54 protein-coding genes (1 of these 54 only partly in view) are annotated in these 56,880 nt (G+C 58.5%); 7 read left to right on the top strand and 47 right to left on the bottom strand.

Annotation, left to right across the window (positions count from 1 at the left end):
* Positions 1–85 precede the first annotated feature (85 nt).
* Both ACYVIS_RS04565 and ACYVIS_RS04570 read left to right on the top strand, forming a co-directional pair.
* Positions 86–1,366, top strand: coding sequence for a YihY family inner membrane protein (locus ACYVIS_RS04565; RefSeq protein ID WP_232744551.1), 1,281 nt, complete (start codon positions 86–88; stop codon positions 1,364–1,366).
* A complete protein-coding gene (locus ACYVIS_RS04570) occupies positions 1,360–1,818 on the top strand; it encodes a CBS domain-containing protein (protein WP_232743341.1) in 459 nt (152 codons plus the stop codon). The genes ACYVIS_RS04565 and ACYVIS_RS04570 overlap by 7 nt, the downstream gene beginning before the upstream one ends.
* Before the next feature lie 61 nt (positions 1,819–1,879).
* Here the strand turns inward: ACYVIS_RS04570 and dusA are convergent, their stop codons facing one another.
* Positions 1,880–2,881, bottom strand: a complete 1,002-nt coding sequence (dusA, locus tag ACYVIS_RS04575; protein WP_255696626.1) for a tRNA dihydrouridine(20/20a) synthase DusA — start codon at positions 2,879–2,881, stop codon at positions 1,880–1,882.
* A gap of 46 nt (positions 2,882–2,927) precedes the next feature.
* Positions 2,928–4,877, bottom strand: coding sequence for a helix-turn-helix domain-containing protein (locus tag ACYVIS_RS04580; protein WP_232743342.1), 1,950 nt, complete (start codon positions 4,875–4,877; stop codon positions 2,928–2,930).
* 150 nt (positions 4,878–5,027) lie between these two features.
* Here ACYVIS_RS04580 and ACYVIS_RS04585 point away from each other — a divergent pair, with 150 nt between their 5' ends.
* From ACYVIS_RS04585 to ACYVIS_RS04600, 4 genes are all read left to right on the top strand, one after another.
* A complete protein-coding gene (locus ACYVIS_RS04585) occupies positions 5,028–6,314 on the top strand; it encodes a hydroxymethylglutaryl-CoA reductase, degradative (RefSeq protein ID WP_232743343.1) in 1,287 nt (428 codons plus the stop codon).
* Positions 6,315–6,347: 33 nt separating this feature from the next.
* Positions 6,348–7,556 carry an ABC transporter substrate-binding protein gene (locus tag ACYVIS_RS04590; RefSeq protein WP_232743344.1) on the top strand — a complete coding sequence of 403 codons (1,209 nt, stop codon included), beginning with the start codon at positions 6,348–6,350 and terminating at the stop codon, positions 7,554–7,556.
* A 170-nt stretch (positions 7,557–7,726) separates the two neighbouring features.
* Positions 7,727–8,695 (top strand): homoserine kinase, encoded by a 969-nt coding sequence (locus ACYVIS_RS04595; protein WP_232743345.1) that lies wholly within the window; start codon positions 7,727–7,729, stop codon positions 8,693–8,695.
* A gap of 25 nt (positions 8,696–8,720) precedes the next feature.
* The gene (locus ACYVIS_RS04600; protein ID WP_232743346.1) at positions 8,721–9,503 is read left to right on the top strand and encodes a BPSS1780 family membrane protein; all 783 of its coding nucleotides are present in this window, start codon (positions 8,721–8,723) and stop codon (positions 9,501–9,503) included.
* A gap of 895 nt (positions 9,504–10,398) precedes the next feature.
* On the opposite strand, the gene ACYVIS_RS04605 is transcribed toward ACYVIS_RS04600, so the two are convergent.
* The 10 genes from ACYVIS_RS04605 to ACYVIS_RS04650 all read right to left on the bottom strand — a co-directional run bounded on the left by ACYVIS_RS04605 (position 10,399) and on the right by ACYVIS_RS04650 (position 19,954).
* On the bottom strand, positions 10,399–10,743 hold the full coding sequence (locus ACYVIS_RS04605) for a DUF192 domain-containing protein (protein WP_232743347.1): 345 nt from the start codon (positions 10,741–10,743) through the stop codon (positions 10,399–10,401).
* Positions 10,740–11,615, bottom strand: coding sequence for a type II secretion system F family protein (locus ACYVIS_RS04610; protein ID WP_232743348.1), 876 nt, complete (start codon positions 11,613–11,615; stop codon positions 10,740–10,742). Before ACYVIS_RS04610 ends, ACYVIS_RS04605 begins: the two co-directional genes overlap by 4 nt.
* A 66-nt stretch (positions 11,616–11,681) precedes the next feature.
* Complete coding sequence (locus tag ACYVIS_RS04615; RefSeq protein ID WP_232743349.1) at positions 11,682–12,527, bottom strand: type II secretion system F family protein; 846 nt, start codon at positions 12,525–12,527, stop codon at positions 11,682–11,684.
* Positions 12,524–14,269, bottom strand: a complete 1,746-nt coding sequence (locus ACYVIS_RS04620) for an ATPase, T2SS/T4P/T4SS family (protein ID WP_232743350.1) — start codon at positions 14,267–14,269, stop codon at positions 12,524–12,526. Before ACYVIS_RS04620 ends, ACYVIS_RS04615 begins: the two co-directional genes overlap by 4 nt.
* A 3-nt stretch (positions 14,270–14,272) precedes the next feature.
* Positions 14,273–15,733 (bottom strand): type II and III secretion system protein family protein, encoded by a 1,461-nt coding sequence (locus ACYVIS_RS04625; RefSeq protein WP_232743351.1) that lies wholly within the window; start codon positions 15,731–15,733, stop codon positions 14,273–14,275.
* A gap of 66 nt (positions 15,734–15,799) precedes the next feature.
* Positions 15,800–16,741, bottom strand: coding sequence for a Flp pilus assembly protein CpaB (gene cpaB / locus ACYVIS_RS04630; RefSeq protein ID WP_460873381.1), 942 nt, complete (start codon positions 16,739–16,741; stop codon positions 15,800–15,802).
* Between the two features lie 19 nt (positions 16,742–16,760).
* Positions 16,761–17,489 (bottom strand): hypothetical protein, encoded by a 729-nt coding sequence (locus ACYVIS_RS04635; protein ID WP_232743353.1) that lies wholly within the window; start codon positions 17,487–17,489, stop codon positions 16,761–16,763.
* The gene (locus tag ACYVIS_RS04640) at positions 17,482–18,270 is read right to left on the bottom strand and encodes a hypothetical protein (RefSeq protein WP_232743354.1); all 789 of its coding nucleotides are present in this window, start codon (positions 18,268–18,270) and stop codon (positions 17,482–17,484) included. The genes ACYVIS_RS04635 and ACYVIS_RS04640 overlap by 8 nt, the downstream gene beginning before the upstream one ends.
* Positions 18,267–19,691 (bottom strand): hypothetical protein, encoded by a 1,425-nt coding sequence (locus ACYVIS_RS04645; RefSeq protein ID WP_232743355.1) that lies wholly within the window; start codon positions 19,689–19,691, stop codon positions 18,267–18,269. The genes ACYVIS_RS04640 and ACYVIS_RS04645 overlap by 4 nt, the downstream gene beginning before the upstream one ends.
* Positions 19,688–19,954 carry a hypothetical protein gene (locus ACYVIS_RS04650; RefSeq protein ID WP_232743356.1) on the bottom strand — a complete coding sequence of 89 codons (267 nt, stop codon included), beginning with the start codon at positions 19,952–19,954 and terminating at the stop codon, positions 19,688–19,690. The genes ACYVIS_RS04645 and ACYVIS_RS04650 overlap by 4 nt, the downstream gene beginning before the upstream one ends.
* 1,010 nt (positions 19,955–20,964) lie before the next feature.
* On the opposite strand from ACYVIS_RS04650, the gene kynU reads away from it, so the two are divergent.
* A complete protein-coding gene (kynU, locus tag ACYVIS_RS04655) occupies positions 20,965–22,215 on the top strand; it encodes a kynureninase (protein ID WP_232743357.1) in 1,251 nt (416 codons plus the stop codon).
* A gap of 524 nt (positions 22,216–22,739) precedes the next feature.
* Here kynU and phnP read toward each other — a convergent pair.
* From phnP to sucC, 35 genes are all read right to left on the bottom strand, one after another.
* Entirely contained in the window at positions 22,740–23,513 is a 774-nt protein-coding gene (gene phnP / locus ACYVIS_RS04660) for a phosphonate metabolism protein PhnP (protein ID WP_232743358.1), read from the bottom strand.
* Entirely contained in the window at positions 23,504–24,073 is a 570-nt protein-coding gene (gene phnN, locus ACYVIS_RS04665) for a phosphonate metabolism protein/1,5-bisphosphokinase (PRPP-forming) PhnN (protein WP_232743359.1), read from the bottom strand. Before phnN ends, phnP begins: the two co-directional genes overlap by 10 nt.
* Positions 24,073–25,218 (bottom strand): alpha-D-ribose 1-methylphosphonate 5-triphosphate diphosphatase, encoded by a 1,146-nt coding sequence (locus tag ACYVIS_RS04670; protein ID WP_232743360.1) that lies wholly within the window; start codon positions 25,216–25,218, stop codon positions 24,073–24,075. The genes phnN and ACYVIS_RS04670 overlap by 1 nt, the downstream gene beginning before the upstream one ends.
* Positions 25,208–25,912, bottom strand: a complete 705-nt coding sequence (phnL, locus tag ACYVIS_RS04675) for a phosphonate C-P lyase system protein PhnL (RefSeq protein WP_232743361.1) — start codon at positions 25,910–25,912, stop codon at positions 25,208–25,210. The genes ACYVIS_RS04670 and phnL overlap by 11 nt, the downstream gene beginning before the upstream one ends.
* 10 nt (positions 25,913–25,922) lie before the next feature.
* Positions 25,923–26,735: a phosphonate C-P lyase system protein PhnK gene (phnK, locus tag ACYVIS_RS04680; RefSeq protein ID WP_232743362.1), complete on the bottom strand. Its 813-nt coding sequence runs from the start codon at positions 26,733–26,735 to the stop codon at positions 25,923–25,925.
* Positions 26,732–27,607, bottom strand: a complete 876-nt coding sequence (locus ACYVIS_RS04685) for an alpha-D-ribose 1-methylphosphonate 5-phosphate C-P-lyase PhnJ (protein WP_232743363.1) — start codon at positions 27,605–27,607, stop codon at positions 26,732–26,734. Before ACYVIS_RS04685 ends, phnK begins: the two co-directional genes overlap by 4 nt.
* The gene (locus tag ACYVIS_RS04690; RefSeq protein ID WP_232743364.1) at positions 27,604–28,698 is read right to left on the bottom strand and encodes a carbon-phosphorus lyase complex subunit; all 1,095 of its coding nucleotides are present in this window, start codon (positions 28,696–28,698) and stop codon (positions 27,604–27,606) included. The genes ACYVIS_RS04685 and ACYVIS_RS04690 overlap by 4 nt, the downstream gene beginning before the upstream one ends.
* The gene (phnH, locus tag ACYVIS_RS04695; protein WP_232743365.1) at positions 28,698–29,297 is read right to left on the bottom strand and encodes a phosphonate C-P lyase system protein PhnH; all 600 of its coding nucleotides are present in this window, start codon (positions 29,295–29,297) and stop codon (positions 28,698–28,700) included. The genes ACYVIS_RS04690 and phnH overlap by 1 nt, the downstream gene beginning before the upstream one ends.
* The gene (phnG, locus tag ACYVIS_RS04700) at positions 29,297–29,743 is read right to left on the bottom strand and encodes a phosphonate C-P lyase system protein PhnG (protein ID WP_232743366.1); all 447 of its coding nucleotides are present in this window, start codon (positions 29,741–29,743) and stop codon (positions 29,297–29,299) included. Before phnG ends, phnH begins: the two co-directional genes overlap by 1 nt.
* Positions 29,733–30,461 (bottom strand): GntR family transcriptional regulator, encoded by a 729-nt coding sequence (locus tag ACYVIS_RS04705; RefSeq protein ID WP_232743367.1) that lies wholly within the window; start codon positions 30,459–30,461, stop codon positions 29,733–29,735. Before ACYVIS_RS04705 ends, phnG begins: the two co-directional genes overlap by 11 nt.
* Positions 30,462–30,492: 31 nt before the next feature.
* Positions 30,493–31,287 (bottom strand): phosphonate ABC transporter, permease protein PhnE, encoded by a 795-nt coding sequence (gene phnE, locus ACYVIS_RS04710; protein WP_232743368.1) that lies wholly within the window; start codon positions 31,285–31,287, stop codon positions 30,493–30,495.
* Positions 31,288–31,376: 89 nt separating this feature from the next.
* Positions 31,377–32,381: a phosphonate ABC transporter substrate-binding protein gene (gene phnD, locus ACYVIS_RS04715; protein WP_232743369.1), complete on the bottom strand. Its 1,005-nt coding sequence runs from the start codon at positions 32,379–32,381 to the stop codon at positions 31,377–31,379.
* Between the two features lie 76 nt (positions 32,382–32,457).
* Positions 32,458–33,297: a phosphonate ABC transporter ATP-binding protein gene (phnC, locus tag ACYVIS_RS04720; RefSeq protein WP_232743370.1), complete on the bottom strand. Its 840-nt coding sequence runs from the start codon at positions 33,295–33,297 to the stop codon at positions 32,458–32,460.
* 346 nt (positions 33,298–33,643) lie between these two features.
* On the bottom strand, positions 33,644–34,306 hold the full coding sequence (locus tag ACYVIS_RS04725) for a FadR/GntR family transcriptional regulator (RefSeq protein WP_232743371.1): 663 nt from the start codon (positions 34,304–34,306) through the stop codon (positions 33,644–33,646).
* 87 nt (positions 34,307–34,393) lie between these two features.
* Complete coding sequence (locus tag ACYVIS_RS04730; RefSeq protein WP_232743372.1) at positions 34,394–35,263, bottom strand: fumarylacetoacetate hydrolase family protein; 870 nt, start codon at positions 35,261–35,263, stop codon at positions 34,394–34,396.
* Between the two features lie 35 nt (positions 35,264–35,298).
* On the bottom strand, positions 35,299–35,994 hold the full coding sequence (locus ACYVIS_RS04735; protein ID WP_232743373.1) for a molybdate ABC transporter substrate-binding protein: 696 nt from the start codon (positions 35,992–35,994) through the stop codon (positions 35,299–35,301).
* Between the two features lie 35 nt (positions 35,995–36,029).
* Positions 36,030–38,210: a xanthine dehydrogenase family protein molybdopterin-binding subunit gene (locus ACYVIS_RS04740; protein ID WP_232743374.1), complete on the bottom strand. Its 2,181-nt coding sequence runs from the start codon at positions 38,208–38,210 to the stop codon at positions 36,030–36,032.
* The gene (locus ACYVIS_RS04745; RefSeq protein WP_232743375.1) at positions 38,203–38,691 is read right to left on the bottom strand and encodes a (2Fe-2S)-binding protein; all 489 of its coding nucleotides are present in this window, start codon (positions 38,689–38,691) and stop codon (positions 38,203–38,205) included. Before ACYVIS_RS04745 ends, ACYVIS_RS04740 begins: the two co-directional genes overlap by 8 nt.
* A gap of 27 nt (positions 38,692–38,718) precedes the next feature.
* Positions 38,719–39,648, bottom strand: a complete 930-nt coding sequence (locus tag ACYVIS_RS04750; RefSeq protein ID WP_232743376.1) for a Bug family tripartite tricarboxylate transporter substrate binding protein — start codon at positions 39,646–39,648, stop codon at positions 38,719–38,721.
* Positions 39,649–40,038: 390 nt separating this feature from the next.
* The gene (locus tag ACYVIS_RS04755; protein ID WP_370635991.1) at positions 40,039–40,128 is read right to left on the bottom strand and encodes an entericidin A/B family lipoprotein; all 90 of its coding nucleotides are present in this window, start codon (positions 40,126–40,128) and stop codon (positions 40,039–40,041) included.
* 68 nt (positions 40,129–40,196) lie between these two features.
* Positions 40,197–40,892 carry a fumarylacetoacetate hydrolase family protein gene (locus ACYVIS_RS04760; protein WP_232743378.1) on the bottom strand — a complete coding sequence of 232 codons (696 nt, stop codon included), beginning with the start codon at positions 40,890–40,892 and terminating at the stop codon, positions 40,197–40,199.
* Positions 40,893–40,976: 84 nt separating this feature from the next.
* A complete protein-coding gene (gene ppa / locus ACYVIS_RS04765) occupies positions 40,977–41,513 on the bottom strand; it encodes an inorganic diphosphatase (protein WP_232743379.1) in 537 nt (178 codons plus the stop codon).
* A 28-nt stretch (positions 41,514–41,541) separates the two neighbouring features.
* Positions 41,542–43,041, bottom strand: coding sequence for a heme biosynthesis HemY N-terminal domain-containing protein (locus tag ACYVIS_RS04770; protein WP_232743380.1), 1,500 nt, complete (start codon positions 43,039–43,041; stop codon positions 41,542–41,544).
* Positions 43,042–43,044: 3 nt separating this feature from the next.
* Complete coding sequence (locus tag ACYVIS_RS04775) at positions 43,045–44,349, bottom strand: uroporphyrinogen-III C-methyltransferase (RefSeq protein WP_232743381.1); 1,305 nt, start codon at positions 44,347–44,349, stop codon at positions 43,045–43,047.
* Positions 44,350–44,376: 27 nt separating this feature from the next.
* Positions 44,377–45,195: a uroporphyrinogen-III synthase gene (locus ACYVIS_RS04780; RefSeq protein WP_232743382.1), complete on the bottom strand. Its 819-nt coding sequence runs from the start codon at positions 45,193–45,195 to the stop codon at positions 44,377–44,379.
* 11 nt (positions 45,196–45,206) lie between these two features.
* Positions 45,207–46,154, bottom strand: a complete 948-nt coding sequence (gene hemC, locus ACYVIS_RS04785) for a hydroxymethylbilane synthase (RefSeq protein WP_232743383.1) — start codon at positions 46,152–46,154, stop codon at positions 45,207–45,209.
* A gap of 4 nt (positions 46,155–46,158) precedes the next feature.
* Positions 46,159–46,284 (bottom strand): hypothetical protein, encoded by a 126-nt coding sequence (locus ACYVIS_RS04790; RefSeq protein WP_255696628.1) that lies wholly within the window; start codon positions 46,282–46,284, stop codon positions 46,159–46,161.
* On the bottom strand, positions 46,271–46,990 hold the full coding sequence (locus ACYVIS_RS04795) for a TerC family protein (RefSeq protein WP_232743384.1): 720 nt from the start codon (positions 46,988–46,990) through the stop codon (positions 46,271–46,273). Before ACYVIS_RS04795 ends, ACYVIS_RS04790 begins: the two co-directional genes overlap by 14 nt.
* 93 nt (positions 46,991–47,083) lie before the next feature.
* Positions 47,084–47,782: a TerC family protein gene (locus tag ACYVIS_RS04800; RefSeq protein WP_232743385.1), complete on the bottom strand. Its 699-nt coding sequence runs from the start codon at positions 47,780–47,782 to the stop codon at positions 47,084–47,086.
* Between the two features lie 402 nt (positions 47,783–48,184).
* Entirely contained in the window at positions 48,185–51,241 is a 3,057-nt protein-coding gene (locus ACYVIS_RS04805) for an efflux RND transporter permease subunit (protein ID WP_232743386.1), read from the bottom strand.
* Positions 51,242–51,249: 8 nt separating this feature from the next.
* Positions 51,250–52,446 (bottom strand): efflux RND transporter periplasmic adaptor subunit, encoded by a 1,197-nt coding sequence (locus ACYVIS_RS04810; protein ID WP_370635944.1) that lies wholly within the window; start codon positions 52,444–52,446, stop codon positions 51,250–51,252.
* Positions 52,439–53,995: an efflux transporter outer membrane subunit gene (locus ACYVIS_RS04815; protein WP_232743387.1), complete on the bottom strand. Its 1,557-nt coding sequence runs from the start codon at positions 53,993–53,995 to the stop codon at positions 52,439–52,441. The genes ACYVIS_RS04810 and ACYVIS_RS04815 overlap by 8 nt, the downstream gene beginning before the upstream one ends.
* The gene (locus ACYVIS_RS04820) at positions 53,992–54,681 is read right to left on the bottom strand and encodes a TetR/AcrR family transcriptional regulator (RefSeq protein ID WP_232743388.1); all 690 of its coding nucleotides are present in this window, start codon (positions 54,679–54,681) and stop codon (positions 53,992–53,994) included. Before ACYVIS_RS04820 ends, ACYVIS_RS04815 begins: the two co-directional genes overlap by 4 nt.
* A gap of 193 nt (positions 54,682–54,874) precedes the next feature.
* Positions 54,875–55,756 carry a succinate--CoA ligase subunit alpha gene (gene sucD, locus ACYVIS_RS04825; RefSeq protein WP_232743389.1) on the bottom strand — a complete coding sequence of 294 codons (882 nt, stop codon included), beginning with the start codon at positions 55,754–55,756 and terminating at the stop codon, positions 54,875–54,877.
* A gap of 22 nt (positions 55,757–55,778) precedes the next feature.
* Positions 55,779–56,880 carry the 3' portion of an ADP-forming succinate--CoA ligase subunit beta gene (gene sucC, locus ACYVIS_RS04830; protein ID WP_232743390.1) on the bottom strand. The gene runs 59 nt beyond the window's last position, so the window shows 1,102 of its 1,161 coding nt (coding positions 60–1,161); its start codon lies beyond the right edge, outside the window; it ends in the stop codon at positions 55,779–55,781.

Raw genomic sequence — 56,880 nt, forward strand, 5'->3', positions numbered from 1 at the left:
CGCCACGGCACCGATCGCCAAAGAAAGCTCGGTCTCCTCCACTGTCCTCACCACGAACGACCCTGCCAAGCCCGTACTGCATGAGATGGGCTGGCGCGCCAGCGCCAGCAAAGTATTGCGCTTTGCGGCGTACCGGGCAGGCGAGAAAAAACTGACCCAGGTGGCCGCAAGCCTGACTTTCACCACCGTGCTTGCGATTGTCCCCCTGCTGGCGGTGATCCTGGCCCTGTTCACCGCGTTTCCGCTGTTTGCGGACTTCAAATTGGCACTGGAAGACTTTTTCAGCAATAGCCTCATGCCGCCGGCTGTTTCGAACAATGTCATGAACTACCTCAACCAGTTTGCGGCACAGGCTTCGCGCCTGACGGCAATCGGCAGTGTATTTCTTATCGTAACGTCGATCATGCTGATCATGACCATCGACAAGGCGCTCAACGATATATGGAACGTCATGCACCAGCGTCCATTTCGGCAGCGTATTTTGGTGTATTGGGCCATCATTTCATTGGGGCCGATACTGGCCGGGGCCAGCTTATGGGCCACTTCGTTTCTGGCGCGCGAATCCCTGGGGCGAGTCGCCGAAGTGTCTGCAGCCCTGAGCTTCGCGCTGTCATTCGTCCCCATGATCGCCACCGGGCTGGGCTTTGCGGCTCTGTTCATGATGGTGCCGAATCGCGACGTCAGTTGGAAAGACGCCTTCGCGGGCGGTTTCGGCGCGGCTGTCGTGCTGGAAATCATGAAAGCGGGCTTCGCCTTTTACCTGACCCGCTTTCCCTCCTACACCGTGATTTACGGTGCCTTCGCCACACTTCCCGTCTTCCTGCTCTGGATTTACCTGTCATGGCTGGCCATTTTGTTCGGTGCCACGGTGGCGGCTACCCTGCCGCTGCTGCGCCTGCGCCGCTGGGCTGAAAACCGCCAACCCGGCGCAACATTCATCGATGCCGTCAATGTCATACGCCTGCTGTACGGCGCCCAGGGCAGCCTGCCGCCGGGGCGCAGCGTACGCTACCTGAGCGCGCACCTGCACCTGGATCAGGACGAACTGCTGCCGGTGCTCGACACGCTCAAAGTGCTCGGCTACATCGTGCAGTCCCACGAACGCGGCGTTGAGCAGTGGGTGCTGGCCTGCGATATGCGCGACGCAACGCTGGGGCCAATTATCGATGCCCTGCTGATCGACCGCGGCCAATCCCGCCTGACTCAGGATCGCCTGCTGATCGACGCACTGTCGAGCTCGCTGACACAGTCGCGTAACATAGCGCTCGAAGAAATCCTCGAACCCTACGAAGCGCTACCCGAAACCAATGTTATGGTGCAAAATAAGCATACGGCTAGCGCCCACCCTGGAGATCAGCAATGTTAAAAGTCAGTGAAATCTTGCGTGTAAAAGGTCACACCCTTTACACCGCCTCGCCTGACATGCCCATTATGCAAGCCCTGGAAACCATGAGCGAGCAAGACATAGGCTCCCTGGTCATCATGGATCACGGCCAGCTCACGGGCATGCTCACTTTCCGTGAAATCATCCGCCACCTGCACGACAACGACGGCACAACCGGCACCAACACCATACGCAGCATCATGGACGACGCACCGGTCAGCGTCACGCCCAATACCGATGCCGATGAAGTGCAGCGCCTCATGCTTGAAAAGCATGCGCGCTACATCCCGGTCATGGACGGCCCGATGCTGCTGGGGGTCATTTCCTTTTACGACATGGCGCAGGCAATTGTTGCGGCGCAACAATTCGAAAACAATATGCTCAAGGCATATATCCGCGACTGGCCTTCCGACAGCGAAACTTCTTCCACCTGACGTTTGCCGGCAACGCCGTGCTCAAGACAAGTGCCACACTATCGTGGCACTTGTCTTGAAGCTATTCCACCCGCATCGTCAAGTCAGACCAGGCGCGCTCGATAGTTTCGGGATCATTGCCGCCGAGCACTTTTGGGTCCGACAAGGTACGGCGCCAATGGCGAGCACCGGTGCGGCCGCCGACCCAGCCCAGCATCGGGCGCACTATCATCCTCAGAGGCACACCTTTTCCTATTTCCCGCGCTGCGTAATCCCTCATGGCGTGCACCACCTGCGCCGGCTCGGGCAGGGCGGCATGCGGATCGATCAAGCGCGTGATATCCGACAGGATGGCAGGGTTATGCCAGGCGGCCCGCCCCAGCATCACGCCATCGAATTGCTCCAGCAAAGCCACCGCGTGGGGCGACTCGACAATTCCGCCATTCAGCACTATCCGGCAATCCGGAAAATCACGCTTCAGCCGGCCCGCATACTCGTAGCGCAAAGGCGGCTTTTCTCGATTGTCCTTGGGCGACAGGCCCTTCAAGACGGCGTTGCGCGCATGCACGATAAACACTCGGCACCCGACGGCATGAAGCCTGCCCACGAAATCGCGCACAAACTCGTAGGAATCCTCGTAATCGAGGCCCAGCCTGTGCTTGACCGTAACGGGGATTGACACCGCATCCTGCATGGCTTTGATGCAATCGGCCACCAGATCGGGCTCGGCCATCAGGCAGGCGCCGAAGGCCCCGCGCTGCACCCGCTCCGAGGGGCAACCGCAGTTCAGATTGATTTCGTCGTAGCCCCATTGCTGTCCCAGGCGGGCGCAATCGGCCAAAGCCTCGGGCTCGCTGCCGCCCAGTTGCAATGCGACCGGCTGTTCGGACGCATCGAAATCCAGGTGGCGCGCAACATTGCCGTGCAGCAAGGCGCCTGTGGTAATCATCTCGGTATACAGGCGTGCGCGCGGCGCCAGCAGGCGATGGAAGAAACGACAATGCCGATCCGTCACGTCTATCATGGGAGCGACACAGAGTCGCCAGTCGGCGGGAGCAGGATTTCGGTTTGGTTCAGCTTCCATGTTCAGAAAAATGCATCAAAATATTATTACAGAGTGTTCCTGGGATTCAGGCGAAAAATTTCTGCCCCCTGCTCAGACGCCAAAGACGCAGCGCCATATGGACTTCCAGGGCACGTGCCGTATTGCGCCAATGCCCCAGCATGGCATCGATGGCATCCAGCCTCTGGCGCAAGGTGTTAATGTGAATATCCAGGGCTTTCGCCGCCGAGCGGGCATTATGACCGCAATCGAGATATTCCAGCAGCGTACGCGCCAGTTCCGCATGCCGCGCATCGTCGCCGCTATACAGTGCTCCCAGCGCCGAGACAAGAAACGAATCAATATCTTCCCTGCCCTGTTTTTCAAACAAAACCGAATAAAGCGACAATTCCCGTTCAAGGAAAATGGAACCCTTGCGATCCAGCAGCCGTAAAAAACCAAGGCAGCGCCGGACAGCCTGGTAAGCCCGCGGCAATTCAGAGGCAGAGTGTACCGGAGTCGACATCACCCCCGTCATGGGCAGCCGCAAATGCCTGGCGAAAAATGGCGGCAAAGACTGTGGCAAGCGGTCCGCGGATTCGACACCGCCGAAGAAAACCAGCAGGCCATCCATTTCGGCAAACACAAGGCCGGCAGCTTTAAACTCGGCACTGAGCCGCTTCACGATATAACTGTTGCGGTCGCGGTCGGACTCGACAGCGGTCACGCAAATGGACTGCGACAAATCAAGGCCGTAACGCGCGGCCTGATCCGGTAAATGCGCCACATCGCGCTGATTGGGGCTGACCAAGCTGCGCAAAAACAGAGGGAGCTCTGCCAATGCCGCAGACTCCCGGCGCTCTTGCGACAACAGCACCACTCCGGTCACCATCGAGCTTCGCTCAAAAACCCTGATGGCTACCTCGCCAAGCGGCGCCGCCGTGCATATGACCAGGGCTCCCAGCATTCCCCGGCCGCCGGTCACTGCCGAAACCCGGCAGACCTGCCCTGGGCGCTCAAAAGCAATCACAGATCGCCCCAGCGTGCGGCTCTGGCCCAAGGCTGCGTGAACCTGATCTTCAAACCAGTAGCGGGGACCGGACGGTTGCCTGGCGTCGTCCGGCCGCTGGTACGCGGGACTGATCGACGAACAAACTTCCTGCTCTCCTTCGTCATACACGGCTACATGGCCGCCGAGCATGCCGGCGACCATCTCGCACAGATTCTTCAAATCGCCGCCCCTGGCCACCAGGGAGGTCAATTGCTCATGAGCCTCCGCGGCGTTGCGGGTGTCGGCCGTTTGCCGGGCCAGAAGCAGATTGGTCTGGCTCGCCTGCTGCAAGGCGGCCTGCGCCTGTTCAAACAGGCGCGCATTGCCTATTGCCACCGAGGCATGCGCCGCCAGCGTGGACAAAATGGACATTTCCCCGGCGGCGTACGCGCGCACATACCGATCGCCCACGAACAGCACGCCGATGACCTGCTCGCCGGCAAGCAAAGGCACACCCAAAATCGATTTGATGCCCTCGTCGAGCACACCCGTATCGATCGATTGAGTATGGGTAAAACGCCCGTCAGTGCCGTAGTCGGACGAAGAATACGGCGCCTTGTTGCGTGCCACAAAACCGCAGATACCCACTGCCAGCCCTACGCGTATCTGCTTGAATTTTTCCGAGAAAGCGCCATCGGTTGCCCGTACATAAAAATCGCCCTGTGTTGCGTCGTAGATCGACAAATAGCCGATATCGCAACCCAGCAATTTCCGGGCGCGCTGCACAATGGCTCGCAACACCTGGTCGAGATCGGTGATCGCGGTCAGATCCTGGGCTGTTTCAATGACCGCCAGCAAGCCGCGTTCACGCTGCTGAAGCAATTCGAAGCGTTCCTTGATGGTGATGCCCATTTCGATGCTTCTGGCCAGGAGGGCTTTGGCGTCATCGTCGGGCAAAGCCTTTATGTCATCGAGCAAGGCAACAAACTGCTGCCGGCCGGCGTCGCGGTAGAGCAGCTCAATAACCTCCATGCATCGCAATGCCATATATTCGCCTCCATCAAGAATTAAACAACATTAGATCAGATTTTTTATGGTTGCTTATTACATATCGAATCCAGACGCACCCTATCTATACTTGGACAGCCCAAGCGACAAGCCGCCAGGCTCTCCTTTTTTATTCACGCAGAAAAATTCATGTCTATAGACTCGCGTTTGCCAAATTTCCGATCTCTCGACCCTGCTCAGCGCCTCGAGCAGATCGTTGCCAAAGCCGGCTTGACTCCTCAGGATGCCGCCCTGCTTTCCCAGGCCGATGCCCTGCCGCTGGATACCGCCAACGGCATGATCGAAAATGTGATCGGCAAATTCGAGCTGCCCTACGCCGTGGCCGGTTACTTTCAAATCAACGGCCGAGATGTGCTGGTACCCATGGTGGTGGAAGAACCATCGGTCGTGGCGGCCGCTTCCTATATGGCAAAACTGATCCGGGAATCGGGCGGTTTCCAGACATCCAGCACCGGCCCGATCATGCGTGCGCAAGTCCAGATCATGGGCGTATCCGATCCCTACGGCGCGCGGCATGCGATTTTTCATCACCGCCAGGACATCATCGATATCGCCAATAGCCGCGACCGCGTGCTGATCGGCCTGGGCGGCGGCTGCCGGGACATAGAAGTGCATGTATTCCCCGACACCGCACGCGGCCCCATGGTGGTCGTGCATCTGCTCGTCGATGTCCGGGATGCCATGGGCGCCAATACGGTCAATACTATGGCCGAGGCGGTGGCCGAACGCCTCGAACAAATCACCGCCGGCAAAGTCCGGCTGCGCATCCTGTCGAACCTGGCCGACCTGCGTCTGGCCCGGGCGCGCGTACAGATCGCGCCGGCGCTGCTCGCCAGCCAGCACTACAGCGGCGAGACAGTCGTAAACGGCATTGTCGACGCCTACACGTTTGCGGCCGTCGACCCCTATCGCGCGGCGACCCACAACAAAGGCATCATGAACGGCATCGATCCGGTTATCGTCGCCACCGGCAACGACTGGCGCGCCGTCGAGGCCGGTGCGCACGCCTATGCCTGCCGCCAGGGCCGCTACACCTCGCTCAGCACCTGGGAGATCGCGCAGAACGGCGATCTGGTCGGAACACTGGAAATGCCCATGCCCGTCGGACTGGTGGGCGGAGCCACCAAAACCCATCCGCTGGCTCGCCTGTCGCTGAAGATAATGCAGATCAAGACAGCGCAAGAACTGGCCGAAGTGGCCGTAGCCGTCGGCCTGGCGCAAAACATGGGTGCCCTGCGGGCGCTGGCCACCGAAGGAATACAGCGTGGCCACATGGCCCTGCATGCCCGTAATATTGCCATCGCCGCGGGCGCAAAGGGCACGGACATAGACCGAGTCGTGCGTGAAATGGTGGCGGCCAAAGATGTGCGCACGGATTTCGCCGCCGAGTTGCTAAAACAGGGCAGCAAGGCCTAGCGGGCTTGCATACCCATAATCAGGAGACCATCAATGAAAAAACACCTTTTGAGTCTGAGCTCCCTGGCGCTTGCGCTGGGCCTCGTTACCGGCACGGCCTGCGCTCAGGCCAGCAGCGAACCCATACGCATCGGCTTCATCACCGATATGTCGGGCCCCTATGCGGACACCGATGGCCCCGGCGGTCTTGAAGCCATCAAAATGGCGGTGGCCGACGCCGGCGGATCGGTACTCGGACGCAAAATAGAAGTCTTGTCGGCAGACCATCAGAACAAACCCGACATTGCCGCCTCGACAGCGCGCTCGTGGATAGACCGCGATCACCTCAAGCTGCTGGTCGGCGGAGTCAATTCCGCCACCGCATTGGCCATGAACACCATCATTGCCGAGAAAAAGATCCCTTATATCAACATCGGCGCGGCCACGGCCCGCCTGACCAACGAAGACTGCACTCCCTACACGGTTCATTACGAATACGATACGGTGGCGCTTGCCAAAGGCACAGGCTCGGCCGTCATCAAGCAGGGAGGAAAATCGTGGTACTTCCTGGTGGCCGACTATGCCTTCGGACACTCGCTGGAAGCCGATACCAGCGCCGTCATCAAGGCCAATGGCGGCACGGTGGTCGGTTCGGTGAAGCATCCTCCCAACTCGCCCGATATGTCTTCGTACATTCTGCAGGCCAAGGCATCCGGGGCACAGGTGCTTGGGCTGGCCAACGCCGGGTCGGACACCATCAATTCGATCAAGGCTGCCAACGATTTCGGTATCAGCAAGTCCATGAAGCTGGTCGGCCTGCTGATGACCATCAACGATATCCACGGCCTGGGCCTGGCCACCGCGCAGCACCTGCTCATGACGGACAGCTGGTATTGGGACATGAACGACGCTTCGCGTAAATTTGCCAAACGCTTCTACGAGAAGCTGAAAAAAATGCCCAGCACCCATCAGGCCGCGGACTACTCAGCCGTCTCGACTTATCTGAAAGCCGTGGCCGCGGCCAAGAGCGTGGATACCGACAAGGTCATGGCTGAATTGAAAAAAATGAAAATCAGCGACTTCTACAACAGCGGCTACATCCGCCAGGATGGGCGCTATATTCATAATATGTATTTAATGCAGGTCAAGACTCCAGCCGAATCCAAGAAACCCTGGGACTATATGAAAATAGTCGCAACCATACCCGGCGAAGAAGCCTTCACCAAAGTCGCCGATTCGAAATGCTCGCTGCTTAAAAAATAAGCCTTCGCATGGCCCGCCTTCGAACCAGGGCGGGCCATGCGAAGCGTCCGGAAATGCGCTTTGCCCTCTGGAAATGGCGCCCGAACACGCAAGCAGCCAACCTGGTCTAAAATCAAACGCCCGCCCTCCCGGGCGTTTTGTTTTTATCTACCCTAGAGTCTTACCCGCCCATGGCCGTTTTTACTCCTGTTAGCGACAGCGACGCGCGCGACCTCCTTGCCCGGTATTCCCTGGGTGAGATGATCTCCCTGCGCGGCATTACCGCCGGCATCGAAAACACGAATTTCTTCTTGACCACCACACAGGGCGAATACGTCCTGACCATTTTCGAAGTGCTGACCGCCCAGCAATTGCCGTTCTATATTGAACTGATGCACCATCTGGCCCAGCACGGCATTCCAGTGCCCCAACCCCAGACTCTGCGCAGCGGAGAACGCCTGACCACCCTGCACGGCAAGCCTTGCGCCATCGTCACGCGCCTGCGCGGCGGCTACGAACCCGCACCCGGCCCCGTGCATTGCGCGCTGGCCGGCGAAACCCTGGCGCGCGCTCATCTGGCCGGCCAGTCTTTCCAGATCGAGCAGCCCAATCTGCGCGGCCTGGCGTGGTGGAAACGCACGGTGCCTCTGATACTGCCTTTCCTGAATCCGGATCAAAGCACGCTGATCCAGGAAACCCTGGCCGAACAGATCCGTTTTGCCAGTAGCGACATCCATGGACAATTGCCTTTCGGGCCCGCCCATTGCGATCTGTTTCGCGACAACGTATTGTTCGATGGCACATTCGACATGCCCAAAATGGGCGGCTTCATCGATTTCTACTTTGCCGGTTGGGACAGCTGGCTGTTCGACGTGGCCGTCAGCGTAAACGACTGGTGCGTCGAACAGACCACGGGCGTATTCGATGCGGAAAGGCTGCGCGCCTGGCTGGGCGCCTACGCCGCGGTACGGCCATTTCACGAGGCCGAACAGCACGCCTGGCCCACGATCCTGCAGGCGGCCGCATTGCGCTTCTGGGTCTCGCGTCTGTACGACTTCTTCCTGCCCCGGCCCGCGCAAACCCTGAAACCTCACGACCCGCGCCATTTCGAACGCATTTTGCGCGAACGACGCAAGGCCGTATCCATTGCCCTGCCCTGACCCACAACCGGAAACCCGACTCACTATGCAAGCAGCCACACTTCCCGTCATCGCCGGCTGGCAATGGATACAGGACGGGGCCAAGCTTTTCCGGCTCCAACCCATGCCCCTGTTCTTCTGGAGCCTGATGACAGGGTTTTTCATTACGGTCGCGTACCTGATCCCGCTGCTGGGCCAAATGACGCTGATTGCCGCCATGCCGCTGCTGACATTTATCTCTTTGTGCGCCTGCCGCCATATCGCCACCGGCGAGCGTATGCTGCTGCCCATGTGGCTGGAGCCGCTGCGCAACACCGATAGCCGCAAGCGCCTGATCCGGCTGGGCCTGGCGTACCTGGCCTGCTGCCTGGCGGGAGGCTTCCTGGCTACTCTGCCCTTTATGAGCAGCATCATGGACGCGATAGGCACAGGCACCGCCGTGGACGAAGCCGCGCTGATGGTAGCCGTACGCGGGCCGTTCATTACCTTTGCCCTGATGTATATCGTGATCTCGGCCCTGTTCTGGCATGCACCGGCCCTGGTGGGCTGGCACAAGATCAAACTGACCCAGGCCCTGTTCTTCTCAATGGTGGCGTGCTGGCGCAATAAATGGCCGTTCCTGCTGTACGGCCTGAGCTGGGGCGCCGTATTCCTGTCCATACAGCTGCTGGGCAATCTGATGGTCGACATGGGGATGGCGGACAGCCTGGTTCAAGTCATGCTGACGCCGGTCAATATTATCGTCGCGGCCATCTTGTATTGCAGTTTTTACCCGGCCTATATCAGCGTGTTCGGGGCCAATTATCCTACACCGGAGCGGGCCTCCTAAAGCGCACTAGGGCATGTTTGGTTCAGGCGTTTACGGCACTGAACGTGTTTTAGTCGATTATTTTTGAGCCGTTCGTTCAGGTTTTAGCTTATTACTTTGTACTTTGGACGGTAGTTCTATAAAGACGCCGCAGGGTGAGCGGTGCTGTGTAGTCCGGCACGTCCAGCGGTCGTGGCGCTACGCGCCCCGACTGCCCGGGTCTGCCTCGTCCAGGCGGGCGTCGGGCGAACTCGCCCGGCCTCGCGAGGCCGGGCTCAGACAGCGCCCGCCGAAAGCCCCCGCCTTCCCTTCGTCAGCACCCGGCGCTGGACTACCGCCGGACTACACAGCACCGCCCACCCTGCGGCTTGCGTTGAGGCAATGCATAGAGAGAGACGTTGGAGAAGCCGCGTTGAGCCAATCACAGGCTACGGTGAGACGTCGGGCGCATAGTAAATCCAGGGTTTGGCACATCGTGGTGTAGGGGCCACGTGATAGAGGCATGAGTGCGGGCACGTTAACGGTTCTATGGGTGCAGGCCCATAACGGTAGATGCAAGCAAGTTGATTCCAGGCAAGCCCTAACGTGAGCCGTCTATCGGGGCTTGGGGTCAGGACCGGCGTAAGGCGTGCGCCGGATGCTACCGTAGGGAAGGCGGGGGCTTTCGGCGGGCCCTGTTTGAACGGAGCCGCGCCAGCGGCGTAGTGAGTTGGCCCGACGCCCGCCTGGACGAGGTAGATCCGGATGAAGCACGCCGTGCCGGTCCTGACCCCAAGCCCCGATAGATGGCGTCTTTAAATACCAAAACTACCAAAACGTAAATACCAACCCACCGAATCCCATAAACACCCGAACCAAAAATGCACCATAAACCTCCATAAGCATGCGGACGTGCGAGGCTCTCTGACAATCCGCTTTATCGCACAAACAGCCCGCTTTGCAACAGCGCGTGGCGCAGCCATTGCACGCCGCTCGAATTGCGCGCGCAATAGCCGCCGGGCAATTCCACAACAGACCGGGCACCAAGACACCAGGCAATGCGATTGGGAGCCATGTTTTCAACACATTTCAGACTACGCAAATCCTGGTCGAGAAATACGGCATCGATGGCATAAGCCAAGCCAAACGTATGTATTGCCTTGCAGGGCTTGAGCCACAAACCGCGGTGCCCGACCAGTTCCGGATACGCGTGCAAACCGCGTAGCCGGTCGCAATAACCGAACGCCTGGAAAATCTGCAGTGACTCAGGCTCGGAATTCAAATCTCCACCCCCACAAGCTTGATCACAATCGGAAAGCCGATAATCAAGAAAGTACAAGGGAAAATGCAGAACACCATGGGGAACAACATTTTCACAGGGGCTTCCAGAGCGAGCTTTTCCGCCCGCAGGAACCTTTCGGTTCTGCGCTGCTCGGACTGCGCGCGCAACAAAGGCCCTAGACTCATGCCCAATTGATCGGCCTGACTCAGCGCCACCACTAGCTGACGGATTGCGGGCATATCGGTGCGGTCGGCCAGGCCCTGCAGGGCCTCGTACCGCGCCATGCCGGCGCGCATGTCGGCCAAAGCGTGGCGCAACTCCTGCCGCAAAGGGCCCGAGGGACCATTTGCGGCTGCCTGCTGCAAGGCTCCATGCAAATTGAGGCCCGCTTCCACACACAGGGTTGTCATGTCGAGCAGGAACGGAAACTCCCTCAGCATCCAGCGCTGCCGGGCCCGTGCCTGGTCCCGCAAGCTACGGCGCGGCCACCACGCGCAAAGCCCGCCCAGGCAAAGGCTCAGCGTCAGGCCATGCACAGGCTCCAGCAGAAAATAGACAGCCAGGGCCAGGCCCGCCGATGCTCCAGGACACAGGAAAGCCAGAATCTGCATCGCCACAATGTGCTCGGCCTTCCACACCGGCTCCAGACCCGACCGCTGGATCTGCCTGGCCAGCGTATTGCGCAATTGCCATGAAATCCACGGACGGCAGGCCGCGGCCAGAACCAGCACCCAAGGCAGGATCAGCTTCAAACCTGCATGGTTCGAATACATGCTTGCCGCCTGCAGGCGCAAGCGGAGCGGATGGGTGATCACCCAGCAAAACAGGCACAAAGACACCCCCGCCGCCAAACAACTGAACCAGAACCACATCTGAGCTCCTTTAACTGCCAGACCCTATGCCATGGTGCCTTGGGCCGCCAATTGATTTGCCGCCGCTCAGATTTCAATACTGACTATGCGACGTATGAACATGACACCCAGCAACTCCAGTCCGATAATGACGCCGATCACGGCCCAACCCGCGCGGGTATGCCACAGATAAGCCATGGAGTCGGGGTCGATTGCCTCCAGCGCCAACGCCAGAAGAAAAGGCAGGCACGCCATGACCCAGGCCTGCAATTTTCCCTGCGAGGTCAAGGCCCGCACCCGAGCCAGCAGATGAAGCCGAGCCCGCAGGGTAGCGGCGATTCTCTCCAGCGTTTCAGCCAGATTGCCACCGCTTTGAACCGCAATGCTCAGCGAAGACACCAGCAGTCCGGTGCCTTCTGTTGGCACGCGTCGATACAGTGCGGCCAAGGCCTGCTCGAAAGAAACACCCATGCGTTGCTCGCGCAGCATCAAGCCGAACTCCTGGGCCAAGGGTGTGGGCGCCTGAACCACAATATGCCTCAACGCCGCCTGCACTCCGGATCCGGCGCGCAGTGCTCCCGCCAGCGCCTGTATCAAATCCGGCAACTGCTCGTCGAACTGCGTCAGACGGCGGCGCCGCAAGCCGGCTATGGCAGTCTGAGGAGCAATCAGGCTTAGCCCTGCGATAACGCTCGACAGCCATAGGGAACCCGAAAGCATGTAAACGATCAGGGCCAGGCCACCGCACAAAATCAGGTTGAGCGACCATAGTTGTGCCGGATCGAAAAACAGGAAAAATTCACTTAAACGCGCCTTGGCTTCCCGTTGAAATGCCGATTGATAACGCTGATATGCGAGCCTGCACCACCCTTGAACCAGCCAACTGGCCACGCCTGCCACAATCGCGATACAGAATAAAAACAGAATAATCATGGCAAGGCCTGCGACGCGGTTATCTCGAAACAGGCCACGGTCTGGTTCAGTTCGGTGCGCTGGTGAAACAAGGCGGCATCCAGGCCTTGGGGGCATTCGCCATTATTTGAGAAAAATTCCGGCATGACCCCGCAGCCTATGAACGCTCTGACGGGCGCTGCCTGATAGCGAAAAAGCTCCTGCGTCTGTATGCGGCCGCTTTCCGTGCCTGTGACCTCGACAATCGAGGTAATCAAACGGCGGCCGTCGCTTAGCCTTGCCTGCTGCACCAACAAATCGATGCTGGCGGCGATATGTTCACGCACGGCCGCAAGCGGCAAATCCATGCCCGCCATGAGTATCATGGTTTCAAGCCGCGACAAGGCGTCGCGCGGGCTATTGGCGTGCAAGGTCGTCAGGGAGCCTTCATGGCCGGTATTCATGGCGGCAAGCATGTCGAAGGCCTCGCTTCCGCGGCATTCGCCAATTACGATACGATCCGGCCGCATGCGCAAGGCGTTGCGTACCAGGTCGCGAATATCGACCTTGCCGCGCCCTTCAAGATTGGCGGGCCGCGCTTCCAGCGACACCAGATGCTCATGGTCGAGACGCAGCTCGGCCGCATCTTCGATGGTCACGATACGTTCACTCGCGGAAATACAATTGGACAGGACATTCAGCAGGGTTGTCTTGCCCGAACCGGTGCCGCCTGAAACAATAATGTTTTTTCTCGATCCAACACACAGGCGCAGAAATTCGCACATCGACGCGTCAAGCGCACCCACTCGAATCAAATCGTCCATGCTCGGCCGATTTTTCGGAAACTTGCGTATGGTAAGAGAAGCTCCTCGCAGCGCCAATGGAGGAATTATGGCGTTCACCCGCGACCCATCCCTCAAACGCGCATCGACCATGGGCGAGCTTTCGTCGATACGACGGCCCAGAGGAGACACAATACGGTCGATGACCCCCAAGACCGCCTGCTCACTGCTGAATCCTGAAAAATGACGCACCAGACGCCCGGCTGATTCGATAAAAATTTCGTCGTGGCGGTTTACCATGATTTCACTGATATGAGGATCTGCCAGCAAGGGTTCAAGAGGCCCAAGGCCAACAGCCTCATTGACCACGTCGATCAGCAGATCGTCACGGTTCACCGATGCGGGAATATCGGGATCGCTTTGGATTATTTCGGCCAGTACCGCCGTTGCCTCGCCGCGCAAGGCCGTATCGCTCATATTGGCCACGTCGCGCCGGCGCAAGTCCAGGGCTTCGAGCAAAGCAGCGTGCAGGCGACGACGATGATGGAGGAGCGCCGCCACGGATATCTGAACGTTTTCAGTATCGGGCCGCGGAGAAACAATGGTAGGCGCGCCCGAGGGAACCAGGGCCTGCAATGTGGGTAGGCTTCCAGTCGAATCATTTGCCGCCACCTGGATGGGTGGATCCGCCGCATGACCAGAGGCTTTGGGTTCGGCTATATCGCGCAGATGGATCAGACAAGGGCCTACGATAATTTCATCGCCCGGTTGCAAAGGCCCATATTGCGTCACCCGTTGCCCATTGACAAGAGTGCCTGTCAAGGAACCAAAATCCTCCAGGAACAGGCCGGATTCACGCTGGTCGATACGGGCGTGACGCCTGGCCACTCTCCATGTACCCAGCCTCAAGTTTGCCTGAGGAGCGCGGCCGATTTCCACAGGAGGGGAAAGCTGTTTCACATGGGTAGTGCCATCTTCGAATCGAAGTTCCAGGTTCAGCATGGTTTACTCCCGAAAATCATGTTGGTTGACGCCGGTGCGCCGTACCGGTGGCACACCAGGCAATGGGCTGGCCAGCCCGGAGGATAACGGTGGCGCAGATTCCGGATGGCCCCATTGGGAACCTGCGCCGCTATAGGGATCCCAGCTCATATGTGACGCACTCAGGGCCTGCGGCAATCTTGCAGCCGCATGGACCGGCGAGTTGATCAACTCGCCATCCGGAAAAACATGATCGAGAATGGCCCTGCCTTGCGCTACCCGCTGCATCAAACCCGGATCGTCCGGCGCGACCACAACAGGAGTCACAAAAATGGCAAGCTCGGTTTCGTTGTGCTGGAAACGCCGCGACTTGAACAAAGCGCCCAGAATGGGAATATCGCCCAGGCCGGGAACCTTGTCGGTATTGCGCGACTCTTCGCGCGACAGAAATCCGGCCAATACCAAGGTCTGGCCCGAGCGGACATTGAATTCAGTGGCCGCCCGCCGGGTTTTCAACGATGGCCCGTTAGGCACCGATAGCGATTGATCCACCGAACTGACCTCTACTTCAATGCGCGAACGCACAGCGCCATTTCGTTCGATTTTCGGTGTAATGCGCAAGGAAACACCATAAGGCTTGAACACGGTATTTGTTGCCCCATTGGCTTCGACCGTCGAGTAGGGAACTTCGCCGCCGGCCAGAAATTCAGCAGTGGCGCCGCTGCGCGCCAACAGCTGAGGTTGCGCCAGCACGACCGCGGAGCCTGTTTGCGCCAAAGCCCTGATCTGCGCGGACAGCACCGCATTGATCCCAAAATACCCAGCAGCCATTCTTGCCGGAAACGGAAGATCCAGGAGCGACTCACCCGGCCTGGCGCTGAATTGCCGCGACCCGCCATCCCAGGCCAGGCCTGCGTTCAAGCCGCCATCGCTTGCCGTGTTCCAGCGCACCCCCAGCTCTTGCAATTGCGAACGCGGCACCTCCACCACCTGCACGTCCAGCAATACCATTCGGTCCCAGCCTACCTGGCTCGTAAAGTCAAGCAACTGTGGATAGCGCTTGCTGAGCGCGGCGACGCGTTCACGATCGCTGTCGGACAAATCGTCTCCTTCGACCACGAGCTTGTCGCCGACCACCGACACCCGCGCATTGGGGATACGCTCCAGCACAGTACGCAGCTCGGCCCGGGTCTGGCGCGCGCCCTCTGGGGCGACATCGACTTGATAGCGATGCTTCCGGCCATTCGCGGACCAGATCTGCAGAGTGCTGGAACCCTCGTGCCGCGCAAACACAATGACCTCTTTTTCTTCAGTCGTCACGGCATTGAGCACATGGCCGTCCCCCACGGCGACACGGGCCACTTCCGGCACCGCCAGAACCTTGACTTCGCCCACCTGCAAATTCAGCAATGTGTCCGGCTCGGCGCCAGCCACAGGCACAGTGAGCAACAAACCGCAGGCTACACACACAGACCGGAAATTCATGATTTCAGTTCCTATCCAAGACAGCGCCTCAAACTCCTGTTTACCCAGGGTTCGGTCAAACCAGCGTCAATGAGGCAAAACCAAGGGCGTATCGGATTGATCCGGTAGCCCCCCGGCGCGCATCCAGGCGCTGGCCAGTTCGGGGGTATATGGCAAGTCGAAGACGCCGTTCGCTGGTTTTGGCACGGGAATGTCGGGGTGCAGTCGCGGCAGGCCGCGAGCGGCCTGGTTTCCGTAGATGACAGGTGCGTTCCGTGTCTTGACAGTCGCGATGCGCTCATTAACGCCCAACAGGCTGGCCAAATCGCCGCGAACTGCCTTTTGATCGGGGCGCCTATCGTGTGGGTGGCGCAATAAGGCGGTAATGCTCCCTCCTTGGCGGGCCGCTACCAGCTTTATTGCATCTTCCGGAGACGTATCGAGCGTCACAGTGGAATAGTTGCTCTGCCGGGCAGTCTCGCTGGCAGGCCGAGTCGCAGCCCCTGTCGCCAGAACCAGAACCCCCTGCAATAAAGGGGCAGTAATGCGTCGGCGCTGATGATCGAATGACACATACAAGTCAATCAGGTCTCCCGGCTCGAGCAGTCCGGACACTGAATTGATGGCATCTACGGGGATGGTAATCGCTCGCCTGCCCTCGCCAAGCTTGCCTGAAAAAGGCGACACTTGGGCCTGCGCGGTATGCACACGCAAAATAGGATCGCCAGCATGCAAAGGCGCAACCAGAACGCTGCCTGTCAGCTCCTGGAATCGTTCGGGAGCGAGACTATCGCTGGATACCGCAGCAGTGGGAAACTGGCGTACGGCGAAATGATCGGACGTTAAACGCGTGCCGGAGGGCAGATTGTAGGCGGCCACCACCCGTGAGACCGTTGAAATTCTTGCATCGGCCTCAAGCTGATGAATACGATCCGCCAAGTATTGGCGAGCTGCCAGGGCGGCACCCAGGCCAGCAAGCACAGCCAACAGCAGCAATGCCATGGAACGGTTGAACACAGGCAGGCGCATGCTTCGCTCCCAGATAAAACTATTGAAAATGATGAATGAACAATGCGCTGCCTCCGGATATTTCATGAGAGATCAGCATGAGGCGCTCGCTCTCGCGCAGCCAAACACCGCCATTAAAGAGTTGCCCCTGGCCCGATGTATCGCGCCAGCCGGAAGTCTGCAAACGCTCACGCACATAGAGATTCAACTTGCCCAGGGGCCACGCGACGTTATAAATTTGCTGTACTACCGGGCGACCTTTCATAAACGTCTTTTCGCTGTAGAGCAATCGAGCCTGAATCGGCACCCAGGCTACGGCCAGATTCGAGCGATTTTGCGCAGCCTCGCTCAGATGCGGAAAACTTGCATCCAAAGCCGAAATCGTTCCCTGGAAGCCTTGTCCCGTCGGTTCCAGATCGGCTACCCAGTGCCATCCAGCGTGCATCCCGAACAGAATTATTTTTTTCCTGAACGCCACCACTTGTTGGAACAAATGTGTATGGCTAGACAAAATTCGGGCCGCTTTTTCGACTGGCATGGGCGCCGCGAAACGACGCCAAGATGCAGGCACGCCAAATAGCTGAATTTTTTCTGGCTCCGACCAGATGAATTCCGGCGTTTCAAGTAGCTTCAGCCTGTTGTCGATCGACGCGTTGGCCTGCGTGTCGATTATTGCGGCCGCCAGCGTCAATACAAGAACCGCCTTGAAATATTTCCCCATCCGCGAAACTGAGCAATGCCGGATGACGTACGGTATCCAATCAGTCATGGGCTTCGGCCTCCGGGAGGCGAGTCAAGTGCAGCTCGGGAACATGGCTTGCCCAGGGCGTCAGCCAATCGAGTTCCAGCGCCGCCCGACCCCAGGCACGGTCAAGAGGCTGGGTACGCATTTGTATATGACGCCCGAGGCGGTACGAGTTTTCCGCGCCATTGCTCCACCCCAGCTTCGATGCAGCTATCCGGTGTTGCGCGTCGAGGTCGTTCGAGGCGTGTCCGGCACCGGCTAGAATGGCCGTATGGCGGGTCAGGATGGGATACCCGCCATCGAACGCGCTCAAACCTATCTTGACAGCATTCGCCTTGTGAACGATATCTTGTGTGGCAGCACGGGAACCAACAGTCACAATGGCCCGAACAATACCTGTGTCGTCAATGCGCCAGCCTTGGCGCAAAGAGACGGCATCGGCAAGTGAGCCTCCTGGCTGGGCCTGGACATCGAGCGCGGTATCGGACCTGACAAGCAAGGAAACTTCCGTTTGCTCCAGGCTCAGCACGCTGCGGCCATGTCGATCATTCCATTGATGCGCGGGCCCTGAAAAATAGCGGCGCCGAATATCGGCGGCAGGCCTTAGATCGGAATGGCGGGCTACCGAAAACGCGGCAAAACGACTGGCATGCGTTGCCTGCAAAGCCATATCCTGAAACCGGCTCAGCCAGCCGATAGCCACCCACACAGAAAGCAGCACGAACAGAACCACCAGGCCTTCGGCCAGAGCCTGGCCCCGCTGCATGCGGCCACATTCACCTTGCGATCGGGCTATCCAATTCATGGCGCCTCCTTTGCCGCGCCATGAGTCGAATTGGGTGTAGCCAATCGCGCCTGCCAGTAGGGGTGGAACAAATTGCCGGTTTCAAGGCGGCCATCGGCACGCGGTTCAGGGCGCTCAAAAAAAGTTTCCGCTGCGCTCTGAGTGCTTACCATTAAATCCCCCGGGCCGGGATGCTTCAAGGCAACGGTGAATTTCAGGCTCAAGCCTCTTTGTTGGGTACTGGTATCGAAATACATGGGCAATCCGCCGCCGTGCCAGCGCTGACGGCCCGCCACAGCCCGAGAGTTGGCCAGAGGATTCGCATCGCCGGAATGAATATCCCAATTAGTCGCGTCGCGTACCCAACGCCAGAAATCCTGCGCGGCAAAGTCGTTGGGCGGACTGTTGGTATAAGGGCCGTCGACACTTTGATTCAAGGCGCTCGGAATCCAGCCCCAGCCCATGGGATATTCGCGGTAGTAACAGCCAATCCAGCGATTGGAGCGCAAGGCATGAAAGGATTCTGTGTCGATGGACTGCCAGTGTCCATAAGCATCAAGCTCAGTATTGCCGCGTCGACGCAATTCGTGGCGCAACGCCGGGCATTTCTCATCAACTATCCAGGGACTGTTGGCCGTATGATTGCGCGGCCCCAGAAAATCGTACAAACGGGCGACTTCCAGGACAAAAGACCGCAAGCGCTGTTGCCCGGAATACATCTGCAAAAAGCCTGGCCAGTTGTCGTCGAGTATTGATAAATCAAAGCGTTCATTTGCACGGGAGTCAGGGGAAATGGATTTTTCCTGCTCTTGCGCGGCATGCTCAGATAGCCCGCGCGCGTCGGTGCGGTCGGGGTAGTTTTGCGCGAGTATGGCCTGCATGGCGGCCCAACGCACATCGGGCAACCCGGCTACGATTTCCTGCTGCACCGAATCGAATACATTCTGGACTATATGATCGTGCGCCGCGTAGGCATGCGCCAGATCGCCCTCGGTGCGGGCCAGTGCATCAAGCCCACCCGCTGCGCGCGCGGCCAGATACGCGGCGCCATGATCAGGCCCGAACATCATGGCGATCAGATAGGCTGGCGGATTGCCTGAGCCCAGTTGCCGCGCCTGCGCGCCGCCAAACGCCGCCCACGACCCAAGGGTTACCAGATGGGCCATGGCCACCTGATGCCCTATCTGGGCGCGGTTAAGATACGCCAGCATATTCAAGGCACGGGCCTGAACCAGTGCCCCGCTATAGGCCGCTGCATCCAGCGCATGCAATTGACGCGCTTTGGCGGCCGCGACCTGGCTGGTGGAGAAATATCGCACCAGCACCAGAATCGCCATCCCGGCCAACAGCATTCCGAATACCAGTGCCTGGCCGGCCTGGGCCGGCTGTGCCTTCAGGTCCCGGCGTAAAAGGGCTTTTCTTGAATCAGGCCCGGGCCTCATTGACTGGCCCCGGCGTTGCCAGTGAACGATTTAAGGGTTTTGGCGGCCGTTTGAGCCGCCGCCGCTTCAGCGGCGGACTGCGCCATTCGAGATTGTTCCGAACCATCTTCACCGGCAAGCTCTTTGGCCATGGCTGCCGTTTGCGAACGCACCACCTGCCCGAAAAGCTGGTAAACCGCTATCGCGGCGACGGCCACCAAAGCCACCACAATGATGTATTCGGTCATACCCTGGCCGCGCTGTTTAGAATAGGGTTGCCGCATGTTGGTCTCCCGGTTTAAGGCGTGGAATTCAGTGTGGGGCAAGCAGCCTCGGCCAACAATTCGAAGATACCGAGTTGGGTAATTTTGCGGCAGTTGTATGTCTAATTTCTATAAAGACGCCGCAGGGTGGGCGGTGCTGTGCAGTCCGGCACGTCCAGCGGTCGTGGCGCTACGCGCCCCGACTGCCCGGGTCTGCCTCGTCCAGGCGGGCGTCGGGCCAACTCGCGCCGCCCCGCGCTGCAGGGCGTCACTCAAACAGGGCCCGCCGAAAGCCCCCGCCTTCCCTTCGTCAGCACCCGGCGCTGGACTACCGCCGGACTGCACAGCACCGCCCACCCTGCGGCTTGCGTTGAGGAAATGCCTCGAGGTATACATTGGGGAAGCCGCGTTAAGCCAATCACAGGCTACGTTGAGGCGGTGGGTGCTTTTAGTACATCCAGTCGTCGATCCATCGAGTCGTCAATCGAGGTAGATGTGGCGACATGATAAAGGTACGGGTGCACGCACGTTAACTGTTTTATTGATGCAGGCCCATTAACGGTAGATGCAAGCACATTGATTCCAGGCAAGCCGTAACGTCAGCCGTCTATCGGGGTTTGGGGTCAGGACCGGCGTAAGGCGTGCGCCGGATGCTACCGTAGGGAAGGCGGGGGAAGTCGTCGGGCCCTGTTTGAACGGAGCCGCGCCAGCGGCGTAGTGAGTTGGCCCGACGCCCGCCTGGACGAGGTAGATCCGGATCAAGCACGCCGTGCCGGTCCTGACCCCAAGCCCCGATAAACGGCGTCTTCAAATACCAAACCGTAAATACCAAACCGACCAAAACGTCGAATCCCATAAACACTCGAACCAAAAATGCCCTAACGACAAGATCCTCCGAAATTTCAGCCCGAAAGCACATTAAATAAGAAATTGCCGCCCCACTATGCAATAAAACACCATTGCCTGAAGCCTATAATTTCATCAAACCCAGGCCAGGCGCCTGTGCCGACAGCGCATCACCGGAGATCCCCATGCTTAGCCGTAACGACTGCATCCTGATGGACCAGGCCGATGATCTGGCCAATCTGAAAAACGAGTTCGCCCTGCCCGAAGGGGTCATCTACCTCGACGGAAATTCCCTGGGCGCGCGGCCCAAAGCGGCCCTGGCGCGAGGCTTGCACGTCATTGAACAGGAATGGGGCACAGACCTGATCCGCAGCTGGAACAAGGCAGGCTGGTTCGACCTGCCCTCCACGCTCGGCGACAAGATTGCCTCGCTCATAGGCGCAGGTTCCGACGAAGTCGTCGTAACCGACTCAACCTCAATCAATCTGTTCAAGGCCCTGGCCGCCGCGCTGCGGATCCAGGCGGGCCAGGCCCCTACAGCACAACGCCGGATCATCCTTACCGAACGCGGCAATTTTCCGACCGACGTATATATAGCGCAAGGCCTGAGCCAATGGCTGGACCGCGGTTACCAATTGCGCCTGGTCGATACCCCCGAAGACTTGTACACCGCCATCGATCAGGACGTTGCCGTGGTCATGCTGACCCATGTCAATTATCGCAGCGGCTACTTGCTGGACATGCCGGCCCTGACGGCTCATGCGCACGCGCATGGCGCCCTGACGCTCTGGGATCTGGCGCATTCAGCGGGCGCGGTGCCCGTAGCCTTGAATGAAGCCGATGCCGATTTTGCCGTGGGCTGCACCTACAAATATCTGAATGGCGGCCCAGGCGCGCCCGCGTTTATCTGGGTAGCGCCCAAGCACCAGCAAGAATTTTTCCACCCGCTTTCCGGCTGGTGGGGCCACGCCAACCCCTTTACCATGGGCGCCGACTTCGTGCCCGATCCCGGCATACGCCGCGCCCTGTGCGGTACCCAGGCCATCGTTTCGCTGGCCATGGTTGAGTCCGGGCTGGACATATTCGCCAAAACCAATATGGCCGCCTTGCGCTGCAAGTCACTGGCATTGACCGACCTGTTCATCAATCTGGTCGAGACGCGCTGCGCGGCCCATCCGCTTGCGCTGGTCACCCCGCGCGCGCACGAACGGCGCGGTAGCCACGTCAGCTTCACACATCCCCATGGCTATGCCGTCATACAGGCGCTGATCGCCCGCGGAGTCATCGGCGATTATCGCGAACCGGCAATCATGCGATTTGGCTTCACGCCGCTTTACCTGGGGTTTGCCGACGTCTGGGATGCCGTCGACATTCTCGTGGATATTCTCGATAAGCAGGCCTTCAATGCCAGCCAGCCGCGCGACGCGGTAACCTGATAACGGATTCGGTAGATACCGCCTTGGAAACCACGGGACAGTGGCGCAGAGGCGGACCTTGCTCCCACCTCTACGAACCCACGAGCAGCCGCACAAGAGTTCATGCGATTCCTTATTGCCGCGTTGGCGTGTAATCGTGCAAAAACTCCAACGCGAGCGGGGGTGGCGGCTCAGGCGGGGTGAGCGAGCTTGAGTCCGCCGCGGCCGGCGCCTGGATCGGGAGGCAAGGGAGCGGTTGTCTGAGCGTCAAGGGTGTCCACAGCCCGGGGGGCTGTGGACGACGCGAGTTCCGCGACCGCCCGATCCAGGCGCCGGCCGCGGGCAGTCCTGGCGCAGCCAGGACCGGACGATGCGAGCTCCACCCCGCCTGGGCCGCCACCCCCGCGTCTCAAGAACAAAGAATGCGAATAACAGCGGGCCACAATGAACCAACCCCACGCATTCACGAGCCCCCACAAAAGCCACCCCATTGACTTCGAACAAGGCAATCAACAGGCAATCCACACAGATAATCAAAACCACATTCAAACAGTCGATGCCATGGCATATTCAAACAAATCGCCATCCCTGGCGATTGACACTCCGTCGGGCAACGCATGCGGATTGGCAATAAACCACGCATCGAGGCCGTGCCCCACATGCGTTAATACCGCGTGTTTGAACCGCAACTGCTCAAGCGTTTCAAGGGCACGCGTCAGATCGTTGTGATTGCGCGGCAAATGCGGCTGCGGCGCAAAAGAACAATCCAGCGCCACCAAATCCAGGCGCCGCTGCCGCAAATAATCGCGCGTTTCGGGCGGCAAGCCCAGCGTATCGGTCAGATAGGCAAAACAGACCTTGCCCCCCGTGAATACATAGCCATAAGTCAATTTGGAATGGGCCAGCGGCACCGCCGTCACCGACAGTGAACCCAGCTGAACCGTTTCAAAAGGCCGCAGGCTTTTCGAAAAATCCAGAATACCGGGATGCAGATACAGATCGGCCAAGCCCACGGGATCGGGCGGCCCCAGCACAGGTACGCACAGGCCCTGCCCCCAGCGCAAGTGCAGCAAGCCCTGCGCATGGTCGGGATGATAATGAGTTTGCACAATACCGCTCAGGCTGTGCGGTGGAAACCGTTCGGCCAGGTCCATCAGGCCGGAATCCACCAGCCAGCGCTGCCCCTCATGTTCGACCAGGGCGCAACACGGCCCGCGCCTGTAGCGCGTGTCGCGACGCGCGCGCCGGCAGGCCGCGCAGTGGCAGTTGTACACCGGAACTTGCCCGGCATTGCCAGTACCCAATAAGGTCAAGCGCATAAGCGGGCCTGCTGCAAAAATATCACCAGCGACTGAACCGCCTGCTCGACATTTCCCGAATTATCAATCACAAAAACGCCGCCGGCCGACGCCGTTCCCACCGCCGTCGCGCCCACGAACCGACTGTTGCGCGCCATGCGTGCATCGATTTCCGCTTCGCTTTCCCGGCCTCGCGCCCGCAGTCGGCACCGCAATATATGCGGATCGACCGTCAGCAGCACCGCCAGCAAATTCGCATATCGCGCGCGTGCCTGCGGCAAATAGGCCCGCGAACCATTGATCAACACATCGCCGCCGCCATCCAGCACTGCGTCGATGCCGCCGGAAATGCCATAGGCCAATCCATTGGCGCGCCAAGCCATGGCCAGGGCACCTTGGGCCTCCAGCCGATTGAACTCATCGATGGAAACCGATGCGGCATGCCCCTCGCAGGCTTCCACAGGCCGAGTGATAATGCGACGGGCCAGATGACAGCCATCCAGCCTGGACTGCAAGCCCAGAAGTACCGTATCCTTGCCCGAGCCCGAAGGCCCCATGACATAAACCAGGCGGCCGGGCATCAAAAAACCCGTGCGCCGCCGCGCCACACCTGCTGCACCACGAACTGCTTGTCGCGCGGACGCACGTGCACCAGATCGGCACGCAGGCCAATGCGGATTTCCCCCCGGTCGCTCAACCTCGCCGCGCGGGCGGGAGCCAGGCTGATCGTTGCGATGGCGGCCGGTAAATCGTAGGCATTGTCCTGGTCGGCCAGCAGGCGGGCCGCCTGCAGCAGGCTGGCCGGATAGTAATCGCTGGACAAGATATCCAGGACCCCGTTCTCGGCCAGGCTCGCTGCGGAAATATTGCCCGAATGAGATCCTCCGCGCACGATATTCGGCGCACCCATAAGTACTTTCAGCCCCAGCCTATGGCTGGTTGATGCCGCTTCGAATGTGGTTGGGAATTCGGCGATGCTCATGCCAAGGTCCGCGGACTCCTGAGCATGTTCCGCCGTCGCATCGTCGTGACTGGCCATCGACAGCGAACGCTCGCGGCACACCTCCACAATGCCGCGGCGATGGCCGTCGCTGTACCGACGTGAATTGTCGCGCTGGCGGTCGATGAAGGAATTCATTTCGATATTGCTCAAATGGTATTTGCCCTGAAAGTATTCACGGTACTTTTCCATTTTTACAAACTGTCGCTGGCCGGGCGAATGATCCATGACCGATACCAGCTGCACCAGCGGATGCCGCACCAGGTCATTGAATACGTCCAGGGTTTTTTCGTGGCAAAGCTCGCAGCGCAAATGAAGACGATGCTCGGCGCGCGTATGCCCCTGATCCTGAGCCGTGGCAATGGCGCTGAGCATGACCGGCAACTGCAACAGCCGCGTTCCCTTGGGATTGACATCCCCTATGGCCAGCGCGTCGAAGACCGTGGTGATGCCCGCTGAAACAAGCTGGGCATCGTGGGCCAGCACGGCCGACTCGGACGGCCAATCCACGCCCGGACGCGGGTTGATGTATTTTTCCAGATTATCGGTATGCAGCTCGATCAGGCCGGGCATCAGGTAGTCGCCCTGCAGATCCTGTGCCGCCGGGGCATGACTAATGCCTTTGTCGACATCCTGTATCAGCCCGTCGCGCACGGTCACAGTACCGAGGAACATCTCGTCGGCCATCACGACCATCGCATTGGTATAAACTTGGTCAGCAAGCATATTCAGGCTCCTCGGCACTCATATCCAGAAAACGATCGGCCACGACATCACGCACAGCACGATCATGAAATATTCCAATCACGGCCGAACCGGCCTCTTTCGCTTCGGCAATCAGTTCAAGCACCACCTGGCGATTGGTGTCGTCCAGCGAGGCGGTGGGCTCATCCAGCAGAAGAATCGGCCACTCCACCATCAGGCCGCGCGCAATATTGACCCGTTGCTGCTCTCCTCCCGAAAATGTGCCGGGCGCCAATGCCCAAAGGCGTTCGGGAATATTCAGGCGGGCCAGCAAGGCCCGGGCCCGTTCTTCCGCCCGAGGCCGCGGCCAGCCGCGCGCCAAAGCCGGTTCCATGACCACATTCAGGCATGGCACGCGCGGAATGACGCGCAAGAATTGGCTTACATAGCCCAGCGTCGCCCGTCGCATGGCCAGAATTTCGCGTGGATTCGCGCCGACCATTTCGCGGATTCCCCCGTGATGCCTGATCCGTATGCTGCCGCCCGCCGGCAGGTAATTGCCGTACAAAGTACGCAGCAACGTGGATTTTCCAGCGCCCGAACGTCCATGCAAGACCAGGCACTCCCCCGCCTGTACCGCAAAGCTGAGCGCGCGCAGCACCTTGAGCACCACCCCATGCTGTTGATGCAGGGTAAATGTCTTGGTCAGTTCCTGAACTTCAATTAGATTACTCATGACTGCCCTTTTATGGCTGCAATACAGAAGAAACCAGCAATTGGCTGTAGGCATGCTGCGGGTCGTCAAGCACCTGGTCGGTCAGCCCGGCCTCGACCACACGCGACCGGCGCATCACCAGCAAACGATCGGCCAGCAAGCGCGCCACGGCCAGGTCGTGAGTGACGATCACCACCGATAGCTGCAGTTCTCGCACCAGGCCCCGCAACAGATCGAGCAGGTGCGCCTGTACCGATACATCCAGGCCGCCGGTGGGCTCATCCATGAAGATCAGGCGCGGGCTGGAAACCAGATTGCGCGCAATCTGCAAACGCTGCTGCATGCCTCCTGAAAATGTGCGCGGCAAATCATCGACGCGCTCCGGGTCGATTTCCACATGCGTCAGCCAGTCCAGCGCCGCGCGGCGCAACTGGCCGTAATGGCGCATGCCTTGCGCCATCAGGCGCTCGCCTATATTCGCTCCGGCCGAAACACCCATGCGCAGGCCGTCGCGCGGGTTTTGCTCGACGAACCCCCATTCGGTACGCAGCAAAGTCCGGCGCTGTGCCTCGCTGGCCGTATAAAGATCCATCCATTGAGAGTCGCGGTTGCGGTAGCAGACCTGACCGCGATCCGGCAGGCAGCGCCCCGACAAGGCCCCAAGCAACGTGGATTTTCCAGATCCGGACTCTCCGACAATACCCAGAACTTCGCCCGGATACAGATCGAAAGAGATACCCTGGCAGCCCTTTTCGGGCCCATACAACAAAGTCAGATCGCGCACCGATAAAAGGGCCTCGTCGACATCGCCCACCACCGCGGCCGCCTGTACATGAGCGTTCATTGCATCTCCTCCTGCGCCGTGCGCCGCTGATGACAGTAGTCGGTGTCCGAACACACAAACTGCTTGCTGCCCCTGTCGTCGACAATCAGCTCATCGAGATACGATTCGGCGCTGCCGCACAAGGCGCAGCATTGATCCCATTTCTGGATCTCGAACGGATGATCCTCGAAATCCAGGCTCTCCACCCCGGTATAGGGCGGCACGGCATACAGGCGCTTTTCGCGACCTGCGCCGAACAGCATGAGCGCCGGACTCCTGTGCAGCTTCGGATTGTCGAATTTTGGTATGGGGGATGGATCCATCACATAGCGCCCATCGACCATGACCGGATACGCATAGCTGGTGGCGATATGGCCGAAGGTGGCAATGTCCTCATAAAGCTTGACATGCATCACCCCGTAGTCATTAAGGCCGTGCATGGCACGCGTCTCGGTATCGGATGGCTCGATAAAGCGCAATGGCTCTGGAATAGGCACCTGGTACACCATGATTTGATCCGCGCGCAGGGCCGTTTCCGGTACCCGGTGACGAGTCTGGATGACCGAAGCCTCGACAGTGCGTTCGGTGCTGGCAACGCCCGCCGTCCGGGTGAAGAAACGCCGGATCGACACGGCATTGGTTGTATCGTCGGCCCCCTGGTCTATGACTTTCAGCACATCGTCGCGGCCCAGGATGGCCGCCGTTACTTGCATGCCGCCTGTACCCCAACCATAAGGCAAGGGCATTTCACGGCCGCCAAACGGTACTTGGTAACCGGGAATCGCCACGGCCTTGAGCAGGCCGCGGCGGATCATGCGCTTGGTTTGCTCATCCAGATAGGCAAAGTTGTAGCCCTCGCCCACCGGTTTGATCTCCTGCAGCTGTTCGCTCATGCCTGCTTCTCCTGAAGGCCGGCCGTGCCATCGACGGCAGGTCGGCGCAATTTGCGTATCAGTTCCAGCTCCGATTGGAAATCCACGTAATGCGGCAATTTCAGATGCGACACAAAACCAGCCGCTTCGACGTTATCGCAATGCATCAGCACGAACTCTTCCTGCTGGGCGGGCGACTCAATGTCTTCCTTGTATTCCGGCGCCCGCAGCGCACGATCCACCAGTGCCATGCCCATGGCCTTGCGCTCGGAATAGCCGAAGGCCAGGCCATAACCTCGCGTAAACTGCGGCTCCTGGTCCTGGTTGCCGACGAACTGATTGATCATTTCGCACTCGGTGATTTCGATATCGCCTACAGGCACAGCAAAGCCCAATTCTTCGGGCTCTACCCACACCTCCACCAGTCCTACGCGAATTTCGCCGGCAAATGGGTGATTGCGGCCGTAGCCGCGCTGCGTGGAATAGCCCAGCGCCAGCAGAAAGCCTTCATCGCCCCGCGCCAGCGCCTGTAGACGCTGGGCCCGGTCGGCCGGAAAATCCAGCGGCTCCCGCGTGATATCGGGCACCCGTTCTTGAGCATCGATTTCAGTGGAGATCAAGCCTTCACTGGCCAATATATCCACTACGCGGGGGCAGGGTTCGGGCACAGCCCTTTCGTGCTCGGCCGGCATGGGCGATCCGCCCTCGACGAGCAGGGAAAAATCCAGCAAGCGATGGGTGTAGTCAAAAGTGGGGCCGAGCAGTTGTCCGCCTGGCAGATCCTTGTATGTGGCCGAGATTCGCCGGCTCAGTTCCATGGTCTCGGTCTGCAACGGCACGCTGGCGATAAAGCGCGGCAGGGTTGTGCGATAGGCGCGCAACAGAAATATGGCTTCGAGCAAATCGCCCGCGGCCTGTTTGATGGCCAGCGCTGCCAGTTCTTCGTCATATAAAGAGCCTTCTGCCATGACCCTGGCTACCGCCAGGGGCATCTGCTGGCGAATCTGTGCAATTGCCAGTTCCGGAATCGCAACATCGCCACGGCGCTTTCGGGCCAGCAGCGCATGGGCGTTATCGATGGCCTTTTCGCCACCTTTGACGGCTACGTACATTACAGTACCTCTTGCATGGAATGCAGCACTCGCGTGCTGCGGGGCAGTCCGACCAACATCCGGCCCGCCGTAAAAAACACATCCAACCCCCTGGGGAAAGCATGTGCTGCCTTGCGCTGCTGCCAATAGCCATCGGGAACCGGCAGGCGCACTATCCGCTCGGCGGCAATACCCGGCCCCTGCCATCGCGTCGGTGCGCCCTGCTCCAGATTCTGCAACTGCGCCACCAGAGTGCACGAGCGGTCCGGATCCCGATCGGAGCCTTGGTCGAAAGCGGCCAGATCGTTCAGTTCCTCATCGCCTATCACAGAAAAAACCGCCTGTTCACGCTCGTCCACAATCGGGCAGGCACAATGGAAAGCCAGATTCGCCCGGACCTGAGGCGTATCGAAGGCCGGCGCCAGCCAGACCGGGGTGTCGCCGTCGAACAAGGTCAGGCACAATGCATACGTGGCGGGCTGGAGAATACCCAGCGCCGGCGCATTGCCCAGGCTCTGGATCAAGCCGGGCTCGGACATGGCTTTGAGAGCGGCCCGAAAAGTACGCTGTGATTCCTGCACGGCATCGTGGAAAGCCGGTTCGAGAAAAGTGCCGGCCATCAGCCTTCTCCCCGCACCAAAGTTAGAAATTCGACCTTGGTGGCCGCGCTTTCGGCCGCCCGGGCGGCACGCTGTTCGCCATGGGCCCGGGCAAGCGGATCAATCAGACGCGCCAGCCAATGCGGCTGCTCCGGCCCTTGCAAATGCGCGTCGGCCAGAGCCGCCAACTCGGCATGCCGTTTGTCGCGTCCCGCAATATAGCTGTGGCCTGTGCGGCCATCGGCAAGCCGGACCACACAGCGCGTAATGGTCATCTCACCCAGATTGAATGGGCTGCCGCTTGCACCGATACGCCCGCGCACCAAGGCCATGCCAAGCTCGGGCGCCCGTATGATGCAATACTCGGCCTGCCTCAGTTCCGCGTCATACGCATCCAGGCGCTTGCCGGCACGGGCAAGCACACTCATCCATTGCTGGCGGGCAATCGTATCGGGACTAGAAATCATGACTGGGTTCTCCTTCGGGAATGATTTGGTACTGGAAGCGGTCCGCGCGGCTGATCGAATACGACAACTCGAATGGCGCGCCGTCCGCGTCGCTGGAAAGCGTTTGAACATTCAAGACGGCAGCGCGCTGTGGCATCAACAGCTGCGCCGCGTCTTTTTGGGCCGGCAGCCCCGCTCCGATCAAACTGAACACTCGCTTGAGAAAGACGTTCTGCCCCTCCAGATGCGAGCGCACGGACCCGCCTCGGTATGTTTCAAGCAGGTGTTCCTGGCGTGTCGCAAAGCAATGCCGGATCAGGCTGATGGGCTGCCCTCCCAGCAGGCGCAGCGTATGAAGCTCGATGATGGCTTCATCGCGATTCGGTGCCAGATGCCTGGCCTCCTCCGGACTCGCCTGGCGCCTGTGGCGATGCAGCAAGACCGCCTCGGACTGCAGTCCCATCTTTGTCAGCGCCTTGCTGTAAGTGCTGTGTGCATGCACCGGATAGACGATCGGCCGGGCCAGCACCCGTGCACGGCGGCCTTGCTGCCGCACCACACGCCCCTCGTCCACCAGCACGTCCAAGGCGCGCCGCAAAGTGTGTCGATTGACACTGAAACGATTCGCCAGTTGCGTTTCGGACGGCAAGTCATCGCCTGGCACGCAGTCGTCCAGTTCGTGACGCAATGCATCGGCCAGCTCGATATACCTGGGATCCGACTGTCTAGACAAGTTCATGGTTGCGAGAGGCATCGTCGTGCCCTGGTTCCTAGATAAAGCGCTTGCGCAGCCGCTGCGAAATAATATCTATCGCACTGACTACGGCAATAATGATGATCAGGATCGCGCAGGTCTGATTCATCTGGAAGCCGCGTATCGCCTCCCAGAGGGTTACGCCTATGCCCCCCGCTCCGACCATGCCAACCACGGTGGCCGAGCGTACATTCGATTCGAAGCGATAGAGCGAATACGAGATCCACAAGGGCAAGACCTGCGGGATGACTCCAAAAATGACTTCCTGCAACGCGCTCGATCCTGTGGCTCGAACACCTTCGACCGGCCCCCTGTCTATGGCCTCCACCGCCTCGGCAAACAGCTTGGCCAATACGCCTGTGGTACCGATGAAAAGCGCCATGACTCCCGCAAAAGGACCCAGCCCAACGGCGACCACAAACAACATGGCAAAGACCATTTCATTGATCGAGCGGCAGGCATCCATGACCCGTCGCACCGGCTGGCAAATCCACCAAGGCGAAATATTCTCCGAGCACAAGATACCCAGCGGAACGGAACACACTATGGCCAATGTCGTGCCCCACACCGCAATCTGTACAGTCACCAGCATTTCCGCCAGATACAGACGCCAGTAATGGAAATCGGGAGGGAAAAAATCGGCGGCAAACACCCGCATATTGTTCCCATCGCGCCACAGCATGAGAGGATTCATTTCCGCTCCATGCCACGACCAGGCCAACAGGATTGCCACGAGAAGCCAAACCAACCATTGCCGCCAGTTGCGCTGGCCGCTCAGTTCCGCCGCGGCGTTGGAAGTCAGGGTGGTCATAAATGAGATAGCGCCTATAAGAACTCTGTTGCCGGGCGCAAAGCCGGTGCCTTGCACCCGGGCTAGGCCGGATCGACCTGCTTCCCTGTCTAGCCCGCCTTGGCGGATTTTTCGAGAGAACTGATGCGCGCGGACAATTTATCCAGGCTCGCATCGATTTCTTTCAATTTCCCGGCCTTTTCGCTCGCATCCATATGGGCATCCGCGGTGATGCGGCTGCGTTGCTTGAACAATTCCAGCTGGCGAATCGGCAAAAGCTGATCATCGCCGGACTTGCGGAATTGGCCCCACTGCAGGGATGCCAAAACTTTCTTTTCCTCAGGCGTGGCGCCATATGTCATGAAGAAACTACGGATCTTGCTCTTGGTGTCTTCGGGCAGATTTTTACGCCATACGATGGGGTCGGATGGAATCAGCGGCGACTTCCAGATCACTTTCAGCTGGGCTGCCTTGTCGGGATGCGTCAATTTCAGGCGATCCATTGCTTCTGTATTGAAGGTCGCCACGTCAACCTGCTTGTTGGCGACGCCCAGTCCATTGACCTCGTGGCTGGAATTCAATGTCCGTTTGAAAATCTTGGCTGCGTCCACATGGTTTTTTGCGAAAACGTAATAACTGGGAACCAGATAACCCGATGTCGAATTGGGGTCGCCGTTGCCGAACGAAAGATTCTTGGCGTTTTTCAACATATCCTCGACCGAATTGATCGGGCTGCCTTTATTGACGATCAACAAGCTCCAGTAACCGGGGTCGCCATTGGCAGCCACTGTTTGCGCGAATATTTCACCGCCGGCTCGATCCACAGCCTCCATGGCCGACTTATTGCCATACCAGGCAACATCGACCTTGTTGAAGCGCATGCCCTGAATAATTCCGGCATAGTCCGGAGCAAAGAAGGCATTGATCTTCATGCCGATCTTTTTGCTCATGTCGGCCAGGAAAGGATCCCAGATAGTCTTCAGATTCTGCGAAGACTCGGTCGATATAATGCCGAAATTCAGTTCCTTCAAGTCAGCCGCATGGGGGGCCGTCCCGAATGCCGCCGCGCTAAAAAGAGCGGCACCGAAGAATAATCGCTGCATGGGTCTAAACATGTGAACACTCCTGTGGTATCGCCGGCCTGTCTAGACAGGTCCGGTAAAAAAAATGGCCTGTCTCGCCATTGAGAGATCAGGCCGCAATCAAAGCCATGGAAGGCGCTGACTGCGCCTGCCGTGCCTTGTTCCCGGAAGAAAACAATAAAGAGGTATCCAGGTCCCCACCGTACAGCTCATTCAAAAACTCGCCGTTCAGCGCATTGGTGGAGCCGTCAAAATGAATGCGTCCGGCTTTCAGGGCGAGCACGCGCTCGCAGTAGCGAACGGCATAGTCCACCTGGTGCAAGGTCACCACGACGGTTTTCTTGTCGCTTGCGTTGATATCGGCCAAAATGTCCATGACCTTGCGCGCGGACTCGGGATCGAGCGAAGCAATCGGCTCATCGGCGAGAATCACTTCGGCTTGCTGGCACAGGGCGCGGGCAATCGCCACGCGCTGCTGCTGTCCGCCCGACAAGGTCGAGGCCCGGCGATGCGCATGCTCGATCAGGCCGACGCGCTCCAAGGCGGCCATCGCACGCTCCTTTTCCTCTGCATTGAATAAACCCAGGGATCCGCGCCAGCGTGGCATGCGGCCAAGGCAGCCCAGCAGGACGTTGCCCAGCACGCTGATGCGCCCCACCAGGTTGAACTGCTGGAATATGTAGCCTATGTCGGCGCGCAGGCGGCGCACGCGGCTGTTCAAGCGTCCCTGCGCCTGGACGGATCGCCCCAGGATATTGATCACGCTCGAATCATCGCGGTCGCCGCAGGACAAGCCCGCCAGATGCCGCAACAAGGTTGATTTTCCTGAGCCCGATGCGCCGATCAAGGCAACCATTTCACCGGGCTGAACCGACCAGCCCATATTGAATAAAACCTGCTTGCCATTGAAAGTCTTGTTCAAGCCTTCGACTCGGATGATTGAGTTCATTCGCGTGCTCTCCATAAACCAGGCAAGGTAAACCACCTGCAATGGCAAGCATCTTAGGGAAGGGATGTGACATGGAGATTAATATTGGGCGACGGTTTTATGACAAGGCATAAACTTCACCTCGTGAAGAAGCTGGCCTTGTGGGTTGCTAGTGGGTGCCCGTCATACTCGTTCTTTAGACGCGGGGGTGGTGGCCCAGGCAGGGTGGAGCTCGCATCGTCCGGCCCTGGCTGCGCCAGGACTGCCCGCGGCCGGCACCTGGATCGGGCGGTCGTTCAAATGAGCAACACACTATGGTGTTGCGATTCAATCAAATTTTATTCAGTCGATCGCCGCCTCGGTATGGCTATTGCGTATTGAACAAATTGTCTTGTATCTGCTCGAGGTGCGCGATCATGTGTATCCTCGATTCATTAAGATCTCTGTTCAGCATCGCCTGATAGATCGCCCTATGCTGTTGCCGGTACTGCTGCAGGCGCTCCGGTGTCAGCGATTGCATCTTCAGCCTTCCCCATTCGCCCTCCTCCCTGATGCGATTGGTCAGCTCCAGGATATGCAGGAACATCGAATTATGCGTGGCGAGTGCAAACGAACGATGCAATTCGCCATCCCAGTGCTCGAATTGCTCTATGGTTCCCGCCTGCTCGGATCGAAGCAGGCACTCTTCCATCAGTTTGAAATCGTGCGCATTGGCATTCTTGACTATCAAGGCCGGCATCAGGGGTTCGATCAGCAAGCGCGCCTCCATGAGTTCGGCGGGGCTTGTATAGAGTTTTTGTTCCGGCTGTTTTTCCGGGCTCTGCGACGACACGAACGTGCCGCTGCCTTTGACTTGCGTGATAAGCCCGCGCTCGCGCAATCTGGCCAGAACCCGCCGCACGGTGCCGCGCGAGATTTCGAACTGTTCGCACCATAGCCTTTCCGGAGGCAATCTGGCTCCCGGCACCAGCCGATTGCTGTTCAGCTCATCCATCAGATACTGTTCGAAGGCCTTGATACCGGCAGACATAAAAAACTCACGGGCTGGAAATGATCGTTACAGGAACGCGGTTGAAGCAGCATGCCTGTCAGGCATGCGCTTCGCAAAACCTTTATTCTAGACAAATTTGTTTTCTATGGCACCGATCCCTGCGATTTCCACCCTGACGCAATCGCCTGCCTTGAGGTACACCGGAGGCTTCATGCCCATGCCGACACCCGCGGGAGTGCCTGTTGCAATAATATCGCCCGGGTAGAGCGTGATTCCGCGCGAACATGTTTCAATCAGGGTAGGAATATCGAAGATGAAATCCTGCGTACTGGCGTTCTGCCGCAGTTCGCCGTTAACCGTGCACGATACCTGCACATTGGATGAGTCGATTTCATCGGCCGTAAGCAGCCACGGCCCCATGGGGCAGAATGTGTCGAACGACTTTCCCATGTCCCATTGCTGGTGCCGGATCTGGACGTCGCGTGCGGTGACATCGTTGACTATCGTGTATCCAAAAACATGGCTCATGGCATCTTCACGGCTTATATTTTTACCCTTGACACCAATAACCACGGCAAGCTCGGCCTCGTAATCGATTTGCGACGAAATACCCACCGGCAGCACAACATTATCGAAAGGCCCCACGACGCACTCGGGAACCTTGGTAAACACAATGGGCCACGACGCGACATTTTTATCGTTCTCCTTGAAAACCGAACTGGAGAGTTCCTTGGCGTGGGCATGGTAGTTGCGGCCCACGCAAAATATGTTTCGACGCGGACGCGGAATCGGCGCTTGCAGCGTCACGTCGGCCACGGACACTTCGTCGGCCAAATGTGCCTGAACAAAGGCCTTTAAATTTTCCTGCTCGATCAGGGAAGCAATGCCTTGCGCCGCTATTTCCGCATCCAGCTTCAGTGTGCGGATGCGTTTCAAATCATCGGAAACAAGGCCGACGCCGCGCCGACCCTGGTATTCAAAAGTTGCCAATCTCATTTCCTGACTCTCTCAAAATTAATCTGTTGATACCATTACTTCGACAAACCGTTATTGCGTTTGAATCCGTCGAGCGACTCATCGCATAAAACATCGATCAGCGTACTGGCAAGCACTGCCTGTCGGGATGTTTTGGGAATCCCGATCGTATACACAGTGTCCAGCGCGCAGCTTTGAGGCAGAGGCGCCACCAGCGCAACTCCGGCCGTGTACATGATTTCGGTGATCTGGGTGCACCCCAACGACCACGGCACAGCCGCCGAAGCCATGGCTTTCATTGCCGTGGCGCCGTTCGGATATTCGTGAACCTTGTCCTTGATTTTTTCGAATACATCGAGCTGTTCAAAAACTTTTTTCATATGTATGCCCGCGGTGGATTGCGACATATCCGGCACATAGATGCCGCTGGCGCTCAACAGAGCCTTGGCGAATGACGCATCATCCGCAACAGGCGGAGGCTCGTCCTCTGCGATGACGGCAACACCCGTACCGACAACGCCAAGGTCGCGCACGCTGCCCTCAAGCAGCTTTCCCGCCTGCGACAGCTGATCGATAAGCTTTCGGGACAAGATAATGACATCGCACGGCTCACCGGCCAGCAACTTTTCTTTCATCAGGCCAACAGCGCCAAATTCACCACCTATGCGGCAACCGTTGCGCGCTTCAAACTCGCCCTTCACGCCGTTGAGCAGCCCGAATGCCGCGCCACCGCTTAATAAACAAAGATCCATTTACACAGCCTCCAGAATTTTCCATTGTTCGAATTTCATTGAGCCAGGCCAGGCTCCATCGCCCTGACGACTTCGTCCGGGCTGATAGGCAAATTGCGCACTCGTACACCCAATGCGGCACGCACCGCATTGCCTATTGCTGCCGCGGTCGGCCCTAAAGAGGGTTCGCCGGCCCCGACGGGCGGCCGCCCTGCCCCGGGCAGAATTTCGACGATGACATCCGGGACCTGGCTGAAACGGATGATGGGATAGGTCTCCCAGTCGCCATCGACCAGCCCCTTGGCATCAAACCGCGCCTGTTCGTACAGAGTCCAGGACGTAGCCTGAATGGCGCCGCCTTCAATTTGCTGGATAACGCCTTCCGGGTTGATTACCTCGCCGACATCGACGGCGATAAACAGGCTTTCAACTCGAATCTCATGCGTGACGTTGACTTTGGCAATGACAGCGCAATAGGCGCCACCGGTTTTATAGCGGGCAAAGCCTATGCCCATACCCGTATCGTCATCGTTGATGCGCTCTGGATCAAAGTTCCAGCCCGCCAGGCCTGCCGCCTTGACGAGGACAGCAATGGCGCGCGGATCGCTCAGATTGTCCAGGCGGTATTGCAAAGGATCGCGCCCATATGCGAGCGCGATATCGTCGACCATGGATTCGATCGCAAATACATTGCCAAACGCACCCAATGCGCGCAGTGCCGAACTGCGCAAGGAAATATCGAGCGCCCGGTGGCAAATCAGCGCGCAGTGCGGGAAATCGTAAAGCGGCACAATGTTGCGATCGGCCCCGCCACCGGACGACTGCGGGGCATTTATGGAGGACAGCGCCGGGAAAGCATCTTCCGCATACCAACTGCCTAATAATGTCGGGGTGGCGGCCCGGCCTGGACGCAGGCTATGGCCCGGCCCCCATACGGTGTGCCGCCATTCGACAACCTTGGCGTTTTCATCGACATCCGCCTCGATGCGCACGGACATGGCCGACCCCAGCGGTGACCAATTCAGTTCGTCGGACCGCGACCACTGAACCCGCACAGGCCTGTTATCCGCATGCAGGGATAGCCATGCGGCGTCGTAGGCGACATCGTCGGCGCCGTTATGGCCGTAGCAGCCGGAGCCCGGCACATGCTGAACCTCGACCCGGGATGGCTCCATGCGAAACGCCGCGCAAAGATCCGTTTTTAAATTATGTATGCCCTGGCTGTGGCTCCATACCCTCAGGCCGGTACTGGCCGTGACTTGCGCATAAGCGCAGGATGGGCCTATGGAAGCGTGCTTGATGAACGGCTTGAGGAAATCGCCGCTGAACCACTTTTCGGCGTAAGTTGCAACGGCACCGGAATGCTCCGGCTTGCGTTCGATGACCGTCGTTTCGGATTCCCTGCTTCGCAACCATGCGCTCAACTCACGCTGCGAAGGCAAAGAATCACGCTCGGCCCAGACGGCGGCCCGGGCGATCTGCCGAAGCACGCGTTCGGCGATATATTCCTGCTCGGCAATCACACCTATCAATGAACCATTGCGCACAATCCCCACTATTCCGGGAATACTCCGCCAGTCGGCCAAATCCAGGTCGCCCAACACGGCATAGGGCGAAGGCGGTCTCAGAACCCGGCCATGAACCATGCGCTCCATCGCAAGGTCGTGGATAAAAGGATAGGTGCCTTGAGTTTTCTGCTCCAGGCCGAATGGCCGATAGTTGGTTCCCACATAATCGCGGCGCGTCGACGCCAGCATGGCGTCGGGCATTTCGGCGCGTACATGCAAATCCACCTCGCCCGCTAACTGCCAATACGACCCGCATGCCCGGCCGCCCGACACGAATTCCCCGTTGAGCACCGTCACTGTCGACGGAACCACATTGAATTTACGGGCAGCCGCCTGTACAAATAAATTACGGGTTTGCGCGCACACGGCCCGCAATGAAAGTCCGGAATGCTGAACGGACAAACTGCCCGATGTAATCGACTCATCCGGACTGTATTGTGTACTGGCCGGCACCATGCGCACCGACGCTATATCCACCAACAGTTCATCGGCCACAATCTGCGCCAACGCCGTGACAATGCCCTGGCCCAGTTCCACTTTCCCTGTGTAGGCATCGATGCATCCGTCCCTCGCAAGGGATAGCCAGCCATCGACATACGGATTGTTCTTCAGGCTGACGGGTAGCTGCCCGGCCCCGACTTCATGGGCAGGCGCAAAAGCATTATTCATGTCGAGCCTGATTTAAAAACTCCCTCACGTTCTGCACCGCCCTGACTATTCTCAAATGGGCTCCACAGCGACACAGGTTGCCATCCAGAGCGCCCTTGATTTCCGCATCCGACGGTGCATTGTTGGCCAATAGCAAGCCGGTACAGGCCACTATCATGCCTGAAGTGCAATAGCCGCATTGGGCTGCGCTCTGCCTGACGAACTCGTCCTGGAGCTCTTTTGCCAGGCCGTGAACGGCAATGCCCTCTATAGTTGTGACCTCTTTTCCAGCCACAGACCAGGCCGGCGTATCGCAGGCCGGCACCGGCCTGCGATCGACCAGCACCGTACAGGCTCCGCACAAACCCAATCCACAGCCAAAGTGGCTGCCTTTCAAGCCGAGCTCTTCACGCAGCACATCGAGCAGGCTGCGATTTTCATCGACCTCGAGTTTGAATGGCATCCCGTTGACCTGCAGATCAATGGTATCCGCCTTGCCCATGCTCATATGCTCCGCCGGTAAACCAGGCTATTGAATCGTTATGTGGGCTTCTTTAACAATTTTCCCCAGCCGCTCGACGTCCTCTTCGATATACTTTTTGAACTGGCTCGTGTTCATTACCATGGGCTCCACGCCGTCTTTAGCCCAGGCAGCCTTGATTTCGGGCTCGCCATCGATGGCGCTGACGGCCTTGTTGAGCGTTTCCACAACATCTTTCGGCGTGTCCTTGGGGGCCAGCAGGCCAAGCCAGATATTGGCGTGATAGCCCTTCACACCCGCCTCATTCATAGTGGGCACGTCGGGCAAAATAGAGGAGCGTTTCAGGCCGGTCGTTGCAATGGCATGAACCCGCCCTGCCTTGATGAGGCTATTCATGGTTGCGATGGAGTCGAACATGTAATTCACCTCGCCTCCGACAACGCCGGTTCTTGCCTGGCCGCTGCTTTTGTAAGGCACATGCTGGACCTGAATGCCCGCCATCGACTTGAACAACTCACCGGCAATATGGTAGGGAGTGCCGGTTCCCGAGCTCGCATAGTTCAGTTTTCCAGGCTCGGATTTCGCCATGGCGATCAAGCCCTTGAGGTCTTTAACCTTGACCTTGTCATTTGTCACCAAGACCAGGCTAGCCTGGTTGATCGGTGCCACGGGAGCGAAGTCGCGCAGCAATTGATAGGGCTTTTCTTTCAGCAAAGTTTCGTTCACGGTTTGCGTGTTCGACATCACCAGCAAGGTATAGCCATCGGGTGCGGCTTTGGCGACGAATGTCGTGCCAATCACGGCGCCTGCGCCCGGCTTGTTCTCCACGATAAAGGTTTGACCCAGTTTTTGCTGCAATTTCTGGGCCAGTTGACGCGCATAGACGTCGGCGGAGCCGCCCGCTCCGAAAGGAACAACTATGGTAACCGCATGATTCGGGTATGCATCGGCGGCATGAGCACCCATACCGACAGACATCAAGCCCGCCGTTACCGAAGACAGTATTAATGATTGGATTTTTTTCCCTGGCAGCACTATTTCATCTCCTTTATTGCTTATGAATATATGTTCACGACGGGCGGATTGCAGCGGTCAGGCGGCAGGTTTGCCCACTTGTGAACTCAGTAGCTTGATATCAAAGCTTGATTTATGATGTACAGCTTGTCCGATCAAAAGAGTACCAATAAATACAATTAAAGACAAGATGTTCTATAAAAATAGACCAAAACAAAAATGAAAGAAATCGATTTACATAACGCCCGACATGCCGGAATCGCGACTGGCAGAACGATGCCGGTCCCGGGAAATCAAACAGCAAGCCAAAAAAAAGCCCGCCGAAGCGGGTCTTTTTTGGCAGTAACATCAAACTTATTTCGCTGATTTCTCAATAGCGTGTCCCGCATTTGAAATGTCCTGGCCAGCACCGGCTACCGTATTGGCGCAACCCGCCAGGCCCATGCACGCTAATACAAGCAGTGACAGCAAAGCTTTGAACCGCATTCTCGTCTCCTTGAAAATTGCAATAATTATTTGACAGCCACTTTGAGTTCGCCCAAACCGGCAATCGCCCCCACCATGGTATCGCCAGCCACGACCGGACCGACCCCTTCCGGAGTACCGGTAAAGATGATATCGCCGGCCTTGAGTTCAAACAAGCCGGACAGATAGGAGAGAGACTCCGCCACATTCCAGATCATGGATGAAAGATCGCTGGATTGCTTGGTGGCGCCATTGACCGAAAGCGAAATAGCGCCTTTATCCAGGGTACCTACCTTGCTGCGAGGATGCAAAGGCCCGACCGGCGCGGATTGGTCGAAAGCTTTGCCCACTTCCCAGGGCCGGCCCTGTTTTTTCGCTTCGCCCTGCAGGTCGCGGCGAGTCATATCGAGGCCAATCGCATAGCCCCAGACACAGTTCGCAGCCTCTTCCAGCGACAAATCGCGGCCGCCCTTGTCAAGCGCCACCACGAGTTCGATCTCGTAATGCAAGTTCGACGTTTTCGACGGATACGGCATGGTGCCTGTCTGGCCGTCGGCCACGCATATCAGAGCATCGGCGGGCTTGCAAAAGAAAAAAGGATCTTCACGCCCGGTGAAGCCCATTTCCTTGGCATGTTCAGCATAGTTGCGGCCTACGCAATACACACGGCGCACGGGAAATTGTGCGGCGGCACCGGCCACAGGAATGGCGGCAATCGGTTGCACTGGAACGATGTAATCCATTTTCATCCTTGAACAATAGGTGGGTCTTGAATAAGAGATAAAGCCTATGGGTACAGCAGGAGCGAAACCTGCGAAGCCATTTATTTATTTGGCAGCCTTGGCATAACGCGCAACGCTGTCCTGGATTTCCTTACGGGCGGCATCGACGCCTTCCCAGCCTTTTACCTTGACCCATTTACCTTTTTCAAGATCTTTATAGTGCTCGAAAAAATGCTGGATACGAGCCAGATCTTCAGTAGGCAGATCGTCGGGTTTTTGAATATGGCGATAAGGCGGATACAGCTTGTCGACGGGCAAAGCCAGCAGCTTGGCGTCGCCGCCGGCTTCGTCATCCATCTGCAGAACGCCGATGGCGCGGCAACGGATCACAGCGCCGATTTGAATGGGAAATGGGGCCATGACCAGAACATCGACGGGATCGCCATCGTCGGAAACAGTTTGAGGTATATAGCCATAATTGCACGGGTAATGCATGGCCGTCAGCATGAAACGATCGACAAACACAGCTCCGGATTCTTTGTCGACTTCATATTTGACTGGATCTGCATTCATGGGAATTTCGACTATCACATTGAACTCATCAGGCAGCTTGTTGCCTGCTGGTACTCGATCTAAACTCATGCTTCAACCTTGAAAGAAAACAAAGAAATTAACGATGGTGCGATCCGCCGGTGGATCGATCCGAGGTCTGCGATAAATCCACGCCCGGAATCGGTGCGCTATCGAAATATTCGTCCAGATAGGGCTCGAGCGGATCGACGGCGGATGTTTCGGCGCTGGGCACATAGGATTGAGATCCTGGCGCATCAGCCTCTTCAGGAACATAGCCTGCCGCACTGGCCGCCAGGGGCGCTTCGTCGGCATCCAGCGGGTCGGTGTCAGGGATATTGGCGAAATCGATCAGCGTCGGATCGCCTCGCGTGTCGGCCGCCGGCAAAGCACGGTTGGCAGCCAACACCGGCAGGACACCCGCCACGCCGGACGCCAGGCGCCAATGTTTCATGGCGTCGGCCCGACGTCCGAGACGATCGTACAAATTGCCCAACAGGGCATGAATGCGTACATCGCTGCGAATCTTCATACTGCGCAACAAATAGCGCTCACCCTGCCCCCACAACTGTCCGATCAGGCACAAATTGCCCAGCATGGCCAGCAATGCGGAATCGTCGGGGTGGCTTTTCAGCCAGACTTCCGCCTTGCTCAGACGATGAGCCACCTGTTCGGGTTGGCATTGGGAATAGGCGCTGAGCAGACGCGGCTCTAGCTTGACGTTGATGGCGGCCTCGAGAATTTTGGAAGCCTCGTCGGCATTGCCCGCCGACTCCTGGATTGAAGCGGCGGCCAGGGCAATTTCAGGCAATACGCGCTCTTCGGGTTTGAGATCGCCCCAAACAGTTTTGTAAGCGGCCATGCCGCCATCGTGAAGCCGCGCCGCGGCGGCGGTTTCGATGTACCCGAGAGCCTGGGCCTTGTCGATGACTCCACGACGCAGCAGCAGGCGCGTGAGTTCGTAGACACGATCGTGATTATGCAACTGCCGGTGAGCGCGCAATAACAGGCGTGTGGCATTGATGTAGCGCGAACTGGCATCCTGCAGCGGTTGCAGCAGCACCAGTGCGTCCTGGGGGCGGTTCTGATCCAGGTACATCTCGGCGGCGACAGTGGCCGCGGCTTCCTTCAGCCTGGGTTCGGACCCGGCGTTGTCGCGCGCCAGCCTGAGGGCATCGTCGCGCCGCGTAAACTCGCCCAGCCTATGCGATGCCCGGGCGGCCGCCAGCGCCGCCAGCACCTTGCGGCTGGATGACCTGGACTGCGCCAGTACTTTGGAAAACTCTTTTTCGGCCTGGATATAACGCCCTTCAAGCAAACTGACCCAACCGGTCTCGAGCATATCGTGATCGCGCTTTTGCGCCCGGGCGCCACGCCACAAGCGAAAGCGTTCGGGGCTGGACGTAAACCAGGCCAGAACCCGAATCAGCACGTACATCAGGAAAAAACTCGCCAAAACCAGCAAAATTGCGAAAGTCAGCGAAAGCTCGATGCGCCACGGCTGCGCAATGATCAGGACATTGCCCCCATGTTCGCGCAGCAGCAAAGCCAGGCCGACCGCCAGGGCCAAAACCAGAAAAGTCCAAAACCATGTCCGCATAACTTATTCCTGAGGCTTGGTGGGCTGCGGATTTGCAGGCGGGGCCGCAGGAACGGGCGCATGGGCCGTGGCCGTCGGGGCTTGGGCAGGGCTGGCGGCGCTTTCGGCCGCCGGCTCAACAGCCTGCTGCTGAGCTGCCTTGGCAGCCGATTCGCGCAGGGTTTCGAGCGCTTGCAGGCTATTGCTGACCGTTGGCAGCTTGACGCCGATGGCTGTGTCGGCCAATTGCAAAGCGATCTTGCGCGCCTGCCTTGTATCGCTTGCCTGCGGATCGTAACGGGTACTGAGCGCCTGCACCAGGGCCTGGGTTTCTGTCTGCCAGATTTCGGGCTGATGCATCAACAGCGCCAGTTGGGCGGTCATGATGTGCAGCCGCAGGTTCTCGCGCAATTGCCCGGCCTGATCGGGCGACATCAGCAGGGCTGCCGGATTTTCGGCCCGACGCACACTGATGAATTTACCAAGATCCTGACGCAGCGCGGACCAGGCTTGGACGGACCAGTCGCCAACAGTGGCAATAGACCGCTGCCACCATGACGCATCGGCATCGGCCGCGTCGTTGTCCTGACTGGCCGCAGCGGCGTCGGCCGGGGCCGCGACGCTGTCGGAAACCTTGGGTGCCGCATCGTCGGGAACCCATAAGGGCGCCCGGCTGACCAGCTTGCTGAGTTCGTTGAGCCGGCCCGACAGCAAGGGAACATCGATCGTCGCAGCCAGCCTCAGGCGGTCGAGATCACCGTTGATTGTTTGCTGCAGCGACGCAAGGTTTGGCCGATTGGCACGAGCCAGCTGGGCCTGCGCGGTTTCGAGCGCAACGATGGCATTGGCTACGTTACCGCCCAGCGACAACTGCTGGTGGGCAATTGTGACCAGATGATCGACATCGTTGACCAGCACCAGATCGGAACCGCTGTCGGTGAGCGTCTGGAAAGCCTGCTCCAGGCTTTGGTAGCGCGCCTGGGACTCATGCAGCGCAGCCTGCAGCGTGCTGAGTTCGCCGGACTGCGACTGAGCCAGGGACAAGGCCTGCTGGGCCTGTTCGCTGGCCTGATTGGCCGCGCTCGTGCTGCTTTCCAGCTGGCTCATTACAGCCGTTCTGGCCTGTCTGAATATTTTTTGCTGATACCACAATGCCGCACCCAGGCCCAGGGCCAGGACAACGACGATAATCAGCGCAATGGCTAACGCCGGACGCCCTTTTTCCTGCCTTTTGGGTCTGGCTGGCGATGTGGCGCTACCGGGAGAAGATTTGCTTTCGTTGGAGGCCGGAGTATTGGCCTGACGGTTCTCGGGGTTTTTATCTGTCATAGCGGGATTGTAGTCCTTAGCGCCTTTTTATAGGGTAGCGGTCGATACAATAGTATGAAAAATTGCATCATCATTCGGTGAGCATATTTTTACCACTGGAACAGATGCCTTGCCAGCCGCCCCTGCGAGCACCGATTGTAATCGGCTCGCCACGCGTTCGTGTATCGCGACAAACCGGGCGCGCTCCCAGAGCTGATACAAGCTGTTGCGCTCGATATTGACGCGCAGCGCCTCGACGCTTTCGCCGCTGGTCAGTACGCAAACCGGTATTTGCCGCGCCTCCAGCCGCGTTCTTAAAAGATCGCATTGCGCCGGCGACCAGTGCACGGTCTCGCGCCGATAAAGCGGATATCGCCGCACATGGGCCCCGGCCAGTTCGAACTGCTGCCCCAGCCACTCCCTGCCTGTTTGGCCACGAACAATCAGCACTCGCTCAAAACGATGCCCCGATTGCCGCAGGAGCGCCCACAAGGCTTCGGAATCCTGCTGCCCCGGCAAACTGGGATGCAGGATATGCGAACGCGGAATGAATCCGGCGTTGTAAAGGGATTGCGCGCTTGCCTCGCCCACCGCGGCAACCCTGCTTGTCTGCGGCCATTGCGGCCTGGGGTCGCGACGGCGCAGCAGATCCAGATAAAGCCGCGCGGCGTTGCCGCTGACAAAAACCAGAAGATCATAGTCGGAAGGCAAAGGCACTACGGCAGGATCGTCGTGCAAAGGCCGTATGGCCAAGCTCGGCAGTATCAGCGCCTCGAGGCCGCAAGCTTTCAGACGATCCGCCAAGCCTTCATTCTGGCCTTCCGGACGCGTCAGAACGGCAAAAGATGCAATGGTCTGCTCAACCATCGGCAATCCGCTTAATTGTCAGCCGTCGAAGCAGACAGCCTGGCCAGTATGGGTCCTGCCCCTTTGTCGAGCAATGCCTGCGCCACGTGCTCACCCAACTGCCGGGCCGATTCGATCGGACCCGACGATTCAGCGCGAATGATGCGCGAGCCGTCGGGCTCGGCCACCAGCGCACGCAGATGCAGACTCGCGCCCGCCACCTGGGCAAATGCCGCAAGAGGCACCTGACACGAGCCTCCCAATACACGTGAAACCGAACGCTCGGCAATAGCGCAAGCGCTGGTGGCCGGGCAAGCCAGGGGCGCCAGCCACGCGCGCACATCGGCCCGCCCCGCCAAAGCCTCCACTCCCAAAGCGCCCTGGCCCGCGGCCGGCAGGCTTTGTTCCGGCGACAGATGGCCGCGTATACGCGATTCCAGGCCCAGGCGCTTCAAGCCGGCCGCAGCAAGAATAATGGCCGCGTAATCGTTTTTATCGAGCTTGCCCAGGCGGGTATCCAGATTGCCACGCAAAGGCCTTACCGTCAGATGCGGGTATTGCGCACGGATCTGCGCCTCGCGACGCAGGCTGGACGTACCGACCACTGCCCCGGCAGGCAATTGATCGAGAGTATCGTACTGGTTGGATACCAGCGCGTCGCGAGGATCATCGCGTTCGAGCACGACCGATAGTTCGAACGGATCGTGCAGATCGACGGGCACATCCTTGAGCGAGTGCACGGCCAGATCGGCGCGACCGTCGAGCAACGCGGTTTCCAGCTCTTTGATAAACAGACCCTTGCCGCCGATTTTGGACAAAGTGCGATCAAGAATCTGGTCGCCCCGTGTAGTCAAGGTAAGCAGGCTGACCTTGCAACCGGGATACAGGCTCGTCAGGCGATCACGCACGTGCTCGGCCTGCCACAAGGCAAGCCGGCTGGCACGCGTAGCAATTACCAGTGAGGCAGGCGTGGATTGCATACCGTTACCCTGCCAGGCTGGTCACGATCACCGTGGCAATCACGCCGAGAATGGCCAGGATGAGCAAGCCTTGCAGCAACGACAGGCCCGATTCGTTTTTTTTGCGATCGGAAGATTTAAACAGACCCATTAGCGGTTTCCTTGACAACAACCTTGCGGCCGGCAAACCATTTGCCCAGGAGGACAACCAGTAGGGCTCCAGCCACTTCAGCCGCAATTTTAACCGCAGTCGAGACTTCGCCGATTTGATCGACAACAAAAACGTCGGTAACCAGCATTCCGCCCGCGATCCAGCCCAGCAAAGCCGCGCCCAAGGTGACCACCAGAGGGAAACGATCAATGAGTTTCAGGACCAGGGTGCTGCCCCAGATAATTATGGGTACGCTTATGACCAGCCCGAACACGACATAAGCCAATTGATGGCTTGGATCGGCATTTTGCGCCGCCCCCGCAATGGCTATGACATTATCGAGGCTCATGACAAAGTCGGCGATCAGTATCGTTTTCACCGCGGTCCAGACAGAACTTCCGCCCTTGATGTTTTCGTGGCTGTCGTTTTCAGGAATCAGCAGCTTGACCCCGATCCATAGCAGCAGCAAAGCCCCTACCACCTTGAGAAACGGAATATTCAGCAAGGTAAGGGCAAAAGCAATCAGGACGACCCTCAAGACGATAGCCCCGACGGTCCCCCACAAGATTCCCTGAATCCGCTGCCGGGACTGCAGATTTCGGCATGCCAGAGCGATGACTACCGCATTATCGCCACCCAGCAAAATATCGATCATGACGATCTGAAAAATCGCCCCCCACTCCAGCATTTGGAAAAACTCTATCATTTCAATTCCTGTATCGCCCCTGACGAACGAAAAAAACCTCGGCGCACACCGTGCGTCGAGGCGTACCAATCGCCGGCTATTGTAATTCAGCTTCTAGTCAGTTTTGGCTTTTTGCAGAAAAAATTTGCCTACCGCCAGGACCAGAATAGCCCCAAACGCCCCTACCGCGAGTTCGAATTGCTGAGAAGACGCATGGATAGAGTCGGAAATTTGATCGATTGAACCGACCAAAGCCGGGTCGCTGACCAGCATTTCTCCTGCGATAAAGCCCAATAAAGCAGCCCCCAGCCAGACAATAATGGGCAAGCGTTCTATTACTTTCAGTAATAAGGTACTGCCAAAAATAACTAAAGGAATACTGATTGCAAGGCCCAGAATCAACAGAAATGTGTCGCCATTAGCCGCCGCCGCCACTGCCACCACATTATCCAGGCTCATGACCAGGTCGGCGATCAGGATGGTGCGTATAGCCGCCCACAAACTGCCATATTGTTTTTCCTTACCCGAGTCGTCCCCTTCCGGCATGAGCAGGCTTACACCAATATATACAAGCAGGACGGCGCCTATGACCTTCAGCCACGGCAGCAACAACAATTGCGCGGCAACCAATGTCAGGACAATACGCAAGACAATGGCACCCGCCGATCCGGCAACAATGGCCGTACGCTGCTGCTCGACAGGCAAGGATCGGGCCGCAAGAGCGATGACAACGGCATTATCGCCCGACAATAAAATATTGACCCAGATTATTTCCAGTAACGCGAACCAAAAAGTTGTAGAACTTAAATCCATTCCCCTTTCCTTTTTATGAAGACCCCCTTCGTTAAACAAATGAGACAGGTGCGCGCCACCCTTTAATATAGGTTGCGAGCCGGCATTGGGTTTGCGGCGCACGGCAAATATTATAGTCAGTTATTCGTAAGCAAGCTTTCAAAGAATGGATTTCATTCGGGCCGATCATGACAAACGCCTGAAACGGCGCCCAAACTTTGATGTTGAGTTGCCCCCATCTGCAGATACCGCCTTGGAAATTAATAGGCGGTTCCCGGGGAGCCTTGCCCCCGTTCAGACCCGCATTCGACATCGGGCGGCCGGCCACGGGGCCGTCACTGGCCCGACCACCGGCCGAGCCCCTTTGCGCGTCAGCCCTGGAAAGTTCTCCGGCCCGCTCGACCGCCTTGAAGGCGGTGCCTGTCATGCAACGGGAGTAGATGGCGGCTGTTCCGCCTCGTGACGATGGGTGGTTCCGATGAACATGTACATGGCGGGAACCATAAAGAGAGTCAGCATGGTTCCGATCGAAAGGCCTGCGAAAATAACCAGGCCCATGTCGTGGCGCCCAGCCGCGCCAGCGCCGGATGCCCAGACGAGCGGCACAACGCCCAGGACCATTGCCGCTGTCGTCATCAGGATTGGCCGCAGTCGTACCGCTGCCGCTTCTTCAATTGCCTCGCGCTTGCTGCGGCCCGAGCGCTGCAGTTCGTTGGCAAACTGGACTATCAGGATCCCGTGTTTCGTGATGAGCCCGAGAAGAGTCACAAGGCCCACCTGAGTGTACACATTGATGGAAGCGAAGCCCATGGTGATGAATGCCAGCGCGCCAAAGAGCGCCGGTGGCACGGAGAACAGGATCACGATGGGGTCTCGGAAGCTCTCGAACTGGAACGCCAGCGCAAGATAGACGATGAGAATCGAGAACAGGAGGAGGCCGACGAATCCGCCAGACTCCTGCATGAACTGGCGCGACTCGCCCGAGTAGTCAGCCGAGTATCCCGATGGAGCCACCTTTTGTAGAATCGTGTTCAATTTCGTCAGCAGTTCGCCTTGGGACAATCCGCTGACCCCTGAAATGGTGGCCGAGTTGAGTTGCTGGAAGTGGTTGATCGACTCCGGCTGCACCGACGTTTCAATATGTGCCACCGTACGAGCGGGAATCATCGATCCCGATGGAGTTCGAATGTAGTAGTTCAGAATCTGGTCGGGGTTGAGGCGGTCGACTTGCAGCACCTGCGGGATCACTTTATATGACCGCCCAGCGGTCGAGAAGTAGTTGACATAGTTGCCGCCTAGCGCGGCCGACAGCGCCGCGCCGACGTCCGCCTCGGTCATCCCCAGGGCGGCGATCTTCTCCCGGTCGACGACCAGCTTGGCTTGCGGCTTGTCGAGCTTCAGGTCCAGATCCGCGAACCAGAACAGTTTTTCCTTTTGCGCTTCGGCCAGGACAGCCTGGGCGACTTCATTCAGATTCTCGATGGGCTCTGTCGTGGTGATGACAAACTGGACAGGCAAACCCTGAGAACCCGGTAACGACGGCAGCGGGAAGGCGGCGATCTTCGCGCCCGCCACTTGGTTCCATTTCTGCTGGAGATCCATGATCAGCTCCGCCTGGGATCGACTGCGCTCTCCCCAGGGCTTCAGCAGAACCCCGCCCAGCCCCTGATTGAGCGATGGCACACCAGTCAACTGGAACATTTGCTCATACTCGGGTTCCTTGTTCGCGATCTTGAATGCCTGGTCGGCAAGCATTTCCATCTGCTGGGGCGAGGCATTGGGCGCCCCCTTGATCTGCATGAACACCAAGCCTTGATCCTCGGTCGGAGAGAGCTCGCTCTTGGCGGTCATGCCGCTGGCTGCCACGAGAATGAACAGGACAAAGCCAAAGATCACAAGCACCGGCCAGACGTTTAACCCACCCGAAAGCACCCGGTGGTACCAGCCGCGCAGTCGGTCGAAGTAGTGATCAAGCAGGCGCGCGAATCGCCCCTCTTCCTTCCCGGGCCTGAATAGCCGCGAGGTCATCATGGGAGAGAGAGTCAACGCCACCACGCCGGACACGGTCACGGCACCAGCCAACGAGAAGCAGAACTCCTTGAAGAGCGCGCCTGTGAGGCCGCTGCGCAATCCGATGGGTACATACGCGGCAATCAACACGGCGGTCATGGCGACAATCGGGCCTCCGAGTTCCCGTGCCGCCATGAGCGCTGCCTCCAACACCCCTTTACCTTCTTCCTTGATATGGCGGTCCACATTTTCGACCACAATAATGGCATCGTCGACAACAAGGCCGATTGCCAGCACAAGGGCGAGAAGCGTCAGAAGGTTGATGGAGTATCCGAGCAGGAACATGATGAAGAATGCCCCGATGAGCGAAAGCGGAATCGCCACCAAGGGGACAATCACGGCTCGAAACGAGCCAAGGAACAGGTAGATGACGATCGTGACAATAAGCATGGCCTCGGCCAGCGTCTTGACGACCTCATCGATCGACGTATTGATGAATTCCGTGGAGTCGTAGACGATATTGCCTCGAACGCCCGCTGGCAATTGAGATTGCAGATCGGGAAACGCCTTGCGTACACTTTCCGCGACGGTCAGGATATTGGCATTTGGCGCCACCTTGATGCCGATGAACACGGAGCGTTTGCCGGAGAATGCGACGCTGGTGTTGTAGTCCTCCGCGCCCAGTGTGACGTTCGCTACATCTTCCAGGTGCACGAGTGCGTCGCCGTTGTGCTTGACGACGAGTCGCTTGAACTCGGCTACGCTGTGCAGATCCGTTCCAGCGGTCAGATCGACCGTCACCATCTGCCCTTTTGTCGAACCGACCGCGGATAAATAATTGTTGTTCGACAAGGCAGTGGAAACGTCCTGTGCCGTAACGTTGTGGGCTGCCAGCTTGTTCGGGTCCAGCCAGGCGCGAAGAGCGAATTGGCGCCCCCCAAGGATCTCCGCGGTCTGCACGCCTTCGATCGAATCGAGTTTGGGCTTGACGACCCGCACAAGATAATCGGTGATGTTGTTCGTGGGTATTACATCGCTGAAGAAGCCCAGGTACATGGCGTCCGTGGTCTGTCCAACCGCCACTGTCAGCACCGGCTGCTGGGCCTGCGCCGGGAGCTGGTTCTTCACCGAGTTGATCTGGGTGTTGATCTCGGTCAGTGCCTTGCTGGAGTCGTAGTTGAGCCGCAGCGTTGCCGTAATTGTCGACACCCCTGTGATGCTCGAGGAGGACAAGTAATCGATGCCTTGCGCCTGTGCGATGGCCGATTCGAGTGGCTGTGTGATAAAGCCGGCTACCGTGGCGGCGTCGGCGCCGTAGTAGCTTGTCATAATGGTGACCACCGTGTTTTCGGTGCGCGGCCACTGATTAATGGGCAGGTCGGAGATCGATCGCAACCCCAGTATCAGGATAAGCAGCGAAATAACGATGGCCCAGACCGGTCGCTTGATGAAGGTATCGGTGAATTTCATGGGAGGCCCTATCGTTCTTGCGGAGTCGGGGATACGGCGTTCAAGGGAGTGCTGCGGTTATCGACCTTCACCGGCGAGCCATTCTTCAGCTTCATCTGGCCACTCGTGATCACTACGTCGCCCTCCTTCACGCCAGACAGGATGGCGACCTGGTCACCACGGGCCGGGCCCGTTTCGATGAACGTCTGCTGGGCCGTGAGAACATCCTTGCCTTGCTCGTCCTTCTTATGTACCGCGATGAAGACTGTCGTCCCATAAGGGTTGTAGGTCACGGCGGTTTGTGGAACGGTGAGGTAGTGCTGCACCGCTCCCGACTCGACGACGGCGCGGGCAAACATTCCCGGCATTAATTTTTGCTTCGGATTCCCAATGGTCGCCTCGACGGCGACGTTCCGCGTGGCCGGATCGAACTTCGCGTCGATTGCACTCACCTTCCCGACGAAGGTTTGCTTGGGCAGACCGGTCGCAGTGACCGAGACGGCTTGGCCGGTGGCAATCGCCTCGAGCTGCGCTTGGGGTATATTGAAGTCGATGTATATGGGATCGAATGTCTGCAGTGTTGCGATCTTGTCGCCGGGGTTGAGATATTGGCCGGGATTGACACTGGTGATGCCAATCCGCCCGGCAAACGGCGCGCGTATCGTTTTCTTCGCGACCAAAGCCCGCTGTTGTTCCGCCGCCGCGCGTTTCGCTTTAAAGTCGGCATCGTCAGAATCGACTTGCGCCTGCGACACCGCGCTCACTTTAAGCTGTGCTTTGTCGCGCTTGAGGACAGTTGCGGCCAAATTGGCGGTCGCCTCGAGCGAATGAAGCTGCGCGACATCGGCATCCGCATTCAGCTGGACGAGAAGATCGCCGGCCGAAACGTCCAGCCCCGGCTTGAACGCAATGGTGCGGACGATGCCGCCAACTTCTGTCGTGACATCGACGCCGCGAACAGCTTTCATCGATCCCACGGCAGAGACGCTCGGTTGCCAATCGGCGAACTGCGCATTGATGGTCGTAACCACGGCGGGCGGTTGAGGGGCTTTTGATTGTGCGATCAGCTTCGATATCTGGATGAACTTCACACCGCCGATGATCAGGACGATGATCAAAACCACCCCAATCATGGCGATCATCGGCCGAAGCAATCGTCGTTTGCGCGCGCCGCCGGGTTCGGTCGACTGGATGGACGGGGACGAGGCGGTCTTAATTTCAGCCATGGGTCTTCTCACTAATTCTATTGTTCAAATCGGTCGAACTGCCCGAGGCGGCGGGATCCACATCCGTGCGGTTCCACCACCCGCCGCCCAGAGCCTGGAACAGCGCAGTCGTATCGCTATAGCGGGCGGCCTGTGCCCGGACCCGCGTAAGGACCGCGTTTTGATAGGTTTGTTGCGCGGTGAGCAGATTCAGATAGCCAACCGCGCCAAGCCGAAACTGAGCCTGCGCAAGAGCCAGGCTTTCCTGGGCGGCACGTTCGGCCGCCACCTGCTGGGCGAGCGCGTCGGCATCGGCTTCCAGGGCCCGCAGCGCGTTGGATACATCCTGGAATGCGGCAACCACCGTGCCGCGGTAACGTGCGGCCGATTCGTCATACGCCGCCACGGCTGCGCGCTTGCGGTGTTTGAGCGCCCCCGCGTCGAAAATCGGCTGGGTGATCGATCCAATGAGGCTCCAAACTCCTGTGCCTGAGGTAAACAATTTGCTGACGCTCGATGCACCGGAGCCAAGCGACCCGGTGAGGTTGAACTGGGGCAGTTGATTGGCCACGGCAACACCGATATTGGCACTGGCTTGATGCAGTTGAGCCTCGGCGGAACGCACATCCGGCCGCTGTTGCACGATGGCCGAGGGCAGGCTGACCGGCAACTCTTCCGGCAGATGGAGGGATGCCAGATCAAAACTCTCGCCGCGATCCTGGTTGGGAAAGCGGCCGAGATAAGCCATCAATTGGTTGCGCGTTTGCGCGAGTTGCTTTTGCAGGGCCGGCAAGGTGGCGCGCGTTTGTGCGAGTGCCGCCTCCTGAGCGAGTACGTTGATACTGGAGATAGCCCCAAGCCACCGCTGAGACTTCAAAAGATTGAGCTGATCGTTTTGAAGCTCGATGATTTTCTCGGTTGCAGCCACCTGATCGCGCACGGATGCCAGGCTTATGGCCGTGTTGACGACATTCGAACTCAATGTCAGATAAGTCGCCTCCAGTTGGTAGCGTTCATACTCGGCCTGCGCAGCGGACGATTCAATCTGGCGGCGGGTACCACCGAAAACATCCGGGGCATAGGAAACGCTCAAGGACGCTGAATGGACGGTCAGGATCTGCGAGAGCGAGCTGCTGGAACTGGCCGCACCGGTCGAGCTTAAACCCGATATCTTCTCCCGGGTACTGGACGCCGTGGCGCTCAGGGATGGAAACAGCGATGCCTGATCGGCATAGACCAGCTCGTTGGCTCGGCGAAGCGCGGCTTGAGCGGCGGCAATATCCGGATTGGCCCGAAGTGCCTCGTCGACCAGCGCGTTCAGCGTCGGCGAGCGGAAAAGCGTCCACCATTGCCCGGGAATATCCATTCCGGCGACAAGCCGCTGCGCGGCGCCGCCTGCCGCCACGTCGGCCGAAGCCGTTGTCGGCCTTAACTTGTCTCGTGAATAGTCGGCGTTTTGAGCGACATTGGGCCGGACGAAGTTTGGCCCCACTGCACAGCCGGCAAGCGCTGTAAGGCAAAGCAAACTCAGAGGAGCGAGAAGCTGCGACAGGCGGGAGGCGGCGCTCATTTCCGCCCCCCATTGTGTTCTTCCGAACGAATCGCAGGCCCCATCAGGCCCCTCATCAAAAGTGCAACGGCGTGGCGCTGAATCTGCTCGCGGCCAAGGCTCATCATGGTGTCGCCCTCGTGCCAGACGCAAGAGCTCGTCGCCTGCGGCAACATCACTTGGGCCAGCATCGAGGTGAACAACAGATCGGGTTCGATCTCTGAATTGACCTCGCCACGGGATTGCGCCTCGACGATTTTCTGGCGGAAGGCAATGCTGCGGTCGCGCGGGATGCGACGAAGCAGGCGTTCGCGCAGCAAACCGCCGACCTGGACGATTTCCCGCAGCCAGAGCGATGGTACCCAAGGTGCGGCATCCGTTACCTCGAACATCCGTGTCAACAGCCCCCGGATCAGTTCTATGGCGCTTTCGTGTTCGATGTCGGCAGGCTCCCAGATCGCCTGTATCAGCGGCCCGAGACGTTCCTCGACCACCGCATCGTAGAGTTTCTCGCGCGTCTCGAACCAGTAATGCACCATCGCCGAGGTCACTTTCCCAGCCTTCGCGATCTGCGCAATGGTCGTGTTGGCAATGCCGCGGTCCGAGAACAACAGGATCGCGGTGTCCAGCAGGCGCTCACGCCCAGACGTGTCGTCTTTACGAGATCGCCGACCACCAGAGGTACGTTGTTCGGGCTTCTGTTCCATGATTGTTCTCTAATTAACTGATTAGTTAAGTTTTTAGTTCCGAGGATTTTGAATATTTCTGGTTTGTCGGCGTATACTAATTGATTGGTTAGTTAATCGCAAGTGCGTTCTGGCCCCTTCAGGATGAAGGGCCGCTGATCGGTCCGAACAAAAAAGCCCGCCTAAGCGGGCTTTTTTATATGGCTTTGTCGACCTACAACATCGACTTCAGCAACTTGCCCATTTCGGACGGGTTGCGCGTGGTGCGAATGCCGCACGCTTCCATGATTTCCAGCTTGGCATCCGCCGTATCGGCGCCACCCGAGATCAGCGCACCGGCGTGGCCCATGCGCTTGCCTGCCGGAGCGGTAACGCCGGCAATAAAGCCGACCACCGGTTTTTTCATATTGTCTTTGGCCCACTGCGCCGCATTGACTTCATCGGGGCCGCCGATTTCGCCGATCATGATGACGGCATCCGTTTCGGGATCGTCGTTGAATCGCTGCAAGATATCGATATGCTTCAGGCCGTTGATGGGGTCTCCGCCGATACCAACGGCGCTCGATTGGCCCAGACCCAGTTCGGTAACCTGGGCGACGGCTTCATAAGTCAGGGTGCCGGAGCGGCTGACGATGCCGATGCGGCCCTTGCGATGGATATGAGCAGGCATGATCCCGATCTTGATTTCATCGGGAGTGATCAGGCCTGGGCAATTGGGTCCCAGCAACAAGGTTTTCTTGTTTTGATCGCGCATGCGGTTACGCACTTCAAGCATGTCGCGAACGGGGATGCCTTCGGTAATGCAGATGACCAGGTCCAGATCGGCTTCGACAGCCTCCCAGATTGCCGCGGCGGCGCCCGCGGGCGGAACGTAGATGACCGAAACGCTTGCTCCGGTTTGTGCCTTGGCATCTTTTACCGAAGCGAAAATAGGAATGCCTTCGAAATCCTCACCCGCTTTCTTGGGATGCACACCGGCCACAAAAGCGGCCTTGCCATTGGCGTATTCACGGCACATGCGCGTGTGGAACTGGCCGGTTTTCCCGGTAATTCCCTGGGTAATAACTTTAGTGTCTTTGTTGATCAAAATCGACATTTACAAATCCTCGGCAATATTCTTATTTCACGGCGGCCACGACGCGGGTCGCGGCATCGGCCATGGTGTCGGCACTGATGATGGGCAAGCCCGACTCGGCCAGCATTTTCTTGCCGAGCTCTTCGTTGGTCCCTTTCATGCGCACAACCAGAGGCACGCTCAGGTTAACGGCCTTGCAGGCGGCAATGACGCCTTCGGCAATGACATCGCAACGCATGATGCCGCCGAAAATATTCACCAGGATCGCCTTTACGCTGTCATTCTTGAGCATGATCTTGAATGCTTCGGTCACTTTCTCGGCGGTCGCGCCGCCACCGACATCCAGGAAATTGGCGGGTTCGGCACCAAACAGCTTGATGGTGTCCATGGTGGCCATGGCCAGGCCCGCGCCGTTGACCAGGCAGCCGATATTGCCGTCGAGCTGGATGTAGGCCAGGTCGAACTTACTGGCTTCGATTTCGGCGGGATCTTCTTCCTCGAGGTCGCGATAGGCAACGATGTCGGGATGACGAAACAAGGCATTCGAATCGAAATTGAACTTGGCGTCCAGGGCAATGATGTCGCCCGAGCCCGTCAGAATCAACGGATTGATCTCGGCCAGCGAAGCGTCGGTTTCCCAGTAAACCTTGTAGAGTTTCTGGAATTCGGCGGCGGCCTTGCCCACTGAGGCCTCGGGTACGCCTATGCCGCGAGCCAGGCCGGCGGCTTCGTCAGTGCTCAGGCCAACCGTGGGATCGGCAAAAACCTTGAGAATCTTTTCGGGCGAGCTTTCAGCGACCTCTTCGATGTCCATCCCGCCTTCGCTGGATGCCATCACGCAGACGCGCTGGGTGGCGCGATCGGTCACGATACCGACGTAATATTCTTTTTTGATGTCGGCGCCTTCTTCGATGAGCAGACGGCGCACCTTCTGGCCCTGGGGACCGGTTTGATGCGTAACCAGCTGCATGCCCAGGATTTCAGAGGACAACTGACGAACCTCATCGATCGAGCGGGCCAGCTTGACGCCGCCGCCCTTGCCCCGGCCACCCGCGTGAATCTGAGCCTTGACAACCCAAACGGGGCCGCCCAGTTTCTCGGCCGCCGCAACGGCTTCATCTACGGAAAAAGCTGGAATTCCGCGC

This window comes from Paralcaligenes ginsengisoli (assembly GCF_054781135.1).

What these genes read in the sequence shown, in the direction of transcription:
- phnH (WP_232743365.1), bottom strand. Translation starts at nt 29,297, where the DNA reads ATGGCCGGCACTTTTCTCGAACCGGCTTTCCACGATGCCGTGCAGGAA.
- ACYVIS_RS04755 (WP_370635991.1), bottom strand. Translation starts at nt 40,128, where the DNA reads ATGGGCCTGGCGGGTTGCGCCAATACGGTAGCCGGTGCTGGCCAGGAC.
- ACYVIS_RS04595 (WP_232743345.1), top strand. Translation starts at nt 7,727, where the DNA reads ATGGCCGTTTTTACTCCTGTTAGCGACAGCGACGCGCGCGACCTCCTT.
- ACYVIS_RS04740 (WP_232743374.1), bottom strand. Translation starts at nt 38,210, where the DNA reads ATGAATAATGCTTTTGCGCCTGCCCATGAAGTCGGGGCCGGGCAGCTA.
- ACYVIS_RS04645 (WP_232743355.1), bottom strand. Translation starts at nt 19,691, where the DNA reads ATGAGGCCCGGGCCTGATTCAAGAAAAGCCCTTTTACGCCGGGACCTG.
- phnP (WP_232743358.1), bottom strand. Translation starts at nt 23,513, where the DNA reads ATGCGCTTGACCTTATTGGGTACTGGCAATGCCGGGCAAGTTCCGGTG.
- ACYVIS_RS04685 (WP_232743363.1), bottom strand. Translation starts at nt 27,607, where the DNA reads ATGAGCGAACAGCTGCAGGAGATCAAACCGGTGGGCGAGGGCTACAAC.
- phnL (WP_232743361.1), bottom strand. Translation starts at nt 25,912, where the DNA reads ATGAGTAATCTAATTGAAGTTCAGGAACTGACCAAGACATTTACCCTG.
- ppa (WP_232743379.1), bottom strand. Translation starts at nt 41,513, where the DNA reads ATGAGTTTAGATCGAGTACCAGCAGGCAACAAGCTGCCTGATGAGTTC.
- ACYVIS_RS04585 (WP_232743343.1), top strand. Translation starts at nt 5,028, where the DNA reads ATGTCTATAGACTCGCGTTTGCCAAATTTCCGATCTCTCGACCCTGCT.
- ACYVIS_RS04600 (WP_232743346.1), top strand. Translation starts at nt 8,721, where the DNA reads ATGCAAGCAGCCACACTTCCCGTCATCGCCGGCTGGCAATGGATACAG.
- ACYVIS_RS04670 (WP_232743360.1), bottom strand. Translation starts at nt 25,218, where the DNA reads ATGCTTGCTGACCAAGTTTATACCAATGCGATGGTCGTGATGGCCGAC.
- ACYVIS_RS04730 (WP_232743372.1), bottom strand. Translation starts at nt 35,263, where the DNA reads ATGAGATTGGCAACTTTTGAATACCAGGGTCGGCGCGGCGTCGGCCTT.
- ACYVIS_RS04610 (WP_232743348.1), bottom strand. Translation starts at nt 11,615, where the DNA reads ATGTGGTTCTGGTTCAGTTGTTTGGCGGCGGGGGTGTCTTTGTGCCTG.
- kynU (WP_232743357.1), top strand. Translation starts at nt 20,965, where the DNA reads ATGCTTAGCCGTAACGACTGCATCCTGATGGACCAGGCCGATGATCTG.
- ACYVIS_RS04780 (WP_232743382.1), bottom strand. Translation starts at nt 45,195, where the DNA reads ATGGTTGAGCAGACCATTGCATCTTTTGCCGTTCTGACGCGTCCGGAA.
- ACYVIS_RS04790 (WP_255696628.1), bottom strand. Translation starts at nt 46,284, where the DNA reads ATGGGTCTGTTTAAATCTTCCGATCGCAAAAAAAACGAATCGGGCCTG.
- ACYVIS_RS04590 (WP_232743344.1), top strand. Translation starts at nt 6,348, where the DNA reads ATGAAAAAACACCTTTTGAGTCTGAGCTCCCTGGCGCTTGCGCTGGGC.
- ACYVIS_RS04570 (WP_232743341.1), top strand. Translation starts at nt 1,360, where the DNA reads ATGTTAAAAGTCAGTGAAATCTTGCGTGTAAAAGGTCACACCCTTTAC.
- ACYVIS_RS04650 (WP_232743356.1), bottom strand. Translation starts at nt 19,954, where the DNA reads ATGCGGCAACCCTATTCTAAACAGCGCGGCCAGGGTATGACCGAATAC.
- hemC (WP_232743383.1), bottom strand. Translation starts at nt 46,154, where the DNA reads ATGCAATCCACGCCTGCCTCACTGGTAATTGCTACGCGTGCCAGCCGG.
- phnE (WP_232743368.1), bottom strand. Translation starts at nt 31,287, where the DNA reads ATGACCACCCTGACTTCCAACGCCGCGGCGGAACTGAGCGGCCAGCGC.
- ACYVIS_RS04820 (WP_232743388.1), bottom strand. Translation starts at nt 54,681, where the DNA reads ATGGAACAGAAGCCCGAACAACGTACCTCTGGTGGTCGGCGATCTCGT.
- ACYVIS_RS04805 (WP_232743386.1), bottom strand. Translation starts at nt 51,241, where the DNA reads ATGAAATTCACCGATACCTTCATCAAGCGACCGGTCTGGGCCATCGTT.
- ACYVIS_RS04620 (WP_232743350.1), bottom strand. Translation starts at nt 14,269, where the DNA reads ATGCTGAACCTGGAACTTCGATTCGAAGATGGCACTACCCATGTGAAA.
- ACYVIS_RS04800 (WP_232743385.1), bottom strand. Translation starts at nt 47,782, where the DNA reads ATGGATTTAAGTTCTACAACTTTTTGGTTCGCGTTACTGGAAATAATC.
- phnG (WP_232743366.1), bottom strand. Translation starts at nt 29,743, where the DNA reads ATGATTTCTAGTCCCGATACGATTGCCCGCCAGCAATGGATGAGTGTG.
- phnC (WP_232743370.1), bottom strand. Translation starts at nt 33,297, where the DNA reads ATGAACTCAATCATCCGAGTCGAAGGCTTGAACAAGACTTTCAATGGC.
- phnD (WP_232743369.1), bottom strand. Translation starts at nt 32,381, where the DNA reads ATGTTTAGACCCATGCAGCGATTATTCTTCGGTGCCGCTCTTTTTAGC.
- ACYVIS_RS04705 (WP_232743367.1), bottom strand. Translation starts at nt 30,461, where the DNA reads ATGAACTTGTCTAGACAGTCGGATCCCAGGTATATCGAGCTGGCCGAT.
- ACYVIS_RS04795 (WP_232743384.1), bottom strand. Translation starts at nt 46,990, where the DNA reads ATGATAGAGTTTTTCCAAATGCTGGAGTGGGGGGCGATTTTTCAGATC.
- ACYVIS_RS04735 (WP_232743373.1), bottom strand. Translation starts at nt 35,994, where the DNA reads ATGGATCTTTGTTTATTAAGCGGTGGCGCGGCATTCGGGCTGCTCAAC.
- ACYVIS_RS04565 (WP_232744551.1), top strand. Translation starts at nt 86, where the DNA reads ATGGGCTGGCGCGCCAGCGCCAGCAAAGTATTGCGCTTTGCGGCGTAC.
- ACYVIS_RS04745 (WP_232743375.1), bottom strand. Translation starts at nt 38,691, where the DNA reads ATGGGCAAGGCGGATACCATTGATCTGCAGGTCAACGGGATGCCATTC.
- phnN (WP_232743359.1), bottom strand. Translation starts at nt 24,073, where the DNA reads ATGCCCGGCCGCCTGGTTTATGTCATGGGGCCTTCGGGCTCGGGCAAG.
- dusA (WP_255696626.1), bottom strand. Translation starts at nt 2,881, where the DNA reads ATGGAAGCTGAACCAAACCGAAATCCTGCTCCCGCCGACTGGCGACTC.
- ACYVIS_RS04770 (WP_232743380.1), bottom strand. Translation starts at nt 43,041, where the DNA reads ATGCGGACATGGTTTTGGACTTTTCTGGTTTTGGCCCTGGCGGTCGGC.
- ACYVIS_RS04725 (WP_232743371.1), bottom strand. Translation starts at nt 34,306, where the DNA reads ATGTCTGCCGGTATCAAGGCCTTCGAACAGTATCTGATGGATGAGCTG.
- ACYVIS_RS04615 (WP_232743349.1), bottom strand. Translation starts at nt 12,527, where the DNA reads ATGATTATTCTGTTTTTATTCTGTATCGCGATTGTGGCAGGCGTGGCC.
- ACYVIS_RS04760 (WP_232743378.1), bottom strand. Translation starts at nt 40,892, where the DNA reads ATGGATTACATCGTTCCAGTGCAACCGATTGCCGCCATTCCTGTGGCC.
- cpaB (WP_460873381.1), bottom strand. Translation starts at nt 16,741, where the DNA reads ATGCGCCTGCCTGTGTTCAACCGTTCCATGGCATTGCTGCTGTTGGCT.
- ACYVIS_RS04640 (WP_232743354.1), bottom strand. Translation starts at nt 18,270, where the DNA reads ATGAATTGGATAGCCCGATCGCAAGGTGAATGTGGCCGCATGCAGCGG.
- sucD (WP_232743389.1), bottom strand. Translation starts at nt 55,756, where the DNA reads ATGTCGATTTTGATCAACAAAGACACTAAAGTTATTACCCAGGGAATT.
- ACYVIS_RS04810 (WP_370635944.1), bottom strand. Translation starts at nt 52,446, where the DNA reads ATGGCTGAAATTAAGACCGCCTCGTCCCCGTCCATCCAGTCGACCGAA.
- ACYVIS_RS04690 (WP_232743364.1), bottom strand. Translation starts at nt 28,698, where the DNA reads ATGTACGTAGCCGTCAAAGGTGGCGAAAAGGCCATCGATAACGCCCAT.
- ACYVIS_RS04775 (WP_232743381.1), bottom strand. Translation starts at nt 44,349, where the DNA reads ATGACAGATAAAAACCCCGAGAACCGTCAGGCCAATACTCCGGCCTCC.
- ACYVIS_RS04750 (WP_232743376.1), bottom strand. Translation starts at nt 39,648, where the DNA reads ATGTCTGTCGGTATGGGTGCTCATGCCGCCGATGCATACCCGAATCAT.
- ACYVIS_RS04580 (WP_232743342.1), bottom strand. Translation starts at nt 4,877, where the DNA reads ATGGCATTGCGATGCATGGAGGTTATTGAGCTGCTCTACCGCGACGCC.
- ACYVIS_RS04815 (WP_232743387.1), bottom strand. Translation starts at nt 53,995, where the DNA reads ATGAGCGCCGCCTCCCGCCTGTCGCAGCTTCTCGCTCCTCTGAGTTTG.
- phnK (WP_232743362.1), bottom strand. Translation starts at nt 26,735, where the DNA reads ATGAACGCTCATGTACAGGCGGCCGCGGTGGTGGGCGATGTCGACGAG.
- ACYVIS_RS04625 (WP_232743351.1), bottom strand. Translation starts at nt 15,733, where the DNA reads ATGAATTTCCGGTCTGTGTGTGTAGCCTGCGGTTTGTTGCTCACTGTG.
- ACYVIS_RS04635 (WP_232743353.1), bottom strand. Translation starts at nt 17,489, where the DNA reads ATGACTGATTGGATACCGTACGTCATCCGGCATTGCTCAGTTTCGCGG.